Here is a 57,671-nt window from a genome sequence, read left to right as displayed (position 1 = left end):
CCCGTGCCGGGCGCTGACCGCCCGTACGGTCTCGCGGACCAGGACGACGTCGTCGGCCGCCGCGACCGGACCGTCGGCGGGGGCGGTGGACACCTCGAACTGGCCGGGCGCGTACTCGGGATGGAGCTGGAGCACGCTCAGCCCCTCCTCACGAAGGGCCCGCGTCACATCCCGTGCGTAGTCGGACAGCGCGACGATCCGCGCCATGCCGTACGCGGGACCCGGGCCCGGGTCTGTGCCGTCCTCACGGACGACGGTCCACTCGGTCTCGTAGCCCATGCGCAGGGTCAGTCCGAGCGCCGCGGCGCGGTCGGCCATGCGGCGGGCGAACCGGCGCTGGCAGGCGGCCCAGGGGCGGCCGTCCTGCTCGAAGCGGTCGGCGGGCGTCCAGGCCCAGCCGGGCTGTGCGGCGAGCGGGACGAGCCGGTCCAGGTCGGGAAAGAGCCGCAGATCCCCGTCGGGCCCGCCGACGTGCGGGGACGCCACCATGCGGTCGGCCGATGTGTAGACGTCGAAACTGGGCGACATGCCGACCCCGTGCGCGGCGACCTCCGGGAGCCGGTCGACCGGGAAGGTCTTGGCCCGGGTGAGGCCGGCGTTGTCGACAAAGGTGAGCGCGATCACCTCCACGCCTCCGGCGGCGAGATCCGCCGCCCTGGCCCGCAGCCTGCTGCGCGTCGCCGCCGCCGATCCCGCTTCCATCGCCCCGACTCCTCGTCTCGCCCGGCAACCTGGTGTCACTTTCCCTGGGTTAACGGGTGAAACGCGTGTCGGATGTCGTCAGGCGCGGTCGGAGCCCCCGCCCAACTGGATACCGGCCATCCGCGACCACTCGTACGGCCCTGTGCGCACCTTGGCCGCGAACGCGCCGTCGAACGCCTCGTGGACCGTGATGCCCGCGTCCCGCACGGCCTGTTCGGCGACGGCGTAGCTGGGGGCGACCAGATCGCCCCAGTGGCCGTCCGTACCGACGAGGACGATCCGGGCGCCCCGGCGGCCGAGGTACGCCACCTGGCCCTCGGCGCCGTCGTGCGCCTTGGCGAAGGCGCCGATCTCCTTGGCGAGCCGGGCCGCCCGGCGCCGGGCGCGGGTCTGCTGCTTACCGGAGTCCTGCTCGTTGTCTGCCATGCGCAGGATGCTACCGACGGGTAGATCAACGGGGAAGTGCCGGCCGGCCAAGCGCCCTGAAGGGGCGCGGGGCTGTGATATTTGCGGCTCCGCCGCGTGGGCGCGACCAGCCACCGACGGCCCGCGGTTCGGGAACCGGCCTTCCAGCGGAGCGCTCAGCGGAGGAACGGGTCCACGGCGACCGCGACGAACAGCAGCGAAACATAGGTGATCGACCAGTGGAACAGCCGCATCTCCTTGAGCTTGCCCCCGGTCTGCCCCGCCTTCGCCCGCGCGAGCAGCGCGTGCGCCTCCCACAGCCACCAGCCGCCGGTGACGAGCGCGACCGCCGTGTAGAACCAGCCGGTGTAGCCGAGCGGCGTCAGCAGCAGCGAGACGGCGACCATCACCCAGCTGTAGACGACGATCTGCCGCGCGACGACCCTGTTCGACGCGATGACCGGCAGCATGGGCACGCCCACGCGCGCGTAGTCCTCCTTCACCTTCATCGACAGCGGCCAGTAGTGCGGCGGCGTCCAGAAGAAGATGACGAGGAAGAGGATGAGGGCGGCCCAGGAGAGGGAGTTCGTGACGGCGGACCAGCCGATCAGGACCGGCATGCAGCCGGCGATGCCGCCCCACACGATGTTCTGCGAGGTGCGCCGCTTGAGGATCATCGTGTAGACGACGACGTAGAAGAGGAGCGCACCGAGCGACAGCCACGCGGACAGCCAGTTGACGAGGAGCCCGAACCACAGCGTGGATCCCGCGGCGAGCGTCAGGCCGAAGACCAGACCTTCGCGCGGCGAGACCATGCCGGTGACCAGGGGCCGCTGCGAGGTGCGGTCCATCAGGGCGTCGATGTCACGGTCGATGTACATGTTGAGCGCGTTGGCGCCGCCCGCGGAGAGATAGCCGCCGACGCAGGTCAGCAGCACGAGCCCGAGGTCGGGAACGCCCTGCTGGGCAAGGAACATCACGGGGACCGTGGTGATCAGCAGCAGCTCAATGATGCGTGGCTTGGTCAGCGCCACGAACGCCTTGACACGGGCCCCGAACGGCCGGTGGCTGGAGCCCTTCCCAAGAACCCCCGCAGGACGGGATTCGACGGCCGTCACGCACACCCCTGACAGAGAACATCCCAGCAAGCCCGCAGGTGTGAAGTCCCCGTAAAGGCTCGCGCGTACCACGCCACTCTAGACGTTGCCCATACCTCGCCCTTCGCGGGGGTGGGGTCGTGTTGGGGAGGTGGCCGCGCGGGTCGGCGGGGGTCGATCGGGCGGTCGGCTGAGCATCCCGTGGGGCACCTCCGTATTGCATGGAGTGAACGGGAGAGGGCTGTGCGGCGTCCGTCGAGAGGCGGAACGCGACAAGCCCCGGCAGTCTGGAAATGGCTCGAAAAAATGCGCGTTACCTACAGCGGTAGGCTCGACAGCGGCCGGTGAGCGCTCGGACCACCGGCATTCGACATCTGGAGAGGAGCCCTGACCCAGGGTGAGCACCAAGCCGACCACCACAGATTTCGAGTGGACCGAATGGGACGAGCGGGCCGTGGACACCGCCCGCGTTCTGGCCGCGGACGCCGTACAGAAGGTCGGTAACGGCCATCCGGGTACGGCGATGAGCCTGGCACCGGCCGCGTACACCCTCTTCCAGAAGGTGATGCGCCACGACCCGGCGGACGCCGACTGGACCGGGCGTGACCGGTTCGTATTGTCCGCCGGCCACTCGTCCCTGACCCTGTACACCCAGTTGTACCTGGCCGGTTTCGGTCTGGAGCTGGATGATCTGAAGGCGTTCCGCACCTGGGGTTCCAAGACCCCCGGCCACCCGGAGTACGGGCACACGGTAGGCGTCGAGACCACCACGGGCCCGCTGGGCCAGGGTGTCGCCAACGCCGTGGGCATGGCGATGGCCTCCCGCTACGAGCGCGGTCTCTTCGACCCGGACGCAGCCCCCGGCGCCTCCCCCTTCGACCACTACATCTTCGCGATCGCCGGTGACGGCTGCCTCCAGGAGGGCATCTCCTCCGAGGCGTCCTCACTGGCCGGGCACCAGAAGCTCGGCAATCTGATCCTGCTGTGGGACGACAACCACATCTCGATCGAGGGCGACACGGAGACCGCGGTCTCCGAGGACACGGTCAAGCGGTACGAGGCGTACGGCTGGCATGTGCAGCGCGTCGAGCAGAAGGACAACGGCGACCTCGACCCGGCCGCGCTGTACGCGGCGCTCCAGGCCGCCAAGGCCGAGACGGAGCGCCCGTCGTTCATCGCGATGCGATCGATCATCGCGTGGCCCGCGCCGTCCGCGCAGAACACCGAGGCCGCGCACGGCTCGGCGCTCGGCGCCGACGAGGTCGCGGCCACCAAGCGGGTCCTCGGGTTCAACCCGGAGAAGTCGTTCTACGTCGCCGACGAGGTCCTGGCGCACACCCGTCAGGCGCTCGACCGGGGCCGTGAGGCGAAGGCCGAGTGGGAGAAGGGCTTCGCGGCCTGGCGTACGGCGAAGCCGGAGCGGGCCGCCCTGTTCGACCGGATCGCCGCGGGCAAGCTGCCGGCCGGCTGGGAGGACACGGTCCCCGTGTTCGAGGCGGGCACGGCCGTCGCCACCCGCGCCGCGTCCGGCAAGGTCCTCCAGGGTCTCGCCACGGTGCTGCCCGAGCTGTGGGGCGGCTCCGCCGACCTGGCCGGCTCGAACAACACCACGATCGACAAGCACTCGTCGTTCCTCCCGGCGGACAACCCGCTGCCGGAGGCCGACCCGTACGGCCGGACGCTGCACTTCGGTATCCGTGAGCACTCGATGGCCGCCGAGATGAACGGCATCACGCTGCACGGCAACACCCGTGTCTACGGCGGCACGTTCCTGGTGTTCTCGGACTACATGCGCAACGCGGTCCGGCTCTCCGCGCTGATGCATCTGCCGGTGACGTATGTGTGGACGCACGACTCCGTCGGTCTCGGCGAGGACGGCCCCACGCACCAGCCGGTCGAGCACCTGGCCTCGCTGCGCGCGATCCCGGGGCTGAACGTCGTGCGCCCGGCCGACGCCAACGAGACGGCGATCGCCTGGCGTGAGATCCAGCGCCGCTGGACGAAGGAGTTCGGCAAGGGCGCCCCGCACGGCCTCGCGCTGACCCGCCAGGGCGTACCGACGTACGAGCCCAACGAGGGCACGGTCAGGGGCGGTTACGTCCTGGCCGAGGCCGAGGGCGGCAGCCCGGAGGTCGTGCTGATCGGTACGGGCTCCGAGGTGCAGCTCGCCGTCGAGGCGCGGGAACAGCTCCAGGCGGCCGGTGTGCCGACGCGGGTCGTCTCGATGCCCTGTGTGGAGTGGTTCGACGAGCAGGACCAGGCGTACCGCGACTCGGTGCTGCCGCCGTCCGTGAAGGCGCGGGTGGCGGTCGAGGCCGGGATCGGTCTGACCTGGCACCGGTTCGTCGGGGACGCCGGGCGCATCGTTTCGCTGGAGCACTTCGGCGCTTCGGCGGACGGCAAGGTCCTCTTCCGCGAGTTCGGGTTCACCGCCGACGCGGTCGCCGGAGCCGCCCGGGAATCACTCGCCGCCGCCCAGCGCTGACGCGTACACACGACCCAGTAGGAGATGCAAATTCCATGACAGACGCACTCAAGCGCCTCTCCGACGAAGGCGTCGCGATCTGGCTGGACGACCTGTCGCGCCAGCGGATCTCGTCCGGCAACCTGGCCGAACTGATCGACCAGCAGCACGTCGTGGGCGTCACCACCAACCCGTCGATCTTCCAGAAGGCGATCTCCGGGGGCGGCGACGGCTACGAGCAGCAGGTCGTCGATCTCGCCACCCGCAAGGTGACCGTCGACGAGGCGCTCCGCATGATCACCACGGCGGACGTACGGGACGCGGCGGACGTGCTGCGCCCGGTGTTCGACGCGACGGGCGGCCAGGACGGCCGGGTGTCGATCGAGGTCGACCCGCGCCTCGCCCACGAGACGGCGGCGACCATCGCCGAGGCCAAGCAGTTGGCCTGGCTGGTGGACCGCCCCAACACCCTCATCAAGATCCCGGCGACCCGGGCGGGCCTGCCCGCGATCACCGAGGTCATCGGCCTGGGCATCAGCGTGAACGTCACGCTGATCTTCTCGCTGGAGCGCTACCGCGAGGTCATGGACGCCTATCTGGCGGGCCTGGAGAAGGCGAAGGCCGCCGGCCTGGACCTCTCCAAGATCCGTTCGGTGGCGTCCTTCTTCGTGTCCCGCGTGGACACCGAGATCGACAAGCGCCTGGACGCCCTCGGCACCCCCGAGGCGAAGGCGGCCCGTGGCAAGGCGGGCGTCGCGAACGCGCGCCTGGCCTATCAGGCGTACGAGGAGGTCTTCGCCTCTGACCGCTGGGCCGCCCTGGACAAGGCGGGCGCGAACAAGCAGCGTCCGCTGTGGGCCTCGACCGGCGTGAAGGACCCGGCGTACAAGGACACCCTGTACGTCGACGACCTGGTCGCCCCCGGCACCGTGAACACCATGCCGGAGGCCACGCTGGAGGCCACCGCCGACCACGGGAAGATCACCGGCAACACCATCGCCGGGACGTACGCGCAGGCGCGTGCGGAGATCGACGCCGTCGAGAAGCTCGGAATCTCGTACGACGACGTGGTGCAGCTCCTGGAGGACGAGGGCGTCGAGAAGTTCGAAGCCGCCTGGAACGACCTCCTCAAGTCGACCGAGGCGGAGCTTCAGCGCCTCGCCCCATCGGAGGGCTGAGACCTTGAATCGCGCACACGGAGCCAATCCGCTTCGTGACGCCGCGGACCGACGGCTCCCGCGTATCGCGGGGCCGTCGGGCCTGGTGATCTTTGGCGTCACGGGCGATTTGTCCCGTAAGAAGCTGATGCCTGCCATCTACGACCTCGCGAACCGGGGTCTCCTTCCCCCGGGCTTCTCGCTCGTCGGGTTCGCCCGCCGCGAGTGGCAGAACGAGGACTTCGCCCAGGAGGTCCACGACGCCGTCAAGGAACACGCGCGCACCCCGTTCCGTGAGGAGGTCTGGCAGCAGCTCAACCAGGGGATGCGCTTCGTCCAGGGCGACTTCGACGACGACGACGCGTTCGAGAACCTGAAGGCCACGATCCAGGAGCTGGACAAGGCGCAGGGCACGGGCGGCAACTTCGCGTTCTATCTGTCGGTGCCGCCGAAGTTCTTCCCCAAGGTCGTCCAGCAGCTCAAGAAGCACGGTCTGGCCGACCAGGAGAACGGTTCCTGGCGCCGGGCGGTGATCGAGAAGCCCTTCGGGCACGATCTGGCGTCGGCCAAGGAGCTGAACGCGATCGTCCACGAGGTCTTCGCGCCGGACCAGGTCTTCCGTATCGACCACTACCTCGGCAAGGAGACCGTCCAGAACATTCTGGCGCTCCGCTTCGCCAACACGCTGTTCGAGCCGATCTGGAACCGGTCGTATGTCGACCATGTCCAGATCACGATGGCCGAGGACATCGGCATCGGCGGCCGGGCCGGGTACTACGACGGCATCGGCGCCGCCCGTGACGTCATCCAGAACCATCTGCTCCAGTTGCTCGCGCTGACCGCGATGGAGGAGCCCGCCTCCTTCGACGCGGACGCGCTCGCCGCCGAGAAGACCAAGGTGCTCGGCGCCGTGCGGCTCCCCCGTGAGCTGGGCAAGGACACGGTCCGCGCGCAGTACGCGGCGGGCTGGCAGGGCGGCGAGAAGGTCATCGGCTACCTCCAGGAAGACGGCATCGACGCCCGGTCGAAGACCGACACGTACGCCGCCGTGAAGCTGGAGATCGACAACCGCCGCTGGGCGGGCGTCCCGTTCTATCTGCGCACCGGCAAGCGTCTGGGCCGCCGGGTCACCGAGATCGCGGTGGTCTTCCAGCGCGCCCCGCACTCCCCCTTCGACCACACGGCGACGGAGGAGCTGGGGCAGAACGCGCTGGTCGTCCGCGTCCAGCCGGACGAGGGCGTGACGATGCGCTTCGGCTCCAAGGTGCCGGGCACCTCGATGGAGGTCCGGGACGTGTCGATGGACTTCGCGTACGGCGAGTCCTTCACGGAGTCCAGCCCCGAGGCGTACGAGCGGCTCATCCTCGATGTGCTCCTCGGCGACTCGAACCTCTTCCCGCGCACCGAGGAGGTCGAGCTGTCCTGGACGATTCTCGACCCGATCGAGGAGTACTGGGACAAGCACGGCAAGCCCGCCCAGTACCCGTCCGGGACCTGGGGCCCGGTCGAGGCGGACCACATGCTCGCACGAGACGGACGGAGCTGGCGCCGGCCATGAACATCGACCTGACGGACACCACGGCCAGCCAGATCAACAAGGCACTGATCGAGGGCCGCCGGGCCATCGGCTCCCCGGCCGTCGGCATGGTGCTCACCCTGGTCATCATCACCGACGAGGAGAACGCCTACGACGCGATGCGGGCGGCATCGGAGGCGTCCCGCGAGCACCCCTCGCGCACCCTGGTGGTCATCCGGCGGGTCTCGCGCTCGCCCCGCGACCGCACGACCTCGCGCCTGGACGCGGAGGTCCGGGTGGGTACGGAGGCGGCCACCGGTGAGACGGTGGTGCTGCGGCTGTACGGCGAGGTGGTGGGCCACGCGCAGTCGGTGGTCCTGCCGCTGCTGCTGCCGGACGCGCCGGTCGTCGCCTGGTGGCCGATCAACGCGCCCGTCGACCCGGCGAACGATCCGCTCGGCAATCTGGCCCAGCGCCGGATCACCGACGCCTTCGCGGCCGAGAACCCGGTCGAGGAGCTGTCGGAACGCGCCGAGACCTACTCCCCCGGTGACACGGATCTGGCGTGGACCCGGATCACCCCCTGGCGGTCGATGCTGGCCGCCGCCCTGGACCAGGTCTTCTGCAAGGTCACGTCGGCCGAGGTGCAGGGCGAGGAGTTCAACCCGAGCGTCGAGCTGCTCGCCATGTGGCTCGCCGACCGGCTGAAGGCTCCGGTGAAACGTTCCGCGTCCAGCGGTCCCGGTCTCACGGCCGTCCGTCTGGAGACGGACTGCGGCCCGATCGGCCTGGACCGGGCGGACGGGTCCCTGGCGACGCTCTCCATCGAGGGGCAGCCGGACCGTGCGGTGGCGCTGAAGCGGCGCGAGACGGCGGAGCTGATCGCGGAGGAGCTGCGCAGGCTGGACCCGGACGACACCTACGAATCGGCGCTGAAGTTCGGCGTGGACCGGCTGACGGACGACAAGTCGTGGGCGTCGGAGCCGATCGGGGGGTCGGCGGCCACGAAGACGGCGGCGCCTGCGAAGGCTGCGGCCACGAAGTCCGCGGCCTCCAAGACGACGGCGTCGAAGTCGGCCGCATCGAAGTCCACTCCCGCGGAGCCCGCGCCGGCCAAGTCGGCGGCCAAGGCTCCGGCCAGGAAGCCGACGGCGAAGTGAGTACGCCGCAACTGGTCGTCCACCGCGACAAGGAGCTGATGGCGCAGGCCGCGGCGGCCCGGCTGATCACGAAGATCGTGGACGCCCAGGCCGCGCGCGGCTCCGCGTCGGTGGTCCTCACGGGCGGACGCAACGGCAACGGCCTGCTGGCCGCGCTCGCCGCCGCGCCCGCCCGGGACGCCATCGACTGGGGCCGTCTCGACCTGTGGTGGGGCGACGAGCGCTTCCTGCCCGACGGCGACCCGGACCGCAATGTCACCCAGGCCCGCGCGGCCCTGCTCGACGCGGTACCACTGGACCCGAAGCGCGTGCACGCCATGCCCGCGTCGGACGGTCCGTACGGCAAAGCAGCCGACGGTACGGGGGGTACGGACGGCGCGGACGCGGCTGCCGCGGCCTACGCCGCCGAACTCGCCGCGGCGGCCGAGCCCGAGGACCACGGTCCCGTACCGTCCTTCGACGTCCTGATGCTCGGCGTCGGACCCGACACGCATGTCGCCTCGCTCTTCCCGGAGCTTCCGGCGGTCCGCGAGAAGGAACGGACGGTGGTCGGCGTCCACGGCGCCCCCAAGCCCCCGCCGACCCGGATCACCCTCACCCTGCCGGCGATCCGCGCGGCCCGAGAGGTCTGGCTCCTGGCAGCAGGCGAGGACAAGGCAGGCGCAGCGGCAATGGCCCTGTCAGGAGCAGGAGAAATCCAGGCCCCGGCAGCAGGAGCAAGGGGCCGAGCCCGAACGTTGTGGCTCCTGGACGCAGCAGCGGCATCCCAACTACCGAGAACCCTGTACCCACCGGCGTCCCCATAATCGGAACCGGTCGCGGCCCGGCACCTTGTCCCCGCCGCGACCGGGTCTCCCCGCCCAGACGACCCCGGTCCCGTTGTGGGCAGGCGTTCCGCACGGCGGAACGGGTGGGCACAACCCAAGTGCCGGGCACCCCGAATCAAATGGGCGCCCGGCACACCGGGTTCAACGCCCCCGCAGCTCCCGATACTTACGCACCAGAGAAACCGTAGAGGCATCCAGCCCCGGAACCTCAGCCCCCTCCACCAACGCCGGCTCCACCCTCTTCGCCAGCACCTTCCCCAACTCAACCCCCCACTGATCGAACGAGTCGATGTTCCACACAGCGCCCTGCACAAACACCTTGTGCTCGTAGAGCGCGACCAACTGCCCCAGCACGGACGGCGTCAGCGACTTCGCCAGAATCGTCGTCGTCGGATGATTCCCCCGGAACGTCTTGTGCGGCACCAATTCCTCCGGCACCCCTTCCGCCCGCACCTCCTCCGGCGTCTTGCCGAAGGCCAGCGCCTGCGTCTGCGCGAAGAAGTTGGCCATCAGCAGATCGTGCTGGGCGACAAGCCCCGGCTGAAGATCGGCGACCGGCTCGGCGAACCCGATGAAGTCGGCGGGGATCAGCTTCGTCCCCTGATGGATCAACTGGTAGTACGCGTGCTGCCCATTGGTCCCGGGCGTCCCCCACACCACCGGCCCGGTCTGCCACTCCACGGGCACCCCGTCCCGCCCGACGGACTTGCCGTTGGACTCCATGTCCAACTGCTGGAGGTAGGCGGTGAACTTGGACAGATAGTGCGAGTACGGCAGCACCGCATGCGACTGCGCGTCATGGAAGTTGCCGTACCAGACACCGAGCAGCCCCAGCAGCAGCGGCACATTGTGCTCGGGCGGCGCGTTGCGGAAATGCCGGTCGACGGTGTGGAAGCCGTCGAGCATCTCCCGGAACGCCTCCGGACCGATCGCGATCATCAGCGACAGACCGATCGCCGAGTCGTACGAGTAGCGCCCGCCGACCCAGTCCCAGAACTCGAACATGTTCGCCGTGTCGATACCGAAGTCGGCGACCTTGCCGGCGTTGGTGGACAGCGCTACGAAGTGCTTGGCGACGGCGTCCTGACCGGCCCCCAGCTCACCGAGGAGCCACCCGCGCGCGGAGGTCGCGTTGGTGATGGTCTCGATCGTCGTGAACGTCTTCGACGCGATGATGAACAGCGTCTCGGCGGCGTCCAGGTCCCGGACCGCCTCATGCAGATCGGCACCGTCCACGTTCGACACGAAACGCACCGTCAGCCCGCGGTCGGTGAAGGACCGCAGCACCTCGTACGCCATCGCGGGGCCGAGGTCGGAGCCGCCGATCCCGATGTTGACGACGTTCCTGATCCGCTTGCCGGTGTGTCCGGTCCACTCGCCGGAGCGCACCTTGTCCGCGAAGGCGCTCATCTTGTCGAGTACGGCGTGCACCTCCGGTACGACATTGCGCCCGTCGACCTCGATCACCGCGTCCCTGGGGGCGCGCAGCGCGGTGTGCAGGACGGCGCGGTCCTCGGTGGTGTTGATCTTGTCGCCGCGGAACATCGCGTCCCGCAGCCCGTACACGTCGACCGCCGCCGCCAGCTCCCTCAGCAGCCGCAACGTCTCGTCCGTGACCAGGTGCTTGGAGTAGTCGACGTACAGATCGCCGACCTGGAGCGCGTACGTGCCGGCGCGGTCCGGGTCCGCCGCGAACAGCTCGCGCAGCTGTACCTCGCCCTGCTCCTCCCGGTGCTTCGCCAGCGCGCTCCACTCGGGCGTCCGGTTGAGCCTGGTACGGCTTTCTGCGTTCATCTCGGGCTTCGTCCTTCTTCTCGTACCTCGGTGCGTACTTCGGTGCGTACCTTGCCCCGCTGCACCCTCCAACCTAGTTGATCAGGCTCCGCCGCGGTCGTCGGTCAGGTGTCGGTGGCGCCCACACTCGGCCCCACGACACCGAGCACCACGACGGCGAGCGCGAACACGGCGGCAGCGAACAGGGCCGGGGTGTTCAGGCCCCAGGCGGTGGCCACCGCGCCGCCCAGGATGGCGCCGAGCGGCGCGACGCCGGTGCTGAGGGTGCGGAACGCCGAGCTGACCCGGCCGAGCATCCGCGCGGGCGCGCGCTGCTGCATCAGGGTCACCTGGTTGACGTTCCAGACCATGCCCATCACCCCGAACACGGCGAGGCCCGCGGTCAGCGCGATCAGGCTGTGCACGGTGCCGATCACGACCAGGGCGCCGGTCTGGACGGTCCCGGCGATCAGTACCGCCCGTATCCGCCCGGTGCGGTCGGCGAGGCGCCGGGCCACGAAGCCGCCGACCAGGCTGCCGACCGCGTACGACGTCATGGCCGCCGCGAACCCTCCCGTACCCGCGTCCAGCCAGCCTGTGGCGTGCAGGACGAGGGTGGCGATGAGGGCTCCCATGCCGACATTGGTCAGGGCTGTGGCCGTGCACAGCGCGCGCAGGGACCGGTCCCGCCAGAGGGCGCGGACGCCTTCGGCGATGTCGCCGCGCAGAGTGCTGCCGGAGGGGCGCGGGTCGCGTGCGGTCGCGGGGGTGCGCAGGGTGGCGAGGAGCGCGGCGGCGAGCAGATACGTCGCCGCGTCGGCCGCGAAGGGCGCGGCGGCGCCCGCGGTGAGGATCAGCGGGACCAGCGGGGTGGCGAGGAGGCCGCCCGCGATCTGCTGTCCGGTCATGAGCCGGGCGTTCGCCCCGGCCAGCGCCTCCGGGTCCACGAACGTGGGCAGCAGGGCCGTGGCGGCGTTGTCGAAGAGCGTCTGGAGGGTGGTGAGGGTGAAGGCGAGCACGACGAGCAGCCCGATGGTGGCGTGGTCGAGGGCCACGGCCACCGCGAAGGCGGCGACGAGCAGGCCCCGCGCGACGTCCACGGACCACATGGCGCGCCGCTGGTCGACCCGGTCGGCGACCGCTCCGCCAAGGAGTCCGAAGACGATCCAGGGCAGATAGCCGCACGCCGTCACGGTCGCGATGAGCAGTGGCTCGTCGGTGAGTGAGGCGGCCAGCAGGGGCAGCGCGGCGGTGCGCAGCGCGTCCCCGAAGCGGGAGAGCACGGCGGCCGTCCACAGCCGTCCGAACCCCCCGCGCCAGGCCGGCGCACGTACTGCCACCGCTTCGGTCGTCGTCACTCGATCCCCTCCCGATCACCTTTGTGGCAAAGGTAGAGGGCACCACTGACAATCGACCGCGAAGAGATCGACTGCGGTGAATCGACTGCGCAGACAAGTCCGGCCGGACACCCTGGGGTGCCCGGCCGGTCTCAACTCCTAGATTTCGCCCCGCAGTTTGGCGAGTGCTTCGGCGAGGATGGCCTCGCCGTCCGCGTCGCTGCGCCGCTCACGGACGTAAGCGAGGTGCGTCTTGTAGGGCTCGGTCCGCGGCGGGTCCGGGGGGTTGTCCCGGTCCTGCCCGGCCGGAAAGCCGCAGCGCGGGCAGTCCCAGGTCTCGGGAACCTGCGCGTCGCTGGCGAAGCTCGGCTGCGTCTCGTGCCCGTTCGAGCACCAGAAGGAGATGCGCAGCCGTGGCGCGGACTCGCCGCGCTCGGCCTCGCCCATCGGCCCCGCCCCGACCCGGCTTCCTCGGATCGCGTTGCCACTTGCCACGGTCGTAACTCCCTGCGTGATGGTGCCGCGAAACGAGTCGGCGTGTCGCTTCGCTGCGGGCGCCTCAGTCTACGTAAGGCCCAACGCGCGTCCAGTGCTGGGAGTTACACCCCCACCCCTAGACGCAAGCCCCATGATAGGCCGCGCCCGAAGGCGCGGACCGGACATGGGGCCCAGGTGTGCTGTGTGCGATGGCGACGAACGTCAGTTGTTGACCTTCATCATCACACCGAGCGTGACAACACACACGAACCACAGCAGACCGACCACGACGGTGATGCGGTCCAGGTTGCGTTCGGCGACCGACGAGCCGCCGACGGACGACTGCATACCGCCACCGAACATGTCGGACAGACCGCCGCCCTTGCCCTTGTGCATCAGCACCAGCAGCATCAGCAGCAGGCTGAAGACGATCAGGGCGATCGAAAACCCCATGACCACAGCTGAACTCCCTTTCCGGGGTCTTCCCTCGGATCTTGATGGACGGTGCGGGGGCCGAAGCCTACCCGTGGGCCGGGCGTCGGCCCCCGCAAGAGTACGACGGATCGCGGCTAGCGCATACTCACTGGTCTCGGAAGCGCACGATCTTGACGAACTCGTCCGCGTCGAGCGCCGCGCCACCGACGAGCGCACCGTCGACATCGGGCTGCGCCATGATCGCGGCGACGTTGCCGGACTTCACGGAGCCGCCGTACTGGATGCGGACCTGGTCGGCCAGCTCCTGGCTGTACAGCTCGGCGAGCCGGCCGCGGATCGCGCCGCAGACCTCCTGCGCGTCCTCGGGGGTCGCGACCTCACCGGTGCCGATGGCCCACACCGGCTCGTAGGCGATCACGATCGACTCGGCCTGCTCGGCGGGGAGGTCCTTGAGGGCGCCGTCGAGCTGGTTCAGCGTGTAGGAGACCTGGTCGCCCGCCTTGCGGATGTCCAGGCCCTCGCCGACGCAGAGGATCGGCGTGAGGCCGTGCTTGTAGGCGGCCTTCACCTTGGCGTTGCACAGCTCGTCGGTCTCACCGTGGTACTGGCGTCGCTCGGAGTGACCGACGGCGACATAGGTGCACTTCAGCTTGGCCAGCATCGATCCGGAGATCTCTCCGGTGTAGGCGCCGGAGTCCTGGGCCGAGAGGTCCTGGGCGCCGTACTTGATCTTCAGCTTGTCGCCGTCGACCAGGGTCTGTACGGACCGCAGGTCGGTGAAGGGCGGCAGGACGGCGACCTCTACGGCCTCGTAGTCCTTGTCGGCGAGCGCGAACGCGAGCTTCTGGACGTGGGCGATGGCCTCCAGGTGGTTGAGGTTCATCTTCCAGTTGCCCGCCATCAGCGGCGTGCGGGTGGTCTGATTCGTCATGGCGGGTGTCAGTTCTCCAGTGCGGCGAGGCCGGGGAGCGTCTTGCCCTCAAGGTATTCGAGGGAGGCGCCGCCACCGGTCGAGATGTGGCCGAATGCCTGCTCGTCGAAGCCCAGGATCCGCACGGCCGCGGCGGAGTCGCCGCCGCCGACGACCGTGAAGGCCGGGGAGTCGAGGAGCGCCTGGGCGACCGCCTTGGTGCCCTCGGCGTAGTCGGGGTGCTCGAAGACACCCATGGGTCCGTTCCAGAAGACGGTGGCGGCGTCGGCGAGCTTCGACGCGTACAGCTTGCGGGACTCCGGGCCGATGTCGAGGCCCATCTCCCCCTCGGGCATGGCGTCCGCGGCGACCGTGTTCGGGTGCGCCGGGGCCTTGGTCTTGAGGTCGGGGAAGGAGGCCGCCGTCAGCACGTCGACGGGGAGTACGAACTCCACACCGCGCTCCTTCGCGCGCGTGAGGTACTCCCGTACCGCCTGGATCTGGTCCTCCTGCACGAGGGACGTGCCGATCTCGTGGCCCTGGGCCTTGAGGAAGGTGAAGACCATGCCGCCGCCGATGAGGATGCGGTCGGCCTTCTCCAGGAGGTGGTCGATCACGCCGAGCTTGTCGGAGACCTTGGCGCCGCCGAGGACGACGACGTACGGCCGCCGGACGTCCTCGGTGAGCTTCTTGAGGACGCCGACCTCGGTGGCGATGAGGTAGCCCGCGTAGTGCGGCAGCCGGGCCGGGAGGTCGTAGACGGACGCGTGCTTCCGGTGGACCGCGCCGAAGCCGTCGCCCACGTAGACGTCCGCGAGGGCCGCGAGCCGGTCGGCGAACTCGCCGCGCTCGGTGTCGTCCTTCGAGGTCTCGCCCGGGTTGAAACGCAGGTTCTCGACCACGGCGACCTGGCCGGGCTGGAGGCCGTCGACGGCGTCGTGCGCGGCGGGGCCGACGGTGTCCTGGGCGAACGCGACGGGCGCGCCGAGGAGTTCACCGAGCCGCTCGGCGGCGGGCAGCAGCGAGAACGCGGGGTCGGGGGCACCCTTGGGGCGGCCCAGGTGGGAGGCGACGACGACCTTGGCACCGGCGGCGGCGAGCGCCTTGACGGTCGGCAGGACGGCGCGGATGCGGCCGTCGTCGGTGATGATGCCGTCGGCGAGCGGCACGTTGAGGTCGGCGCGGACGAAGACCCGCTTGCCGTCGACGCCTTCGGCGAGAAGTTCCTCGATGGTCTTCATGAGTGGCTCCTTGGGAGGCTCTGATCAGGGCTGTGCACGCCGTCATTCCCTGTCGGCCGTACACGCGTCACAGGGCTCGGGCGGCGCCGCGTCGCGCCAGCCCGAGCCCTGTGACTCACATGGAGTTGCCTGCCGTATCGGCTCTACGGATTCAGAGCTGCTCGCCGACGAAGACGGTGAGGTCGACGAGGCGGTTGGAGTAGCCCCACTCGTTGTCGTACCAGCCGAGGATCTTCACCGTGTTGCCCTCCTGGACCATGGTCAGGGAGGAGTCGAAGGTGCAGGACGCCGGGTCGCTGACGATGTCCGACGAGACGATCGGGTCCTCGGTGTACGCCAGGTAGCCCTTGAGGTCGCCGTCCTCGGCGGCCTTCTTGAACGCGGCGTTGACCTCGTCCTTGGTGACCTCGCGCTGGAGCGTCACGACCAGGTCGGTGGCCGAACCGGTCGGGACCGGCACGCGCATGGCAATGCCGTCGAGCTTGCCCTTGAGCTGCGGGAGGACCAGCGCGGTGGCCTTGGCGGCACCCGTGGTGGTCGGGATGATGTTCTCCGCGGCGGCGCGGGCGCGGCGCAGGTCCGAGTGCGGGAAGTCCAGGATGCGCTGGTCGTTGGTGTACGCGTGGACCGTCGTCATCAGGCCCTTGACGATGCCGAAGTTCTCGTCGAGAACCTTGGCCATCGGCGCCACACAGTTGGTGGTGCAGGACGCGTTCGAGATGACGTGGTGGTTCGCCGGGTCGTACTTGTCCTGGTTGACGCCCATCACGATCGTGATGTCCTCGTCCTTGGCCGGAGCCGAGATGAGGACCTTCTTGGCGCCACCGGCGATGTGCTTCTCGGCGTCGGCCTTCTTGGTGAAGATGCCGGTCGACTCGATGACGACGTCGACCCCCAGCTCGCCCCACGGGATGTCGGCGGGGTTGCGCTCGGAGAGCACCTTGATGGTGTGGCCGTCGACGGTGATCGTGTCGGCGGTGTGGGTCACCTCGGCCTTGAGGCGGCCCAGGATGGTGTCGTACTTCAGCAAGTGGGCCGTGGTCGCAGTGTCACCCAGGTCGTTGACAGCCACGATCTCGATGTCTGCACCCTGCTCCAGCAGCGCGCGGAAGTAGTTACGACCGATGCGGCCAAAGCCGTTGATGCCTACGCGGATCGTCACGAACCGATCTCCTCGTTGGTACGCCGGCTTTCGACGCCGGCGAGTTGTATGGGATGTCCCCGACCGCCTCCGACCCTACCTCCCCGGGGCGCCCGCGGTGACATCCAGCATGCCCTTACGGTCCGGAGCACCGGCACGGCAGACGCACGCGGGCCCGTACCGCTGAGTAGCGGTACGGGCCCGGGGACCTGGGGTCCTCGCGCGCGGGGGCGTGCGTGCTCATGCGTGCCCCCACGCGCGCGTACGTGCACTTTCGTGCGCTTGCGTGCGTGCGCTTACCTGCGGATCAGCGCCGCAGGGACGCCAGCGCCTTGCCCATCAGCTTCGCCCGCTCCTTGGCGCCGGGGACGTGCTCGAACCCGAAGCCGAGCAGGACGGTGTCACGCGTGGTGACCGCCGCGTAGGACTTGTACAGCTCGCCGGTGCGCGCCCAGGCGCCGCTGGCCGGGGGGCTGCCGGGCGGTGCCGGGGTGACGGTCCAGGCGCCGAGCGACGCCTCGAAGCCCTCGGTGTCCTTGACCGTGCCGCCGGTGGTGAGCTGCACGTCGTCGGCGAAGAGGCCGCGGCCTCCGCTGCCCGGGTCGGTGACATAGCTCAGGGACAGCTCGACCTTCTTGCCCGCGTAGGCGCTCAGGTCGAAGGCGACCTGCTTCCAGCCGCCGGAGGAGCCCGTGAAGCTGTTCCAGGCGCCGCTGGTGCCGGTGGCGGTGCAGCCGTCCGCGGTCTGCGTCAGGTAGTGGCGCAGGAACGGGTGGCCGTTGATGAAGAACCCGGCGCCGCACTCCTCGGGGACGGCCGTCGAGGTGCCGCCGTTCCGGTCGGGGAGCGTCGTCCAGTCCTCGGCGCCGGCGGTGCGGGCCTCCAGGAGGCCGTGGTCGTAGCCGGGCTCGACGTTCCAGTTCAGGGCGGCGCGCAGCTGGGGCGCGTCGGCCGCGGAGACCCCGGTGAGGTCGACGGTCCTGGTCAGCCGCTTCCAGTCCTGGTCGGTGTGGACGGCGGACGCCATGCCCTGGCCCGCGTACGGCGCGTACGGGTTGGTGAGCGCCGGGTAGCCGCCGCCTGCGGCGCTCCTGAACTGCGGGAACTCCTTCGCGGGCAGGCTCTCGGAGGTGACGGAGTAGCGGCCTGCCGCGTCGAGCGGGTTGCCGGTGGCGCCGGTGAGCGGGGTGGTGACGCCGCTGAGCGCGCCCGCGCCCGCGAAGCCGTCGGCGCCGGGGGCGGAGAGGCGTTCGTAGGCGCCGAGGAAGTACTGCGCGAAGTCGTCCGACAGGGCGCGGCCCAGGTTGACGTTGCCGCCGGCCCGCTCGCCCGCCTCGATCAGCTTGCCGCCCTCGTTGAGGTAGTCCCGCAGGGCGAGCTGGGTGGCCGCTCCCGGGACTCCGGCGCCCGTGTAGTGGACGACGGCCCCGAAGTGCGCCAGGACGGCGCCGGGGTGCGGGACGCCCTGTGTGGCGACGTCCCAGACGACGGCGGTGCGGCCGTTGTCCTTGAGGGCGTCGACGTACTCCTGGGCGTGCTGGGCCGCCGCTCCCTCCTCGGCGACAACGAGGACGGACGCCTTGGGGCGCGCGGCGACCGTGTACGTGAAGTGCTCGCTGGAGACGGTCTTTCCGCGCGCGGTGCGGCCGGTGAACCAGACCTCGACCTTGTCGCCCACGCGCGCGTGCTCGATGTCGGCGCGGTACTCGTCGAAGTAGAGGTTGTCCTCGCCTCCGTAGGTCTCGCCGCCCTTCCACGCCTTGAGGCGCTCGTCGTGGACCCGGCCGCCGTTGACGCGGTAGGCGACCTCCTTGTCGCGTACGGACTTGCGTGCCGTGACGGCGACTTCCTGGTCGTCCCCGCGCGCGTAGGAGGTGGAGAAGGTGTCGGGCGTGAAGTCGGGGGCGTCGATCCCGGAGACCGATACGGGCTGGTCGGGGTGGGACGCGGTCTCGGCGACGGCGAGCGCGAAGGGGATGTTCTTCTCGAACTCGTCCTGGATCAGCTTCTCGTCGTCGGGGAAGGTGAAGACGGAGGCGCAGTCACGGGGTTCCCACGCGTCGTCGGGGTCGATCGCGGACACGGTCTGGCAGGTCGACATCTCGGGCGTGAACATCGCCATGCCGTTGACGTTGCCCGCCTGCCCGTCGGCCTCGCCGTTGGTGGTGTACAGCTCCGACGAGACCTGGGAGCGGTAGCCGGGGATCGCGGGCTTCTCGGGGGTGCCGGCGAGCGCCTTGTAGAGCACGTCGTCGGGGGTGGGCGTCGCGACCTGCCAGCCCACCCCGTAGAGCAGGAGTTGGGCCGCGGAGTGGTAGTTGATGCCGTAGGTGAAGCCGATGCGCTTCTCGAACCGGTCGAGCGCCTGGGTCTCGGGCTCGGACATGGGAGAGGCGCCGCGGTAGGTCTCGGACGCGGGTTCGGGGGACGAACCCTCGTTGTCGTAGCCCCACTTGTAGGCGAAGTTGCGGTTCAGGTCGACGCCGTCGCCGCTGGTGATGGTCCCGTCGCCGTTGACGTCCCGCAGGTTCTTGCGCCACTGCCGGTTGTCGGCGGAGGCGTGCGTGAAGTCGTAGCCGTCGGGGTTGGCGGACAGGACGAACCACAGTTCGGTGGAGTCGACGAGCTTCCTGATCCGGCTGTCCTTGCGGTAGTTGTCGAGGTAGTGGTGCATCAGCCGCCGGGTCATCTCCGGGGTGATCCACTCGCGCGCGTGCTGGTTGGACATGTAGAGGACGGAGGGCTTGGAGCCGTCCTTGGACGTACGGGCGCCCTTGCTCAGTTTGAGAGCGAGGATGTCCTGCCCGCCCACCGCCTTCCCGATGGACACGACCTTGGTGAGGTCGGGATGGGCCTGCCCGGTCTTGACGATCTCCTCCTGGAGGCCGCCCTTTCCGCTGTACGGCCGGAAGACTCCGTCACCCGCGGCGCTCAGCTTCCTCTCGGTCCGCGCGGAGACGGTGTGTTCGGTGACCTCGACGCCCTGCCGCTCCAAGTGCCGGGCCTGGGCGTCGGTGAGGTACAGCTCGACGCGTGCGGTGCCCTTGGCGGGTGCCTGCGCGCTGAGTTCGTGGGCGTCCTGCCCGGCCTTCAGGAGCAGCGGTATCTGCTCCCGGGTGACGTCGGCCTCGAAGACCTTGACGGCGGCCGGGTCCTCGGCCGGCGCCGATGTCGTGGCCTGGGCCAGTGGTGCGGCGGCGACACCGCCGAGGAGAAGCGCGCCCGCGGCGAGGATCGATCTCGCTCTTCGTCTCATGAGCCCCCCTTGCTGTTGTCCGGCACGTGTGTGCGCAGGACGCCAGGCTCATGACGCTTCATGATCATGTCAATATGGCAGGCCCACCCCGCACCTGGCGGAAGTGCCGGTGGGGGGTGAGTACCGGGGGCTGGGGGTGCCGGTACGAAAGGGCCGCCGGAGGTCAGCCGACCAGGTTGTCGGCCATCTCCTCGGTCAGATTCGACTCCGTCCCCGGAATCCCCAGGTCGGACGCGCGCTTGTCGGCCATCGCGAGCAGACGGCGGATCCGCCCGGCGACCGCGTCCTTGGTCAGCGGCGGGTCGGCGAGCGCGCCCAGCTCCTCCAGGGATGCCTGCTTGTGCTCCATCCGCAGCCGTCCGGCCGCCGCGAGGTGCTCCGGCACCTCCTCGCCGAGGATCTCCAGGGCGCGCTGCACGCGCGCGCCGGCGGCGACGGCGGCACGCGCCGAGCGGCGCAGGTTGGCGTCGTCGAAGTTGGCGAGCCGGTTGGCGGTGGCGCGCACCTCGCGCCGCATCCGCCGCTCCTCCCACGCCAGCACCTGCTCATGCGCGCCGAGCCGGGTCAGCAGCGCACCGATCGCGTCGCCGTCACGGACGACGACCCGGTCCACGCCCCGTACCTCACGGGCCTTCGCGGCGATCGAGAGGCGGCGGGCCGCGCCGACCAGCGCGAGCGCCGCCTCGGGTCCGGGGCAGGTCACTTCGAGCGAGGACGAGCGGCCCGGCTCGGTGAGCGAGCCGTGCGCCAGGAAGGCCCCGCGCCAGGCCGCCTCGGCGTCGCAGGTGGCCCCCGAGACCACCTGCGGCGGCAGACCCCTGATGGGGCGCCCACGGCCGTCCACGAGACCCGTCTGGCGGGCCAACTGGTCGCCGCCCGCGACGACCCGGACCACGAAGCGCGAGCCGCGGCGCAGTCCGCCGGGCGCCATCACGATCAGTTCGGAGCTGTGTCCGAAGATCTCCAGGATGTCCCGCTTGAGCCGGCGCGCCGCCATCGCGGTGTCCAGCTCCGCCTCGATCACGATGCGCCCGCTCACCAGGTGCAGCCCGCCCGCGAACCGCAGGATCGACGAGACCTCCGCCTTTCTGCAGCAGGTCCGGGTGACGGGAAGCCGGGAGATCTCGTCCTTCACCGCTGCCGTCATCGCCATGGGCCGATCCTTCCATGCATCCGAAAAATACGGTCGTACGCGGCGGCCAACAGCTCCGGGTCATGCCTCGGGCTGCCGTCGGGCCGGGCCACCGGGGCCAGCTCGACCGCGGCGCCGAAACCCTCGGCTGCCTCGGTCAGCGACTCCCGGTCGGGCACGGCTGCCTCGTCGGCCAGCACCACGTCCAGGGCGAGTTTAGGGGCGTGTCGTCCCAAAACCTCCAAATGACGCTGCGGGGAGAACCCCTCGGTTTCGCCGGGCTGCGGGGCGAGGTTCAGCGACAGGACGCGGCGCGCCTTCGTCCCGGCCAGCGCGTCCCGCAGCTCCGGCACCAGCAGATGCGGGATCACCGAGGAGAACCAGGAGCCGGGTCCGAGCACCACCCAGTCGGCGTCGAGGACGGCGGCGACGGCCTCGGGGACGGCCGGCGGGTCGTTCGGCACCAGGTGCACGGACTGCACCTCGCCGGGCGTGAGCGCGACGGTGGCCTGGCCGCGGACCGTGTCGACGTCGTCCGGGCGGGCCGGGTCGTGGCCGCGTACGAGCGCCTCCAGCTCCAGCGGTACGGCGGACATCGGCAGCACCCTGCCGTGCGCGCCGAGGAGCTTTCCGACCAGGTCAAGGGCCTGCACATGGTCGCCGAGCTGTTCCCACAGGGCGACGATCAGGAGGTTCCCGACGGCGTGGCCGTGCATCTCGCCCTGGGACTGGAAACGGTGCTGGATGACGCGCGCCCAGGTCTGGCCCCAGTCGTCGTCGCCGCAGAGCGCGGCCAGCGCCTTGCGCAGATCGCCGGGCGGCAGCACACCCAGCTCGTCACGGAGCCGCCCGCTGGAGCCGCCGTCGTCGGCGACCGTGACGACGGCGGTGAGGTCTCCGGTGATCCGGCGGAGCGCGGCGAGCGACGCCGACAGGCCCATGCCGCCGCCGAGCGCGACCACCTTCGGCTGGGTGCCGCGGCGGCGAAACCGCTCGGGCTTTTCACCCGGATGGACGGGGGTGGTCCCCCGCAGCCGGCCCAGTCGGCTCAGCCGGAGCGTGCGTGCGGTCATTCGCGGCCCATGTCCCGGTGGACGACGACGGTCTCGACGCCTTCCGATGCGAGGCGCGCGGCGAGCTTCTCCGACATGGCGACGGAACGGTGCTTGCCGCCCGTGCAGCCGACGGCGATGGTCACATAGCGCTTGCCCTCGCGGCGGTACCCGGCGGCGATGAGCTGGAGCAGCTCCGCGTACCGGTCGAGGAACTCCTTGGCGCCCGGCTGGTTGAAGACATAGCCGGCCACCTCCTCGTTGAGGCCGGTGAACGGGCGCAGTTCGGGCACCCAGTGCGGGTTCGGCAGGAAGCGCATGTCCACGACGAGGTCGGCGTCGACGGGCAGGCCGTACTTGAAGCCGAACGACATCACCGTCGCCCGCAGCTCGGGCTCCTCCTCGCCGGCGAACTGGGCGTCCATCTTGGCGCGCAGTTCGTGGACGTTGAGGCTGGAGGTGTCGATGACCAGGTCGGCGTCGCCGCGCAGTTCGCGCAGGAGTTCCCGCTCGGCCGCGATGCCGTCGACGATGCGGCCGTCGCCCTGGAGGGGGTGCGGGCGGCGGACCGACTCGAAGCGGCGCACCAGGGCCTCGTCGGAGGACTCCAGGAAGACGATGCGCCGGGTGACGCCCTTGGTCTCCAGGTCGGCGAGGGATTCGCGCAGGTTGTCGAAGAAGCGCCGGCCCCGGACGTCCACGACGACGGCGATCCGCGCGACATTGCCCTGCGAGCGGGCGCCCAGCTCGACCATGGTGGGGATCAGCGCGGGCGGCAGGTTGTCCACGACGAACCAGCCGAGGTCTTCCAGACACTTGGCGGCGGTGGACCGTCCCGCGCCGGACATGCCCGAGATGATCACCAGTTCGGGGATCGCCGCCTCGGGGACACCCGCGGCGTCGATGGTCGCGCCCGTACTCACCTGTGCTCCGCTCTCGTCCGGCTCCGCCGCCGTGCCCGGTTCCGCCGCCGCGTCCGGTCCCGCGGCTGTGTCGCCCTCCGCGCGCGCGTCGCGGTCCTCGCGTTCTTCGCGCGCGGTGTGTTCCTCATGCGCGGTGTGCGCGTCGTGCTCGTTCATGGCTCCTGCCCCCGTCGCTGGTCCGAGGCGCCCGCGGACACGGGTTCCTCGTCTTCAATGATCTCTCCGGTCGCCGTGTTCACGGCGGGTGCGACGGGCGCCGCCCGCGCGAAGGCGGCGGCGATCGTCTCGGCCGTCTTGCGGCCTATCCCGGGGACCTCGCAGATCTCGTCGATTGTGGCGGACCGCAGCTTCTTCACCGAGCCGAAATGCTTGATCAACGCCTGTTTGCGGGTCTCGCCGAGACCGGGCACGTCGTCCAGCGGGCCCGCCCTGAAGCGCTTGGCACGCTTCGCGCGCTGGTAGGTGATGGCGAAGCGGTGTGCTTCGTCACGTACGCGCTGGAGCAGATACAGGCCCTCGCTGGAGCGCGGCAGGACCACCGGGTCGTCCTCGTCGGGCACCCACACCTCTTCGAGGCGCTTGGCGAGGCCGCAGACGGCGATGTCGTCGATGCCCAGCTCGTCCAGGGCCCGGTGCGCCGCCGCGACCTGCGGCTGCCCGCCGTCGACCACGACGAGCTGCGGCGGATAGGCGAAGCGGCGGGGCTTCCCGTCGTCGTCCGTGAGGCCACCGGAGCCGTCGTCCCCCGCCCACTCGCCCGTCTTCTCCTGCTCGGCGAGGTACCTCTTGAAGCGCCGGGTGATCACCTCGTGCATGGACCGGACGTCGTCCTGGCCCTCGAAGCCCTTGATCTGGAAGCGGCGGTACTCGCTCTTGCGGGCGAGGCCGTCCTCGAAGACGACCATCGACGCGACGACGTCGTCGCCCTGGAGGTGCGAGATGTCGTAGCACTCGATCCGCAGCGGGGCGCTGTCCAGGTCGAGCGCCGCGGCGATCTCCTCCAGCGCGCGCGAGCGCGTGGTGAGGTCGGACGCGCGCTTGGTCTTGTGCAGGACGAGTGCCTGCTGGGCGTTGCGCGCGACGGTCTCCATGAGGGCCTTCTTGTCGCCGCGCTGCGGGACGCGCAACGACACCTGCGACCCGCGGCGCCCGGTGAGCCACTCCTGGACCGGTTCGGCCGGCTCGGGCAGCGCGGGGACCAGGACCTCCTTGGGCACCGAGTCCCCGGTCTCCTCGCCGTAGAGCTGCTGGAGCGCGTGCTCCACGAGGTCACCCGTGGTGACGGCCTCGACCTTGTCGGTGACCCAGCCGCGCTGTCCGCGCACGCGCCCGCCGCGGACGTGGAAGATCTGGACGGCCGCCTCCAGCTCGTCCTCGGCGACCGCGATGAGGTCCGCGTCGGTGGCGTCGGCGAGCACGACGGCGTTCTTCTCCATCGCCTTGCGCAGCGCCTCGATGTCGTCGCGCAGCCGGGCCGCCCGCTCGTACTCCATGTCGTCGGCGGCCTCCTTCATCCGCTGTTCCAGACGGCGGATGTAGGTGCCGGTGCGGCCGGCCATGAAGTCGCAGAACTCCTCGGCCAGTTCGCGGTGTTCCTCGGCGGAGACACGACCGACGCAGGGCGCCGCGCACTTGCCGATATAGCCGAGGAGGCAGGGGCGGCCGGTCCTGGCGGCGTTCTTGAACACCCCGGCGGAGCAGGTCCGTACGGGGAAGGCCCGCAGCAGCAGGTCCACCGTGTCGCGGATCGCCCACGCTTGGCCGTACGGCCCGAAGTAACGCACGCCTTTGCGTTTCTGTCCGCGCATCACCTGCACGCGCGGGAACTCCTCGTTCATCGTGACGGCGAGGTACGGATAGCTCTTGTCGTCGCGGTACTTGACGTTGAACCGAGGGTCGTACTCCTTGATCCAGGAGTACTCCAGCTGAAGCGCCTCGACCTCCGTGGACACCACGGTCCACTCCACGGAGGCCGCGGTGGTCACCATGGTGCGCGTGCGCGGGTGCAGATTCGCCAGGTCCTGGAAGTAGCTCGCGACGCGCTGGCGCAGGCTCTTGGCCTTGCCTACGTAGATCACGCGCCGGTGCTCGTCGCGGAACTTGTAGACCCCCGGCGAGTCGGGGATCTGTCCCGGCTTGGGGCGGTAGCTGGAGGGGTCTGCCATGCCTCACACCCTACTGGCGACCACCGACAGGACGCGGTCCCGGCGGCCGGTCCACGGCCGCCGGGACGACGCCCCACCGGGACGCCGGCGGGGCGTGCCGCGCGTCACCTGCCCGCGTTGCCCCTGCGGCGCAGCGCCGCGCCGCCTATCAGCACCAGCGCGGCCAGCGCGCCGAGCCCGGCCAGCGCCGATGCCACGGCGACGGGACCGCCCATGCCGTCCCCGGGCTCCGGGGACGCCGACGCGGGCTGCTCCGGTGACGCGCCGTATCCGCCCGCCTTGCCGGACTTCGCGTACGCCGATCCGGCGAGCTTGTCCCCGTAGGCGCGGTGGACCCGGTCGCGGTAGGCGTCGAGCGTGGTGCCCTTCGCGCCGATCGCCCGGCGCGCGTCCTCGTCGAGCGGCACCACGCGCGCGTGGCGCTGGACGTACCAGGCGTCGATCTGCGGTTCCTGGAAGACGGTCCCACCGGGCAGCTCGCGCTCGCCGAGGGCCGCGTACCGGGTCTCGTCGTCGCCGGATGCGATGTTCACGACCCGCCAGGCGCCGTCCAGCCGCGCGGTCCACAGCGATGCCTTCTGCCCGTCGGACGCGACGGCCTCACTGGCCAGGTACTCCAGGTCGGCGACGGGGGCGTCCGCGCGGCCCGCGACGAAGTCCGCCGACAGCTGGTACACGGGCACGGCCTCGCCCTCGATACGGGGCTGGGCCGCCGCGCGCGTGAGGGCGCCGTCGCGCGCGAAGAAGCGGGCCAGCGTGTCGAGCGTCGCGGGGTCCGTCGCCACCTTGTGGGCGGCGGCGAGGGAGGCGTTCGACGGGGCTCCGTCGGCGCTGGCCTGCGGGGCGGCGAGACCCAGTACCAGGGTCGCCGCGGTGCCGGCGAGCACGGCTCGCGGAATGCGTCGCATCATGCGTCTCACTGTTCTCACGCCCCGATCCTGTACAGCGAGTGGGTCCAGCTGAAGGTGTTGTTGTCGACGTACCACGCGTGCGAGGCCCAGTTGTAACGTGTGTTCGAAGGCCAGGGGTCGCCCCAGTAGACGAAGCTGTTGGCGTCGTCGTAGCCGTACAGCACGTGCATGTGGCCGCCGCCGCTCGACCATTGGATGCGGGTCTCCACGGGCCGGTTCGCATTGATCTCGCTCTGCACGGTCGGGTAGCGCAGCCAACCGGTCACGTAGGAGCCCGGGTTGATGCCCGCCCAGCTCAGGCCCGTCTGGACGTTGCCGAGGGTGGCCTGCGAGTTGGGGCACTCGCCGCTCTGCGAGCGCCCGAAGGCGGCGTTGCAGAACTGGTTCTGCGAGTAGCCGCGGCCGAACCAGGTGGCGATGGTGTTGCCGGCCGCCGCCCAGCACCAGTTGGTCTTCTGCTGCGCCTGCATGGTGATGTCCAGGCGCTTGGTGGCCGCCGCGCCGGTGGTGCCGGGGACGGTGGTGGTGCCGCTGACGGCGGTGGTGACCGTGTCGGCGCCGTGCGGGGCCGCCGTCGCGGTGCCGGGAAGGGCGATCAGGCTGAACGCGGCGACGGCCGCGGTGAGCAGCGAGCCGCCCGCCCGCGTACCTGTGCGTGTACGCGCTCTTGTTCCTCGTCTGGTGCCTTGAGCAGTGCTGGTGTGGCGCATCGCGATCCTCCCGCGTGGGGTGGGGGACTGGAGGAGCGCGTCCGGACGCTGAGGTTGAGCATCAAGTGTTGTCCAGTGCAGGTCAACACGCTTCAATGCGGGGGGACTCGGGGCAGTGAACGGCGGCGTACGGATGTGAACAAGACGGGTACGCCGACCTGCCCGACCCCTGCGACCGGCGCTGACGGCCCGACCAGCCGTGGTGAACATTCACAGAGAGGCCCCCGCATGCGGCACGGCACACAACCCCTGAACGGGCTGGACGGGCTCGACGCCCCGGCGGTGGAGCTGGACACCGCCCTGAGCGCGGGCCCCTTCCATGTCGCCCTGCGGGCCGCCATCGCCGCCCGCAGTCTGTCGCTCCAGCGCGTTCAGCACCACCTCGAACGGCAGGGCGTCAAGGTCGGTGTCACCAGCCTGAGTTACTGGCAGCAGGGCGCCCGCCGCCCGCAGCGCCCCGAGTCCCTGCGGGCCGTGCGCGCCCTGGAGGAGATCCTGCGGCTGCCCGAGGAGTCCCTGATCCGGCTGCTGGCGCTCCAGAGCGACGGCCCCGGCGCGGAACGGCCGCCCGCCCGCTCGTACCGCTCCCTGGTCGAGGCGTCGGGCGTCCTGGAGGGGCTGCTCGCCGAACTGGAGTCCCCGCTCGACGGCGGTCTGCACACGATCGGCCACCACGAGCGGGTACGGATCGGGGCCTGCCGCGAACTGCTGGGCCGCGAGTCGCAGCACATAGTGCGCGCACACAAGGACGGCCGCGACCGCTATGTGGCCATCCACCATGGCGACCCGGGCTGCGCCCCCGAGCGGGTCGCGGTGCACGCCCTGGAGAACTGCCGTACGGGACGCCTGCGGTGGCACTCCGAGACGGGCGTACTGGTCGCGGAACTCCTCTTCGACGCGCGCCTGCGCGCGGGGGACACGCATCTGTTCCGGTACGCCTTCGAGGACGGCACGGCGGGCGCGTCCAGCGAGTACGTACGGGGTTTCAGCTTCGCGGGCGGGCAGTACGCGCTCCAGGTTCGTTTCGCCGAGGAGGCGCTCCCCGCGCGCTGTCACCGCTTCGCCCAGCACTCGGCGGCGGCCCCCCGCAGCGGACGCAGGGAACTGACCCTGAGCGGCCGGCACCGCTCGGTCCACTTCGTGGAACAGCAGGTACGCACCGGACTCCTGGGGATCGGCTGGGACTGGGACTGACCCCTTCCCGTACCGGCCGTGTCCCGTACCGGCCCTGTCCCGTACCCGCCCTGCCCCGTCTATGCCTCGGGGCCCGCGACCAGCTTGCCGGCCTTGACGGTGACCGGGACCTCGGGCAGCGGCACGGTGGCCGGATCGCGCAGGACCTCTCCGGTCGTGGCGTCGAACTTGCTGCCGTGGCACGAGCACACCAGTTCGGTGCCGTCCAGCCTGTCGATGGGGCACTGCGCGTGCGTGCACACCGTGCTGAACGCCTTGTAGGTCCCGTCGTCCGCGTGCGTGACCACGACCCGCTTGTCGGAGAACAGCTTGGTGGCGCCCTTGGGTACCTCTCCGGCGGGTCCCAGGTCGACCGGTGCGGTCGGCGTCGCGGAGGCCGTGCGGCCGGACCCGGTCGAGCAGGCGGTGAGACCCAGACAGGCGACGGGGGCGACGGCGGCCCCTCGCAGCACGGTGCGACGGCTGGGGATCGGGCGGCCTGACATGGCGTCTCCACGGGTTCTGCGCCGCCCGGCGACGTTCACGCGCGCGGGAGGACCGGCTCTCTTCCGTGGCGACGATACCGGCACGGATCGTTCCGGTGAGGGCCGGGGGCGGCGTGTATGTGGCGGGAACACATGTCAGACACCAGTGCATACGTAAACGCTTACGCAAGCGTTTACGTCGGTCGGGAAATGGGATAGCTTCCGGCGTGCGCGGGCAGAGGTCGGAGGGGCCGGACGCAGGGCAATGTCCGGGCGGGCGGGAGGGGTTGAGATGGCGACGATGGTCGATGTGGCACGGCGCGCCGGGGTCTCCACGGCGACGGTGTCGCACGTACTGAACGCGACGCGGACGGTGCTCCCCGAGACCCGCCGTGCGGTGCTCGACGCGATCGAGGAGCTGGGCTACACGCACAACACCCTCGCGCGCTCGCTGGTGACCTCGCGGACGCGCTCGATCGGCCTCGCGGTGTCGGCGATCAGCAACCCGTACTTCACGGAGATCCTGCAAGGGGTCGAGTCCCGCGCCCTGGAGCACGGATACAGCCTGCTGATCGCGGACCCGCACGACGACCCGGCGCATGAGCGCGAGGTGGCCCGGCTGCTGCACGAACGCCGCGTCGACGGCCTGATAGTCGCGCCGTCCGCCGAGCCGTCGGGCCTGGTCGAGTACGTACGGAGCCGGGCGGTGCCGACCGTCTTCCTGGACCGGATCGTGGACGGCCCCTTCGACCAGGTCTGCGCGGCCGGCGGCGAACAGGTCGACACGTTGGTACGGCATCTCGCGGACCTCGGGCACCGCCGGATCGGGCTGATCGCGGGGCTGCCGGGGCTGAGCACCACGTCCGAGCGGATCACCGGGTACCGCACGGGTCTGGCGGGCGCAGGACTCGCGTACCGCGACGACCTGGTGGCCAGCGGACACTCGGAGGCGGGGGCCGCCGAGCGGGCGACCCGGGCGCTGCTTGCGGTGCCCGCGCCGCCGACCGCCCTGGTGACCGCGAACAACGCGATGACCATCGGCGCCCTGCGCGCCCTGCGGGACCTCGGTCTGAGGGTGCCGGAGGATCTGGCCCTGGTCTGCTTCGACGACTTCTCCTGGGCGGACCTGTTCTCGCCTCGGCTGACCGCCGTGGCCCAGCCGAGCCGGGAGATCGGCGAGACCGCCGTACGGCTGCTGCTGGAACGGCTCGCGACGCCCGGCGCGCCACCGCGGACCGTACGGCTGCCGTGCACCCTGATCCACCGCACGTCCTGCGGATGCCCGGACGTCCCCCGCCCGCGCCCCGCCGCACCCCCCTCCCCCTCCCCCTCACCCTCCTCCCCCGTCTCCACCATCTCCCCCGTCACCCCGTACGCCACCGAGAAGGGAACCATGTCGTGATCGTCGTCGCCGGAGAGGCCCTGATCGATCTGGTGCCCGAGGGGGCGGGCGCGCTGGCGCCCCTGTCCCCTCGGCTCGGTGGCGGTCCGTACAACACGGCCGTGGCGCTGGGCCGACTGGGCGCCCCCACGGCTTTCTGCTCGCGGGTGTCCGCCGACGCGTTCGGTGAATCCCTGCTGGCGGGGCTGCGGGACGCCGGGGTGGACGTGGCGTCCGTGCAGCGCGGGCCCGAGCCGACGACGCTCGCCCTGGCCAGCCTCGGAGCCGACGGTTCCGCCGCCTTCTCGTTCTATGTGGAGGGCACGGCGGACCGCCTTTTCCGGGCGCCGGAGCGGCTTCCCGAGGGGACACGGGCGGTGTCGTTCGGTACCTGTTCGCTGATCCTCGAACCGGGCGCGAGCGCGTACGAGGAGCTGATGCGGACGGCGTCGGCGCAGGGCGTGTTCACCACCCTGGATCCGAACATCCGCACGAGTTTGATCGCGGACCCGGACGCATATCGTGCTCGTTTTCGGTCCTGGCTGCCGTCGGTCGGTCTGGTGAAGCTCTCGGTGGAGGACGCCGCGTGGCTGGGCGGCTCCCCCAAGGAGTGGCTGACGGCGGGTCCCGGGGCCGTGGTGATCACGCGCGGCGGCGACGGGATGTCCGTACTCACCCGGGACGGCGCGGAGTTCGCGGTGCCGGGCGAGCGGGTCGAGGTCGTCGACACGATCGGCGCGGGCGACACGGTGAACGCGGCGCTGCTGCACCGGCTGGCGGCGCACGACGCGCTGTCGGTGGCGGCGGTGGCCGCGCTGGGTGAGCCGGAGTGGCGGGACATCCTCGGGTACGCGGCCCGTGCGGCGGCCCTGACCTGCTCCCGGCCGGGCGCGCAGCCGCCGTACGCGTGGGAGTTGGAGGAGTCCCGGTAGCGGACGGGCCCGGGAGCGAAGAGGGCGGCCGTCATGAGACGGCCGCCCCTGGTCCCGCTCCCGGCTCAGGTCTTCCGCGCCCGAGCCGCCTTCTTCGCCGCGACCGCCTTCTTCGTGGCTGCCTGCTTCGTGGCGGCGGCCTTCGTGGCGGCAGCCGTCTTCTTCGTGGCGGCCGTCTTCTTCGTCACCGCGTTGGCCTTGCTCACCTGGCTCACGGAGTTGACCTCGGCCGCCGCGACGGTCCTCGCCGAGGCCGCCTTCGCCGCCGTCTTCCTGGCGGGCTTCCGGCGCGCCGGAGGCACCTCCGCGTCGCTGATGCCCTCCGGGGTCACGATGCCGCGCAGGAACTTGCCGGTGTGGCTCGCCGGAACCGCCGCGATCCGCTCCGGGGTGCCCTCGGCGATGACCAGGCCACCGCCGTTGCCACCCTCGGGGCCCATGTCGACGACCCAGTCGGCGGTCTTGATCACATCGAGGTTGTGCTCGATGACGATGACCGTGTTGCCCTTGTCGACCAGGCCCGACAGCACGGTGATGAGCTTGCTGATGTCCTCGAAGTGCAGGCCCGTGGTGGGCTCGTCCAGGACGTACACCGTGCGGCCCGTGGAGCGCTTCTGCAGCTCCGACGCGAGCTTCACGCGCTGCGCCTCACCGCCGGAGAGCGTCGGCGCGGACTGGCCGAGCCTGACGTACCCGAGACCCACGTCGTTGAGGGTCCGCAGGTGCCGTGCGATGCCGGGCACGGCCTCGAAGAAGTCGAGTGCCTCCTCGATGGGCATGTCCAGGACCTCGGCGATGGACTTGCCCTTGAAGTGGACCTCCAGGGTCTCCCGGTTGTAGCGCGCCCCGTGGCAGACCTCGCAGGGGACGTACACGTCGGGCAGGAAGTTCATCTCGATCTTGATGGTGCCGTCGCCTGAGCAGTTCTCGCAGCGACCGCCCTTCACGTTGAACGAGAAGCGGCCCGGCTGATAGCCGCGCACCTTCGCCTCGGTGGTCTCCGCGAACAGCCTGCGGACGTGGTCGAAGACTCCGGTGTACGTCGCCGGGTTCGAGCGGGGGGTACGGCCGATGGGCGACTGGTCGACGTGCACGACCTTGTCCACCAGGTCGTCGCCGTCCACGCGCGTGTGCCGCCCGGGAACGCTCCGGGCGCCGTTCAGCTCGCGCGCGAGGTGCGTGTACAGGATGTCGTTGACCAGGGTCGACTTTCCGGAGCCCGAGACACCGGTGACGGCCGTGAGGACGCCCAGCGGAAACGAGACGTCGATGTCCTGGAGGTTGTTCTCCCGCGCGCCGTGCACCGTGAGCTGCCGGGTCGGGTCGACCGGGCGGCGGATGTCGGGCATCGGGATCGACTTCTTGCCCGACAGATAGGTGCCGGTGATCGACTCGCTGTTGGTGAGGAGGTCCTTCAAGGTGCCGCTGTGGACGACCTTGCCTCCGTGCTCACCGGCGCCGGGGCCGATGTCGACCACCCAGTCGGCGACCTTGATGGTGTCCTCGTCGTGCTCCACGACGATGAGCGTGTTGCCCATGTCGCGCAGCCGGACCAGGGTCTCGATGAGGCGGTGGTTGTCGCGCTGGTGGAGGCCGATGGACGGCTCGTCCAGGACATACAGCACGCCGACCAGGCCCGAGCCGATCTGGGTCGCCAGGCGGATGCGCTGTGCCTCGCCGCCGGAGAGGGTGCCGGCCGCGCGGTTGAGCGACAGATAGTCGAGGCCGACGTCCACGAGGAACCGCAGCCGTTCGTTGACCTCCTTGAGGACGCGTTCGGCGATCTTCTTGTCGCGTGCGTCCAGCTTCATCGCGCCGAGGAAGTCCGCGCAGTCGCTGATCGACATCGCGGAGACCTCCGCGATCGACTTCTCCATGACGGTGACGGCCAGGACGATCGGCTTGAGCCGGGTGCCCTCACAGGTGGGGCAGGGCACCTCGCGCATATAGCCCTCGAAGCGCTCCCTGCTGGTGTCGCTCTCGGCCTCGCTGTGCCGCCGCTTCACGAACGGCACGGCACCCTCGAACGGCGTGGTGTACACCCGCTCGCGGCCGTAACGGTTGCGGTAGCGCACCTCGATCTGCGTCTTGTGCCCGTACAGCAGGGCCTTCTTCGCGCGCTGCGGCAGCCCCGCGAAGGGGATGTCGGTCCGGAAACCCAACGCGTCCGCGAGCGCCCCGACGAGCCGCCCGAAGTACTCCTTGGTGTGCCCGTGCGACCAGGGGTGGATGGCGCCCTCGTCCAGGGACTTGTCCTCGTCCGGGACGATCAGCTCGGGGTCGACCTCCATACGGGTGCCGATGCCGGTGCAGTCCGGGCAGGCGCCGAAGGGCGAGTTGAACGAGAAGGACCGGGGCTCCAGCTCCTCGAACGACAGATCGTCGTACGGGCAGTACAGGTGCTCCGAGTACATCCGCTCGCGCTCGGGGTCGTCCTCCGCGAGGTCCACGAAGTCCAGCACGACCATGCCGCCGGAGAGGCCGAGCGCGGTCTCCACGGAGTCGGTGAGCCGCCGCTTGGCGCCATCCTTGACGGTGAGGCGGTCGATGACCACCTCGATGGTGTGCTTCTCCTGCTTCTTCAGCGTCGGCGGGTCCGAGAGCTGAATGGTCTCGCCGTCGACCCGCGCGCGGCTGTAGCCCTTGGTCTGGAGGTCGGCGAACAGGTCGACGAACTCTCCCTTGCGCTCCCGCACCAGCGGCGAGAGCACCTGGAACCGGCTGCCCTCGGGCAGCTCCAGGACCTTGTCCACGATGGCCTGCGGCGACTGCCGGGTGATGGGGCGCCCGCACTCGGGGCAGTGCGGCTTGCCGATCCGCGCGAAGAGCAGCCGCAGATAGTCGTAGACCTCGGTGATGGTCCCGACGGTCGAGCGGGGGTTGCGCGAGGTCGACTTCTGGTCGATGGAGACCGCCGGGGACAGCCCCTCGATGAAGTCGACGTCCGGCTTGTCCATCTGACCGAGGAACTGCCGGGCGTACGAGGAGAGCGACTCGACGTAGCGCCGCTGCCCCTCGGCGAAGATCGTGTCGAACGCGAGCGAGGACTTGCCCGACCCGGACAGACCCGTGAAGACGATGAGCGAGTCACGGGGGAGGTCGAGCGAGACGTTCTTGAGGTTGTGCTCGCGCGCGCCACGGACGATGAGACGGTCGGCCACGCCGGTCCGCACCTTTCTTGAGTGAAGCTCTTGAGTGAAGCGAGGGGGCGGGGCCCCGTCTTCTCAGACTTGTCCGCTCGGACTCCGGACTCGTCCGTTCAGACTATGAGGGGCCGCCGTCAGCGAGGGACAGGATCGTGTGCTTGGCGGGATCCGGTTCATTCAATCCCGGACTACCAAGGATGCCCGATGCCTCGACCGAGCTTATAGCACGTGCATTCGATTTGAGGGGGCAAGGTGCCACCTTCACCCGAACGTGTGGCGGAGCTATCGTCGGACCCATGAACGATCATGTGCGCGACCTGGCGTCTGTACGTGACGCGACCGAGCGGCTCCTCACCGCAGCCGCCAAGATGGACAACGCTTCGCTCGCCGAGCCGTCACGGCTTCCGGGCTGGACCCGTGGACACGTCCTCGCTCATCTGGCGCGGAACGCCGACGCCCTGGTGAACGTCTTCACGGGCCGGCCCATGTACGCGAGCGCCGCGGCACGCGACGGCGACATCGACCGGGACGCCCCCAGGGAGCTGGCGGTACAGCTCGCGGACGTCCGGGAGAGCGCGGCCCGGTTCCTGGCCGCGACGGACGGACCGGCGGACTGGTCCCGCACGGTGGAGCTGCGCAACGGTGTGACGGACTCGGCCTCGCGCATCCCGTTCCGCCGTCTCGCCGAGGTCGAACTCCACCATGTGGATCTCGGTATCGGATACGAGCTGGAGGATCTGCCCGCCGAGTTCACCCAGCAGGAGATCAACTTCCTCGCCGAGCGGTTCCGCGGTCACGCCGACGTACCGGCCGTGCTGATCCGGCAGGACGACGGGCGCGCGATCCCCACCGGGCGCCACTCCGCCGAGGACACGGCGGACGGGGAGCCGGTGACCGTGGTGGGCCGCCAGGCCGATCTCCTCGGCTGGCTCGCGGGCCGGCGAGACGGCTCCGGGCTCACCGCCACGGGCGGTCCGCTGCCGGCGCTGCCTGCGCTGTGAGCGGCCGGGGCTGAGGGGGCCCGGCCTGAGGGGGCCCGGACTGCGGGGGTCCAGGGAACTCCCCCGTGCCACGGGGCCGCTGAGTAGGCTGAACTCCATGACGTACAGCGGAGCGGTGAAGGTCGGCGGTCCTGCGGATGTACACGAGTTGCAGAACCTGATGATCTCCAAGGTCGCGGTCGGCCCGATGGACAACAACGCCTATCTGCTCCGCTGCCGGGCCACGGACGAGCAGTTGCTGATCGACGCGGCGAGCGATGCCGGGACCCTGCTGACGCTGATCGGTGACGACGGCATCGCGTCCGTCGTCACCACGCACCGCCACGGTGACCACTGGCAGGCGCTGGCCGAGGTCGTCGCGGCGACCGGCGCCCGCACGTACGCGGGCCGTCTCGACGCCGAGGGCATCCCCGTCCCGACGGACGTACCGCTCGACGAGGGCGACACGGTCCGCGTCGGCCGGGTCGAACTGCGAGCGATCCACCTGGTCGGCCACACACCGGGATCCATCGCCCTGGTGTACGACGACCCGCACGGCCACCCCCACGTCTTCACCGGCGACTGCCTCTTCCCGGGCGGCCCCGGTCGCACCACACGCCCCGCGGACTTCCAGAGCCTCATGACGGGCCTGGAGGCGAAGGTGTTCACCCTGCCGGACGAGACCTGGGTATACCCGGGCCACGGCAACGACAGCACCCTCGGGGCGGAACGCCCGCATCTCGCGGAGTGGTGGGCGCGGGGCTGGTAGACGGCGGCCGTCGAACTGGACGATCCGTCGGCGGCCCGACGCGCCTCACGCCGTATCTGCTTGAATGCGGCCCAGCCTGCCGTCCGTCACCGGGAGACCCGTATGCGTCGCACGCTCGCTGTGACCGCCCTCGCCGCCGGACTGCTGCTCGTCGGGTGTTCCGAGGAGCCGGAGCCGATCACCGGGGAGTGGGCCGCGGACGGGCCGCAGCCGCCGGGGTTCTCCGACTTCGCGGACGGGTCGATGATCCGCGTCGACAAGAACGGCAAGGCAGTACTCGGCACCTCGCCGACAAGGCTGTGCGGGGACGCGAAGGTGACGGCGAAGGACGAGGGCGACGGCGGAGGCGACGCGTACCGCATCGCGTTCAGTGCCGCGTGCATCACGGTCAACGTTCCGGTGAGCCTGGAGGTCGTGGTCGACGGGGACACCTTGGAGGCCACCCCCACGGGCTCGCAGGGCGGAGAGCCTTTCCGCTTCCGGCGTGCCGACGGGTAGTGCGGTCCCCGCGGGGCCCCTCCGAGAGGCCCCGGGCCGCGTGATAGACCTCCCCTGACGCGCTGATCCGACCGGAGGTCCCGCCATGACCCGCACCCCTCGCACCCTCGCTTCCGCACCCGTCATGATCCTCAACGGACCCAACCTGAACCTCCTCGGCCAGCGCCAGCCCGAGATCTACGGGAGCGACACCCTCGCCGACGTCGAGGCCCTGTGCGCCAAAACGGCCGCCGCGCACGGCGGCACCGTCGACTTCCGGCAGTCCAACCACGAGGGCGAACTGGTCGACTGGATCCACGAGGCCCGCCTGCACCACAGCGGCATCGTCATCAACCCCGCCGCCTACTCGCACACCTCGGTCGCCCTCCTCGACGCCCTCAACACCTGCGACGGGCTGCCGGTGGTCGAGGTGCACATCTCCAACATCCACCAGCGCGAGGAGTTCCGGCACCACTCGCACGTGTCCCTCCGCGCGGACGGCGTGATCGCCGGGTGCGGGGTGCAGGGGTACGCGTTCGCGGTGGAGCGGATCGCGGCGCTGGCCGGCCGGTGACCGCCCCCGGCGTCTAGGGATTGACGGCCAGTTCCAGATACGCGGCCAGGAGCACCAGGTGGACTCCGCCCTGGAGGGGGGTCGCGCGGCCCGGGAGGATCGTCAGGGTGCTGACCACGACGGTCAGTGCGAGCAGGACCATATGGGTGGCGCCGAGGCCGAGGACGAGCGGTCCGGAGAGCCAGATGGAGGCGACGGCGACGGCGGGGATGGTCAGGCCGATGCTCGCCATCGCGGAGCCGAGGGCGAGGTTGAGGCTGATCTGCACCCGGTCGCGGCGGGCGGCGCGCGCGGCGGCGATGGTCTCCGGGAGCAGCACGAGCAGCGCGATGATCACACCGACCACGGAGTGGGGCATTCCGGCCGCTTCGACGCCGGATTCGATGGTCGGCGACACCCCCTTCGCGAGGCCGACGACGCCGACGAGGGCGAGCGCCAGGAAGATCAGGCTGATGACGGCGGTGCGGGTGGAGGGGGCCTCGGCGTGCTCCTCGGAGGCGATCACCTTGCCTTCGCGGTTGATCGGCAGGAAGTAGGAGCGGTGCCGGATCGTCTGGGTCGCGACGAACAGGCCGTACAGAACCAGGGATGCCAGCGCGGCGAAGGTGAGCTGCGAGGTGGAGAACTCGGGGCCCGGCTTGCTGGTGGTGAAGGTCGGCAGGACCAGGCTGAGCGTGGCGAGGGTGGCGACCGTGGCGAGGGCGGCGCCGGTGCCCTCGGGGTTGAAGACGGCGACCCGGTGGCGCAGTGAGCCCATGAGCAGGCTCAGTCCGACGATGCCGTTGCAGGTGATCATCACGGCGGCGAACACGGTGTCGCGGGCGAGCGTGACGCTCTTGTCGCCGCCGTCGACCATCAGGGTCACGATCAGCGCCACTTCGATGATCGTGACGGCGACCGCGAGGACGAGGGAGCCGAGCGGTTCACCGACACGGTGGGCGATGACTTCGGCGTGATGGACGGCGGCGAGGACGGCGGCGGCGAGCACCAGCGTGACGAGGGCGACCCCCGCGCCGGGCAGGCTGCGCCCCCAGGTGAGGACGAGAAGGACCACGGCCAGTACGGGTACGACGGCGGTCCACTGCGACGCTAGCGCCCGGAGCCGAACGATCATGGTGGTGATGCTTCCAGACCCTTCCGGCACCCGCATTCCGGTGGTGCCGCCGCCGCGGTGGCGTCCTGGACATGGGTCGGGCGCCCCACGTCGCCGTGGGGCGCCCGACCTTTTGTTCCGCTATTTGTTCGGCGCGGGTCAGATGTCGACGCTGTCCCGGCGGGCCGCCTCGGCCTCCACCTGCGCCTTCTTCTTGGAGGCGTACAGGCTGGTGATCGTGGTGACGATCAGGACGGCGCAGATCACGCCGAGCGAGACCGGGATGGAGATCTCGGGGACATGGACACCGGCCTCGTGCAGCGCGTGCAGGAACAGCTTCACGCCGATGAATCCGAGGATGACCGACAGGCCGTAGCTCAGGTGGACGAGCTTCTTGAGCAGTCCGCCGATGAGGAAGTACAGCTGACGCAGGCCCATCAGGGCGAAGGCGTTGGCCGTGAAGACGATGTACGGGTCCTGGGTCAGGCCGAAGATCGCCGGGATGGAGTCGAGCGCGAAGAGGACATCGGTGGTGCCGATGGCCAGCATGACGACCAGCATGGGCGTCATCACGCGCTTGCCGTTCTCCTGGATCCACAGCTTGGTGCCGTGGTACCGGTCGGCCACGCCGAAGCGCTTCTCGGCGGCCTTGAGCAGCCGGTTCTCCTCGAAGTCCTCGTCGTCCTCGTCGGCGCGCGCCTCCTGGATCAGCTTCCAGGCGGTGTAGATGAGGAAGGCGCCGAAGATGAAGAACACCCACGAGAAGTTCGCGATGATCGCGGCGCCGGCGGCGATGAAGATGGTGCGGAGCACGAGGGCGATCAGCACACCGAACAGCAGCACGCGCTGCTGGTACTGCGTCGGCACCGCGAACTTCGCCATGATCAGCACGAAGACGAAGAGGTTGTCGACGCTGAGGGACTTCTCGGTGATGTAGCCCGCGAAGAACTCTCCGGCCGGCTGTCCGCCGCCGAAGATGAGCAGCCCAAGGCCGAACAGGGCGGCCAGCACGATCCAGACGATCGTCCAGATTCCGGCTTCCTTGATCGATACGTCATGGGGCTTGCGGCCGATGAAGAAGTCGGCCGCGATGAGGGCACACAGGCCCACCACGGTGAGGACCCATAGGGTCACGGAAACATCCACTGCGCCTCCGGCAGTACGTAACGGCAGGTATCCAGCGTCGTCCGCTGCCGGAGGTCTCTTCCACCCGAGAACTGACTCGGGCCGACGCCCCGGGATCCGATGTCGGATCCGTATTGACGGGCGCGCCGCAGGTTAGGGAGTACTCCCCTCCGCACTGAGAAGAGTACCCGAAACACCAAGGAAAGGTAAAGCGATTAGTAAAGTGATGACAAAGTCCGCTGGTCAGGGCGTTGTCAGCGTCAAAGAAACGTCAAGATGATCACCGTTGGGAGGCAGAAGTTCGGACGGGGATCACTGGTTCCAGGGGCGGCGGGCCGCCGCCACCCGGGACAGCACCTGGCCGAGCACCTGACTCCCGGGCGGGACGATCGGCGGCTCGTACGTCCAGGTGTGGCCGACCCAGGGATCGGCCAGATGGTCGTCCACGACCGGCGTGAGCCGCAACAGGGAGCGCCACAGGGGGTCGAGCAGCGGCCCGTACGCGGCGGCGTCCTCGCGGTCGGCGACCATCATCAGATGGACGCCGACGTCCGGGCCCTCGTCGGCGAGATAGCGCAGTTGGGTCACGGCGCGGTCGTCGAAGCCGTGCGGGAAGTCGTTCACCACGAGGAGGTGCTGCGCGGTGTCCACGTCCGGCGGCAGGGCGTCGGCGGCGCCGCTGCGGAGCGCCATCTGTACGAGGTCGACGCGGCGGGTGAGCTGCGCGAGCAGCGCGGTGGTTCCGGCCGCTCCGGTGGCCGGGGGCTCGGCGAGCACGCCCGCGCTCACGAGCGGGGCGAGGGATCCGGTGGCCGCGCCCGCCGCGTCGATGACGTGCACCGCGAACTCGCCCGCCGGATAGACCGCGAGCAGCCGTGCGGCGTGCGCGACGGCGGTGTCCATGGCGAGGCGGCGCAGTTCGCCGCTGTCGGCGAAGGTCGTGGCTCCGGACGCGAGGCGGCCACTGTCGATCCACAGCCCGCGCTCCAGGGGCAGCCGGACGAGCATGGGGATGCGCAGCCGGTCGCTCTCGGGGAGGTGCAGATCGCCGAGGCGCACGGCCATCGGGATCTCCATCGGGACGGAGTACGCGTGCCATGCCGGGTTGTCCCAGCGGGCGTAGGCCGCGGGCAGGGCGGGTTCCACGACGGCCGATTCGGCGGTGAGGTGGGCGATGTCCCGGTCGAGCGCCTCGCGGGCCCGGTCGACCAGGGAGGCGTGCTTGGCGCGGGCGGCCTCGCGGGCCGCGTCGCCAGCGCCGCCGATGCGGCTGCGCGGGTCGGACAGCGCGCTGTCCAGCTCCTGCTCACGGCGGGAGTCCGCGAAGTCGACGGCGCTGCGATACGCGGCGGTGGTGCGGGCCAGGTCTTCGAACATGCCCCAGACCTGGTTGTAGAGCCGCTCCTCCATGGACCAGCCGGTCGCGTCCCCGGCGACGGGCCGCGCGCTCTCGCCGGGGCGGGACGGCGGTGCGGCGGGCGGGGGCGGCGGGGGCGCGCCCGTACGGCGGCCGGGGTGCTGGTAGTCGACGGGGCCGCCCGGTGGCTGGGGTGCGGCGGCGGACGGGGTCCGGGGTGCCGTGGGCTGTCCGGCGGCGGGGGTGGCGTCGGGGGTACGGCCGGGCTGGACGGGTTGGCCGGGCTGACCGGTGCCGCTCTGGGCCGGGTGGTCGGCGGCGGTGTTCGCCTCGGACCGGGTGGTGCGGACGCGGGTGTCGCCGGACGGCCGGGGCGGCGGGGGCGCGACCGAGCGGGCCAGGCCGCGGGCCACGGCGTCGTTGATGGCGGCGGCGAGGTCCTTCGCCTGGGGCAGGCCCTGGTCGGCCAGCATGTCGGTGAGCCCGCCGGCGTACCCCTGCCCGACGGCGCGGACCTTCCAGGCTCCCTGCCTGCGGTACAGCTCCATGGCGACGACGGCGGATTCGGCGTCGAGGCCCGTGACGGTGTAGCTGGCGACCTCGGCGCCGTCCAGGCCGGTGACCGCGACAAAGGGGGCGGGAAGCGCGCCGAACCGGACCGGCCCGCCGACACCCATGGGCAGCGCGAGCAGCACATGGACCCGGCCCACCTGATCGGGCAGCGCGTCGAGGTCGACGGCGAGCCGGTGGTCGGCCGCCGCCTGCTGGGACACCTCAAGTCCCGGCAGGGTCGGCGCACCCGGGTGGGCCACCCACTCGGTGCCGAGGACCTTTCCCTGGTCGTCGGCGAGCGTGGCCCCCGCCACGACCGGCCTGCCGACCGACACCCGGATCTCCAGACGGGTCTGGGTGAGGGGGTGGTTCTGCCCCCGGACCAGCTCGGCCGTCATCGCCTTTGTCCCCCTTGTCGGGCCACCGCGCCTGATCGCGGCGGCTGTCCACGTGCTGTGACTACGCGTCCTACAGGTGCGGCAGGATCGCCGGCATCAGGTCCTGGAAGGTCCGGCCGTTGGCGGGAGTGCCGATGGCGGTCATCGCCCAGCCGGAGCCCGCCCGGTGCACCTTCGCCATGATCTGCGCGGTGTACTGGCCGCCGCCGTCCAGCGTGTAGCGCGCCAGCTCCTGGCCGTTGGTCTCGTCTACGAGACGGCAGAAGGCGTTCTGCACCTCCTGGAACGTCTGGCCGGTGAACGAGTTCACCGTGAAGATGATCTGGTCGATGTGGACCGGGACGCGCTGGAGGTCCACGAGGACGGACTCGTCGTCCCCGCCCTGTCCCGCACCGCCGACGAGGTTGTCACCGGTGTGCCGCACCGAGCCGTCGTCGCTGACGAGGTGGCGGAAGAAGACGACGTCCACGGGCTGCTTGTCGGCGAACAGCACCGCCGACGCGTCGAGGTCGATCTCCCGGGTGCGCGAACCGAACAGGCCCCGCCGGGGAGCGGCCTGCCAGCCGAGCCCCATACGCACCGCGGTCAGGGTGCCCCCGTCGCTCTTCTGCAGGCTGATGGCCTGACCCTTGGTCATGTTGACCGTCACGCGCTGTTCCCCTCTCGAACTGTCCCCTGCACCGCAGTCTCATGCGGTTGCCCCGAACCCTACGCAGGACCACTGACAACGCCGCACCGTGGACGGCACTTTGTGTCGGTCTTGCAACACAGGGTGGGGCGCGGCGGCGTACGACGGCCGGCGGGACCGGTCCCTCGCGGCCGAACCGGTCCCGCTCGCCCCGTCAGGCGATGCCCGCCTCCCGCATCTGGCGCAGTTCCTTCTTCATCTCCGACACCTCGTCGCGCAGCCGTGCCGCGATCTCGAACTGGAGATCCGCCGCGGCGGCCCGCATCCGGTCGGTCATCTCCTCGATCTGCCCGGCGAGTTCGGCCGCGGGACGGTCCGTCGGCACCGTCTCCTTGGCCTTGCCCCGGCCCTTGGCGCCGCCGCGCTTGGCCGCCGCCGAACCGAGCGCCGGGACCGGCGCCTTGGTGGGCTTGCCGTCCTTCGACTTGCGGTAGCCGCTGCCGAGAAGCTGCTCGGTGTCGATCTCCTCGCGCGCGATGGTCGCGACGATGTCGTTGATCTTCTTGCGAAGGGGCTGCGGGTCGATGCCCCTCTCCTTGTTGTACGCGACCTGCTTCTCGCGGCGCCGGTTGGTCTCCTCGATGGCCTTCTCCATCGCCGGGGTGATCCGGTCGGCGTACATGTGGACCTGGCCGGAGACATTGCGCGCCGCGCGGCCGATGGTCTGGATCAGTGAGGTGCCGGAGCGCAGGAAGCCTTCCTTGTCGGCGTCGAGGATCGACACCAGGGACACCTCGGGCAGGTCGAGGCCCTCACGGAGCAGGTTGATGCCGACGAGGACGTCGAACTCGCCCGAGCGCAGCTCCCGCAGCAGCTCGACGCGGCGCAGGGTGTCGACGTCGCTGTGCAGATAGCGGACCTGGATGCCGAGTTCGATGAAGTAGTCGGTGAGGTCCTCGGCCATCTTCTTGGTGAGGGTGGTGACGAGGACGCGCTCGTCCTTCGCGCTGCGCTCGCGGATCTCGTGCACCAGGTCGTCGATCTGGCCCTCGGTGGGCTTGACGACGACCTCGGGGTCGATCAGCCCGGTGGGGCGGATGATCTGCTCCACGTACCCGTCCGCGCGCGAGAGTTCGTACTTGCCCGGGGTCGCCGACAGATAGACGGTCTGGCCGATGCGCTCCTGGAACTCCTCCCACTTCAGCGGGCGGTTGTCGAGGGCGGACGGCAGCCGGAAGCCGTGGTCGACGAGGGTGCGCTTGCGCGAGGCGTCGCCCTCGTACATCGCGCCGATCTGCGGGACCGTGTTGTGCGACTCGTCGATGACGAGCAGGAAGTCGTCCGGGAAGTAGTCGATGAGGGTGTTCGGCGGGGAGCCGGGCTCACGGCCGTCGAAGTGCATCGAGTAGTTCTCCACGCCGGAGCAGGAGCCGATCTGGCGGAGCATTTCGAGGTCGTAGGTGGTGCGCATGCGCAGCCGCTGGGCCTCCAGGAGCTTGCCCTGCTTCTCCAGGTCGGCGAGGCGGCCCTCCAACTCCTTCTCGATGTCGTTGACGGCGCGCTCCAAGCGCTCCGGGCCCGCCACGTAGTGCGTTGCCGGGAACACGTACAGATGGTCGTCGTCGGAGATGACCTCGCCGGTGAGGGGGTGCAGGGTGGAGAGCGCCTCGATCTCGTCGCCGAACATCTCGATGCGGACGGCCAGTTCCTCGTAGACCGGGAAGATCTCGATGGTGTCGCCGCGCACGCGGAAGGTGCCGCGGGCGAACGCGGTGTCGTTGCGCGTGTACTGGATGTCGACGAAGCGGCGCAGCAGGTCGTCCCGGTCGATCTGGTCGCCGAGCTTCAGGGAGACCATCCGGTCGACGTACTCCTGCGGTGTGCCGAGGCCGTAGATGCAGGAGACGGACGCGACCACGATGACGTCGCGGCGGGTCAGCAGGGAGTTCGTCGCGGAGTGGCGCAGGCGCTCCACCTCCTCGTTGATCGAGGAGTCCTTCTCGATGTAGGTGTCCGACTGCGGGACATACGCCTCGGGCTGGTAGTAGTCGTAGTACGAGACGAAGTACTCGACGGCGTTGTTCGGGAGGAGTTCCCGGAATTCGTTCGCCAACTGGGCGGCCAGGGTCTTGTTCGGTGCCATGACCAGGGTGGGGCGCTGGAGCTTCTCGATCATCCACGCGGTGGTGGCGGACTTGCCGGTTCCGGTGGCGCCGAGCAGGACGACGTCCTTCTCGCCCGCACGGATGCGACGGTCCAGTTCGGCGATGGCCGCCGGCTGGTCGCCGCTGGGCTGGTAGGGGCTGACGACCTCGAAGGGCGCCACCGAGCGTTCGATCTTGGATACGGGCCGCATGGATTCCACGGTACGACCCCCCACTGACAACCGGGTCCCGTCAGCGGCGCTGCGGGGTGCGGTGGACCGGTGGCACCCCGACGAGGGTGGGTTCGTCGACGACCGCCGCCGGGAGGAGGGCGGCGCGGGTCCACTCCGCCCTGCCGAGGACGAGCAGCGGGTCGAACAGGACGACGACCACGGCGACCAGCAGGAAGGCGAGCGGGCCGATCAGCATCGGCGCGAGCAGTTCGGCGGACGAGGCCCCGTCCGGGGCGCCGGTCGATCCGTGGAGTTCGACGTGGACGGCGGCCATGCCCGTGTAGTGCAGGCCGGTGCCCGCCAGGCCCATGAGGAGGCTCGCGCCCACGCTCCACAGGAAGCCCCGCGCCTGTACGGCGGTCCACAGGGCGGTCGTCGCCGCCACCACGGCGACGGCGACGGAGGCGGCGACGGTGAGCGTGTTGTACTCCAGGCGCCCGTCGAGGCTCAGTCCGGCCATGCCCAGGTAGTGCATGGAGGCGATGCCCAGACCGGTGACGGTGCCGCCGGTGAACAGCGCGGCCCCGGTCCCGCCGCTGTAGCCGACGACGAAGATGCCCGTACCGATCATGGCGACGCCCGCGCCGAGGCTCGCGAAGGTGAGCGCCGGATCGTAGTGGACCGGGGTCTCACGGACGGTGAAGCCCATCATGGCGATGAAGTGCATGGTCCAGATACCGGACCCGATGGCGGCGGAGCCGAGCAGGAGCCAGCCCGGCCGCCAGGACTGTCTGACGAGCAGCGCTCTGGTCGTGCAGCGCAGCCCCAGGGCCCCGCCCAAGCACGCCATGACGTACGCCACCACCGGCGTGACCAGTCCGTAGCTGAAGCCGTCGACCGTCCCCTGCATGCGCGGTAGCCCTTTCACCGTCCGGTGCCCTGGTGTTGTTCGCCCCCGCCCCGAAGCAACGGATCCGCCTCGAGTTGACGCCGAGAGTATGGCCCGGCCGGAACGTACGAACGATTTTCCGGCAAAGAATCACGTCGCTGTCGCAGATGCACACATCGGCTCGCCGGAGCGCCACATCGGTGTCGGTGCGAATAGCTCATCCGTTCAGCCCGTGTCCACTGGCCGACTGCCCCGCGTTGACTCTCTGCTGTCACTGTCGAACCGACCGTGTTCATACGATGCGAGGAGTACACGTGTACGCACGCGCCGCAGCAGCGACGGCCGCAGCTCTGGTGGGCACCGCCGCTCTTGTCCTCCCCACGACCTCCGCGCAGGCCGCGCAGACCGGTGGGGGAACCGTCGTGGTGGCCCATCGCGGTGCCTCGGGGTACGCGCCCGAGAACACCCTGGCGGCCGTGGACAAGGCCGCGTCCCTGGGCTTCGACTGGGTCGAGAACGACGTACAGCGCACCAAGGACGGTGTCCTGGTGGTCATCCACGACACCGACCTGAAGCGCACCACCGATGTCGAGCAGGTGTTCCCGAAGCGCGCGCCGTGGAACGTCAGGGACTTCACCGCCGCCGAGATCGCCAAGCTCGACGCGGGCAGTTGGAAGAGCGCCAAGTACGCGGGCGCGCGCGTGCCGACGCTCCAGCAGTATCTGCGGCGCGTCGACGCCAACGGTCAGAAGCTGCTGATGGAGATCAAGGCGCCGGAGCTGTACCCGGGCATCGAGGCGGACATCGTCCGGGTGCTCGGCAAGGAGAAGTGGCTCGATCGCGGTCATGTCAGGAACCGGCTGATCGTGCAGAGCTTCAGCGCGGACAGCATCCGCGCGGTGCACCAGCGGCGCCCCGATGTGAAGACCGGTTTCCTCGGTACGCCTCCGGTGTCGCAACTGCACTCGTACGCGTCCTTCGCCGACCAGATCAACCCGAGCAACACGACCATCTCGGCGGCGTACGTCGCCGCGGTGCAGGCCTTTGACGGCCCGCACGGACGGCCGCTGGAAGTCCAGACGTGGACGGTGAACGACGCCGCCACCGCGCGCCGCGTCGCCCGCTACGGGGTGGACGGGATCATCACGAACTATCCGGACGTGGTGGAGAAGGCGCTCGGCCGCTCCTGACGGCGGCCCGTCGGCGGCCCTTGGGCAGCGCGGGTCGCCGGGCCGGACGGCGTTGTCAGTGCCGGGTCGTACGGTGGTCCGCATGAACATCGACGGGCAGGGCGGGCACGCCGAGCGGGGTGGGCGCGGCGAGCAGGGCGGGCGCGGCGGGCAGCAGGTCGTGTGGGCCGTCGTCGGCACCGGCATCGGGCCGCTGTTGCTGGCCGCGACGGCGCAGGGCCTGGTGAATGTCGTCTTCCACGCCACCGACGAGACACGTGACCAGGCGCTCGGCCGGCTCGCGTCCCGGTTGGGGACCGAGCCGGTCGAGGCGCCCGGCTCCCCCCTGCTCGCCGAGTCCATACGGCAGGTCGCGGCGTACTTCGCGGGCGAGCGGCGCGACTTCGACCTGCCGCTGGACTGGTCGCTCAGCTCCGGGTTCAACCGCGAGGTGCTGCGTGCGCTGGAGTCCGGCGTGCGGTACGGCGCGGTCGTGGGGTACGGCGATCTGGCGGGCCGGGTCGGTCAGCCGGGCGCCGCGCAGGCCGTCGGCGTCGCGATGGGGTCGAATCCGCTGCCCGTGGTGGTGCCCTGCCATCGTGTCGTCGAGAGCGACGGCGGCATCGGCGGGTTCGGCGGCGGCCTGGAGACCAAACGGAAGCTGCTGGCCCTGGAAGGAGTGCTCCCCGAACCTCTGTTCTGACGGCCCTGCGAGACTGCGCCGGTGACACAGGACGAGGAACAGGTCGGGCGGCAGGTCGAGCGGAGCGACGGGCAGGGCGCGCGGGATGGTGTGCCCGTCGCGGCCGAGAACCTGCCCGCGCTGCGGCGCCGCATATCCGCGGTGCTGATAGCCGGGCAGATACTCGGCGGGCTCGGGGTCGCGACCGGTATCGCGCTCGCGACGGTGCTCGCCCAGCAGGTCAGCGGCACCGAGTCGCTGGCGGGTCTCGCGCCGACGGCCACGGTCGCCGGTACGGCGGTGCTGTCGATGCCGCTGGCCGCGCTGATGACCGCGCGGGGACGGCGCCCCGGGCTCGTCCTGGCGTATCTGATCGGCGCGGCCGGCGGCGGGCTCGTGGTGGTGGCCGCCTCGATGGGCAACTTCCCGCTGCTGCTCGCCGGCATGGCGGCGTTCGGCGCGGCCTCGTCGGCGAACCTCCAGGCCCGGTTCGCGGCGGCCGACCTCGCCGAGCCCCAGCACCGGGCCCGCGCGATCTCGAACGTCGTGTGGGCCACCACGATCGGCGCGGTGCTTGGTCCGAACATCGCGGCGCCCGCGGGCCGCAGCGTCAGCGGCCTGGGCATACCGGCGGCGGCCGGGCCCTTCCTGTGGGCGTCGGGCGTGTTCCTGCTGTCCGCGCTCCTGGTCGCCGTACTGCTGCGGCCCGACCCGCTGCTGACCGCGCGGGCACTGGCACCGGCCGAGGAACAGTCGCCTCGGGCGCGCTCGTTGCGGGCCGGGTTCGCGGCGGTGACGGCGTCCCCGCGCGCGCGGCTGGCGCTGGTGACGGTCGCCATCGCGCACACGGCGATGGTCTCGGTGATGTCGATGACGCCCGTCGCGCTGGGGCACCACGGGGCGGGCATCGACCTGATCGGTCTGGTCATCAGCGGGCACATCGCGGGGATGTACGCGTTCTCGCCGGTGATGGGGCGGCTGTCCGACCGGTTCGGAAGGATCTCCGTGATCGGGCTCGCGCTGGCCCTGCTGGCGTGCGCGGCGCTGCTCGCGGGCACCGCGGGCGCCAGTCACGCGCAGACGGCGGCCGGGCTGTTCCTGCTGGGGCTGGGCTGGTCGGCCGGGCTGGTGTCGGGCTCCGCGCTGCTCACCGACTCCGTACCGCAGCCCGCGCGGGCTCCCGCGCAGGGGCTGTCGGATCTGACCATGAACACGGCTGCCGGGGTCGGGGGCGCCGCCGCGGGACTCGTGGTCGCCGTGGCGGGCTACGGCTGGCTCAACCTCGCCGCGGCCTGTCTGCTGCTCCCCCTGGGCGCGCTGGCGCTGTTCACGCGACGCACGCCGAAACAGGCCGTGTAGGGCCTGCTCAGGCCGTGTAGAGGCAAAGGGCGGCTCAGGCCGCCTGCCAGGGCGTCTAGAGGCTGATGTGGTACGCCTTGCGCAGCGTCTCGTGCACCGTCCAGGTCGTACGGTCGCCCTCGCGCAGGACGGCCGCGTCGCCGGGACCGACGGTAAGGGTGTCGCCGCCCTCGACCTCGATGGTGGCGCGTCCGCTGACGACCACGAAGAGTTCGTTCGCCTCCGTGTCGGTCACCACGCCGGGCGTGATCTGCCAGATACCGCGCGACTGCTTGCCGTCGGGCGACTCCCACAGGACCTTGCCGCTGACGACCGGGGTGCCGGAGACGATCTGCGCCGGATCGAGCGGTTCCGGATCAAGGACGACATCCGGAATGTGCACGGCAAATGAGGAAAGAGTCTGATCATTCGTGTTCATGGCCGGTCACCTTAGCGGGGAGGCAGAACCGACCCGCGCCCGCCCCTCACGCGACCCGCGCCCGCCTCTCACACGGCCCTCACCCCGCTCAGCCGTCGCGTCGGGGGTCGGGGTGTCCGACACTGGAGGGGTGGATGGGGCGGAGTGCCGCGTCCGCACGACCAGGCTCGCACCGGGTTCGCACCGGGTTGGCACCGGGCTCACAGAGGGCTCGCGCCGGGGCGGCCGGGTCGGCACCGGGGCCGCGCTTCCGACGGCCGGGACGGTCGTCAGATCGGTGTCGCCGCGAAGGGTTGCCGTAGCGCTCACGCGCCAGCACACTCCGCCGTACGCACAACCCAACGGGGATCCGGGGAGACGGAGCCGAAGGGACGGCGAACAGCATGACCGACAACAGGGCAGTCGCCTATCTCAAGCCGGGGACGGTCGAAGTACGGACGATCGAGTTCCCGACGCTGGAGCTTCATGACGGGCCGGGAGTGGCTCCCGCGAACATCGGCCGCAAGTGCCGGCACGGAGTGATTCTCAAGGTGCTCGCCACCAACATCTGCGGCAGCGACCAGCACATGGTGCGCGGTCGCACCACCGCCCCCGAGGGCCTGGTCCTCGGGCACGAGATCACCGGCGAGGTGATCGAAAGGGGGCCGGACGTCGAGTTCATCAATGTCGGCGACGTCGTCTCGGTGCCCTTCAACATCGCCTGCGGGCGGTGCCGCAACTGCAAGGAGCGCAAGACCGGAATCTGTCTGAACGTGAACCCGGCACGCCCCGGTGCGGCATACGGCTATGTCGACATGGGCGGCTGGGTCGGCGGCCAGGCCGACTACGCGATGATCCCGTACGCGGACTTCAACCTGCTGAAGTTCCCCGACGCGGACCAGGCGCGCGAGAAGCTGCTGGATCTGACGATGCTGTCGGACATCTTCCCGACGGGCTTCCACGGCGCCGTCACCGCGGGCACCGAGGTCGGGTCCACGGTGTACGTGGCCGGGGCGGGCCCGGTGGGTCTTGCCGCGGCGGCGTCCGCGCAGCTCCTGGGCGCGGCGGCGGTCATCGTCGGTGACCTGAACGCCGAGCGGCTGGCGCAGGCCCGTAGCTTCGGCTGCGAGACCGTCGACCTGACGCGCGGGACCGTGGAGGACCAGATCGAGGAGATCCTCGGCGAGCCGGAGGTCGACGCGGCGGTCGACGCGGTCGGCTTCGAGGCGCGGGCGCACGGCAAGGACACCGAGGAGGCGCCCGCGACGGTGCTGAACTCGCTGATGGGCGTCGTACGCGCGGGAGGCGCGTTGGGCATTCCGGGGCTGTACGTCACGGACGACCCGGGCGGCATCGACCAGGACGCCCGTACCGGCACGCTGAAGGTGCGGCTGGGCCTGGGCTGGGCCAAGAGCCACCGGTTCACGACAGGGCAGTGCCCGGTGATGCAGTACAACCGGGGTCTGATGATGGCGATCCTGCACGACAAGGTGCACATCGCCAAGGCGGTCAACGCGACGGTCATCGGCCTGGAGGACGCCCCGCGCGGGTACGCCGAGTTCGACCAGGGAGCGAGCCGCAAATACGTGCTCAATCCGAACGGCGCCCTGGACTCCGCACGAGCCGCCTGACCGGACCACCCGGCCGGAACGACACGGGAGTGTGGGGGCACATCACGCGCGCGTGGACGACGCGAATCGACCACGCGCGCGTACGCGTGCACCTGCCGGACGCCCGCACCCTGCGGACCGCTACGCGTCGTCGTAGTGCCGGGCCTCGAAGACGTTGCCGTCCGGGTCGCTGAAGTAGAAGCTCCGGCGGGCCTCGCCCCGGGCACCGTAGGCGCCGTACGAGACGTCCGACATGGTGACGCCACGCTCCGCCAGACGTGTGCGCAGGGTCGTGAACCCGGCTTCGGAGAGGGCGACGCAGACATGGTTGACGGGGTGCCCGGCAGCCGCGGCGGCGCCCGGGACGACATCCATGCGCGGGGCGAGGGTCAGGGGGGCGAGGTCGACGATGGTCTCGTCGTTGAGCCGTACGGAAGGGAAGGCGAGCTTGCCTTCGATGAACTCCGTGAGCCGCAGTGGGGTCAGGCCCAGCACGCTCTCGTAGAACTCGGCCGATGCGACCGGATCGCGTACCCAGAGAACGACGTGGTCGAGGCGTGCGGTGTCCGTCATGGTCACCAGGCTGCTGCCGGGCGTCCCGCCTCGCAAGGGTTCGGGGCCTGTCGGGTGCGTCGTACGGGTTTGACGGGGTGCCGCGCCCGCCAGGGATGACAGTGGGTTGACCGGGTGGAAGTGACGGGAGAGGCGGGGAGCACTGTGGTGCTGGTCGTGTCCGACGAAGTACAGGAGGCGCTCGATGCGCGGCGGCCGGTCGTGGCGCTGGAGTCGACGATCATCGCGCACGGGCTGCCGCGCCCGCGCAATCTGCGGGTGGCACGGGAGCTGGAGGAGGTGGTCCGCGCGGAGGGCGGTGTCCCGGCGACGATCGCGGTCCTGGACGGGCGGCCTCATGTCGGCCTGGACAAGGAGCAGTTGGAGCGGATCGCCAATGAGGACGACATCCGCAAACTCGGCCACCGCGACCTGCCCCTCGCCGTGGCGACCGGAGCGAGCGGGGCGACGACCGTGTCCGCGACGGCCCTGCTGGCGGCCCGCGCGGGGGTACGAGTGTTCGCCACGGGTGGCCTCGGCGGGGTGCACCGGGAGTGGACGGTGACCCAGGACGAGTCCGCCGACCTGGGGCTGCTCGCACGGACCCGGATCACCGTGGTGTGCGCGGGCGTGAAGTCGATCCTCGACGTTCCGGCGACCCTGCAGCGCCTGGAGACCCTGGGCGTCGCGGTGGTCGGCTACCGCACCGGCCGCTTCCCCGGTTTCTACCTCTCGGACTCGGGACACCCCGTGGATTGGATGCTGGAAACGCCGGCTGAGGTCGCGGCCGTCATGCGCGCCCAGGACGCGGTCGGAGGAATCGATTCAGCGCTGATCGTCGCCCAGCCGGTGCCGGAGTCGGAGCAGCTCGATCCCGCGCTCCACGCGCGCGTGCTCGACGAGGCGCTGTCGGCGTGCGCCGAGCAGGGTGTGACGGGTCAGGCCGTGACGCCGTTCCTGCTGGACCATCTGGTGCGGCACACGGACGGTGCGTCCCTGAGCGCGAATCTGGCCGCCGTGCGCGGCAACGTACGCCTGGCGGGCCGGATCGCGGCGGAGTGGGCGGCGGGGTGACGGGGGCGCTGCTGGTCGTCGGCGACGTGGTCACCGACATCGTCGCCCGGCACCGCACCCCGCTCTCGGCCGGCACCGACACGTCCGCCGAGATCCGTACGCTGCCGGGCGGCGCGGGCGCCAATGTCGCGTGCTGGGCGGCGCACCGGGGCGGCACGGAAGTGCGGCTGCTGGGATGTGTCGGGGCCGACTCCGCGGCCTGGCACGAGCGGGAGCTGACCGCCGCCGGCGTACGGCCGCTGCTGGTCGTCGATCCGGAGGCGCGGACCGGGACGGTGATCGCGCTGGTCGACGGGGGCGCGTCGGCGGAGCGGACCTTCCTCACGGACAGCGGGGCGTCGCTGCGGCTGTCGTCCGACGACTGGTCGGCGTCGCTGCTCGACGGTGTCGGGCGGCTTCATCTGTCGGGGTACCTGTTCTTCGCCGCGCGGACCCGGACGCTGGTCGCGGCGGCGCTGGCGTCGGCACGCGCGCGGGGCGTGCCGGTGAGTGTGGATCCGGCGTCGGCGGGGTTCCTCAAGGAACTGGGCGTGGAGCGCTTCCTCGCGCTGGCCGACGGTGTCGACCTGTTGTTGCCCAGCGAGGACGAGGCGCGGCTGCTGACCGGGGTGCCCGACCCGGAGGACGCGGCGGCGAGGCTGAGCCGCCGGTTCCCGGAGGTCGTGGTGAAGCGGGGCGGGCGGGGGGCGCTGGTGGGGCGCGGCGGTGCGGTGCGCGACCGGGTTCCGGCGGTTTCGGCGGTGCGGGCGCGGGACTCCACGGGAGCGGGGGACGCCTTCACCGGCGCGCTGCTCGCGGCGCTGCTCACGGGGGCCTCGTCGGCGGACGCGGCGGCGGAGGGGTGTCGTGCGGGGGCTTGGGCGGTGGCGCGGGTGGGGGCACGGCCGCCTTCTCGTACGGAGTCGTGAACGCGGAGGTCCCGTCGCGAGGTGAAATATGGCCCGCCTTACTGAACGGAAGGCTCCGTTCCCACAGGTTGCGGGGACCCTTTTCCGGAGGTCGGCACCGACTGGCACACTTTTGCCAAGTCGCAGTCCAACGCGAGGAGCCCGACATGTCGATGACAGGCAACCTGCGGAAGGTCGGCAGCCTTCGCGGTGTCGGCAGCCTCCGTAAGGTGGCGCGTCTGACGCGCCGCCGACCCCGAGTCGATCTCAGCCACCCCGTGCGGTCACCGCTCGGATCCGCGGTGGTGAACTGTGTGACGTACCACGACGGTGTCCGCGGGCCGGGCGGGCGCGAACTCGTGGACGCGGTCGAGCGGGTCAGGAAGACCGGTGACGGATTCGTCTGGCTCGGGCTCCATGAGCCGACGGAGCTTCAGTTCGCGGGCGTGGCCGAGCTGTTCGAGCTGCATCCGCTGGCGGTCGAGGACGCGGTCCACGCCCACCAGCGCCCGAAGGTCGAGCGGTACGGGGACACGCTGTTCGCCGTGTTCAAGACCGTCTGCTACGTGGAGCACGGCGAACTGACGGCGACCAGTGAGGTGGTGGACACCGGCGAACTCATGGTCTTCGTCGGCCACGACTTCGTCATCACGGTGCGACACGGACGGCACGGTTCGCTCGGTCCGGTCCGTGAGGCGCTGGAGGCCGATCCGCAGCAGCTCGCGAAGGGGCCGGCCGCGGTGCTGCACGCCGTAGCGGACCAGGTCGCCGACGACTATCTCCAGGTCACCGACGCGATGCAGGCCGACATCGACCAGGTGGAGTCGGACGTGTTCGCGGAGGGCGGGGCGCGAGTCGACGCGGGCCGTATCTATCAGCTCAAGCGTGAACTACTGGAGCTGAAGCGGGCGGTGGTCCCTCTCAACCGCCCTCTTCACATCCTCGCGACCCAGCCGATGCGCACGGTCGCCCCGGAGATACAGGCGTACTTCCGGGACGTCTCCGACCATCTGCTGCGCGCCGCCGAACAGATAGCGGCCTTCGACGAACTGCTGAACTCGATTCTGCAGGCCCACCTCGCCCAGGTGACGGTCGCGCAGAACGAGGACATGCGGAAGATCACGGCATGGGCAGCGGTGATCGCGGTACCGACGATGGTCTGCGGCCTGTACGGCATGAACTTCGACCACATGCCGGAACTACGGTGGACATACGGATACCCGCTGGTACTGACGGTGATAGCGGGAATCTGCCTGTCCCTGCACCGGGGGTTCAGACGCAACGGCTGGCTGTGAGGCGGGGGGTGCCCCAATGCCCTGGAAAAACAGGGGCTCAGCCCGTCAAAGCCAAGGTGAAAGATGCCGAGGCCGCGAGTGCCAGTGCCGTGCGGACGTGGTTCCAGCGGGTCCACTCGCGTGCCCATGTCGTCCAGTACGGGGCGCTTTCCGGGGACTCGGGGGCGATCTTGTCCAGGGCGTCGTTGCGTGGGAAGTGTGCGGCGACGCTCACTCCGAACGAACCGAACAAGTACAGCCCGCAGCCGATCAGGCCGGCCGCCGCGCCCCGGTCGGGCCATGCCACGAACGTGACCACGGCGACCGCCGCGCTCAGTAGCGCCCCGCCCAGGAAGACCAGCATGAAGCCGGGGCTCGGGGCCGCCTTGTTGATCGCCTGCATCGCCGCGATGCCCTGGGCGGGCGGCAGCGCGGTGAGCCCCTTCATCACGAACGTCGAGAAGGCGTAGAGCGCGCCCGCCGTCAGCCCGCAGGCGATCGCCGCCGCCAGCGTCACCCCGAAGTACAGCGTGTCCATTACGACCACTCCCCCATCCGCCAAGGCGCGACCTCACGAAGAACACGAAGAACCCGATCATGCACGCCACTCGATCTGCCCAACCAGTCAATTCCGTTGCCACCGTTCCGCCCATGGCCCAGACCCGCACGCCCATACGCACACGTCTCACGCGGTGGTGCGCGCGGCATCATGGCTCTGTGCGGTTCGAAGCGATCACCTGGGAGCGGCTCGGCGACGCCCTCGCCGAGCGTCTGCTCGACCTGAAACCGGACGACGGCAGTCCATGGCCCCGCGTCGCCTTCGACGGAGCCCCCGCCGCCCGCCCGGACGACCTCGCGCGGCGGGTCGCCGATGCCCTGCAGATACGCGGCCGGGGCTCCCTGGCCGTCGGAACCGAGGGGTTCCTGCGCCCGGCGTCGCTCCGTTTCGAGTACGGGCGCGAGGACGCCGACGCGTACTACGACGGCTGGTTCGACAGCGCCGCCCTGTGGCGTGAGGTCTTCGGTCCGCTGGAGAGCGGCGGTACCGGCCGTGTCCTGCCCGATCTCTGGGACCCGGTCACCGACCGCGCCACCCGCAGCCCCGCCGTGCCCCTTGCTCCCGGCGGGGTGCTGTTGCTGCACGGCCCGTTCCTCCTGGGCCGCTGGTACCCGTTCGACCTCACCGTCCATCTCCGCCTGTCACCCGGAGCCCTGTCCCGCCGCACACCCCCCGACCAGCACTGGACCCTCCCGGCCTTCGAGCGGTACGAGTCCGACGTGGACCCCGACGGGACGGCCGACATCCTCGTACGGGCCGATGACCCTCGGCACCCGGCATGGCGCGGCTGACGTCTGCGCAGCGGGTGCGGGTCCCCCCTGGCCCGGCGAGAATGTAGGGCGCCGGGACTAGCGACGCTGCCCGCGCCGCGCCGGCCGTCCGGCACCGGGAGGTACCTCATGACCACCGCCGGAGACATCATGCACCGCGGCGCCCAGTGGATCCCCGCCCACGAGACCCTCGATCGCGCCGCGCAACTGATGCGCGACCTGAACGTGGGCGCGCTGCCCATCAGCGACGAGAACGAACGCCTGTGCGGCATTCTCACCGACCGCGACATCGTCGTCGGCTGTGTGGCGATGGGCCACGACCCGGCCCGGATCACCGCGGGCGACCTCGCCCAGGGCACCCCGCGCTGGGTCGACGCGGGCGCCGACGTCAGTGAGGTACTCCACGAGATGCAGGGGCACCAGATCCGCCGGCTCCCGGTCGTCCAGGACAAGCGGCTGGTCGGCATGATCAGCGAGGCGGATCTCGCCAAGCATCTCTCCGACGACCAGATCGCCACCTGGGTCGAGAGCGTCTACGCCAAGTCGCCCTGACCCCCACAACGCCCCCGCACCCCCGCCCCGCCCCGCCCCCGGTAGGCGTCTCCATGCCGGTCGGCCGGGGCGGACGTATCGTGGCCGGAGGGCGTTCGTGAGGGAGACGGCGATGGCCGACCCCAAGGGTTTTCTCACCACCACCCGGCAGGAGTGGCCGCGCCGCCCGGTCGAGGAGCGGGTCCGGGACTGGGACGAGGTGTACGTCCCCGGCGCGCTGCTGCCGATCATCACCGCGCAGGCCGACCGGTGCATGGACTGCGGGGTTCCGTTCTGCCATCAGGCGTGCCCGCTGGGGAACCTGATCCCGGACTGGAACGATCTCGTGGCCCGTGACGACTGGCGGGCGGCGAGTGAGCGGCTGCACGCGACGAACAACTTCCCCGAGTTCACAGGGCGGCTCTGTCCGGCGCCCTGTGAGGCCGGGTGCGTCCTGGCGATCAACCAGCCCGCCGTGACCATCAAGAACGTCGAGGTGGCGATAGCGGACCGCGCGTGGGAGGAGGGTTTCGCGGCGCCGCGCCCGCCGGACCGCCTCTCGGGCCGGACGGTGGCCGTGGTCGGCTCGGGCCCCGCGGGCCTCGCGGCGGCGCAGCAGTTGACGCGCGCCGGTCACACGGTCGCGGTGTACGAGCGGGACGACCGGGTCGGCGGGCTGCTGCGGTACGGGATTCCGGCGTTCAAGATGGAGAAGTGGCATCTGGAGCGGCGGCTCGGGCAGATGCGGGCGGAGGGCACCAGGTTCCGGGTGAGTACGGCGGTGGGGCGGGACATCGGGGCGGACGAGCTGCGTACCCGCTACGACGCCGTGGTGCTCGCGACCGGCGCGACGGCCTGGCGCGAACTTCCGCTTCCCGGAAGGGAGCTGTCGGGTATTCATCAGGCGATGGAGTATCTGCCGCTCGCGAACCGGGTGTGCGAGGGCGACCTCGGCGTCTCCCCCCTGTCGGCGGCCGGACGCCATGTCGTCATCATCGGCGGCGGCGACACCGGCGCGGACTGTCTGGGTACGGCGGTACGCGAGGGCGCGGCCTCCGTGACGCAGCTCGACATCTATCCGCAGCCGGACCCTGAGCGGTCCGAGGGTGAGCCGTGGCCGACGTATCCGAAGGTGTACCGGATGTCGGGTGCCCACGAGGAGGCGCGTGATCTGACGACGGCGCCGCTGGCCGACGCGGACGCGCGACTGTTCGCGGCGTCGACACTGCGGTTCGTCGGGGACAGGGCGGGGCGGGTGAGCGGGGTGCGGCTGACCGGGGTCGACGAGTGCCGCCGCCCGGTTCCCGGGACCGATCGGACGGTGCCCGCCGATCTGGTGCTGCTGGCGCTCGGTTTCTCGGGTCCTGAGCGGCACGACGGCCTGGTCGATCAGCTGGGGCTCGTGCTGGACGGGCGCGGGACGATCGCCCGCGACCGGGACTTCGCGACGAACGTGCCGGGGGTCTTCGCGGCCGGGGACGCGGCGCGCGGCCAGTCCCTGGTGGTGTGGGCCATCGCCGAGGGACGGTCGGTGGCGGCGGCCGTGGACCGCCATCTCACGGGTACGGACCGGCTGCCGGCCCCGATCGGCCCCGATGACCGCCCGATGACGGCGTGACCCGCCCCGGCCGACCGCCGGAGCGGGCGGAAGTGCCGGAGCGGGTCGAAAGCGGGTCGAATGCCTAGAGCGGGTCGAATGCCCGGAACGGGTCGGGCGGGCGCGGCACTCGCTGTCACGTG

General features: G+C 70.6%; 50 protein-coding genes (1 of these 50 only partly in view). 22 read left to right on the top strand and 28 right to left on the bottom strand.

The window, feature by feature from the left end; all coding sequences use genetic code 11:
* The 3 genes from ACIQNU_RS07460 to ACIQNU_RS07450 form a co-directional block, all read right to left on the bottom strand.
* Positions 1-702: the 5' portion of a glutamine synthetase gene (locus ACIQNU_RS07460; protein ID WP_401361943.1), read on the bottom strand. It extends 627 nt beyond the left edge of the window; the window shows 702 of its 1,329 coding nt (coding positions 1-702); it begins with the start codon at positions 700-702; its stop codon lies off the left edge, out of view.
* A gap of 78 nt (positions 703-780) precedes the next feature.
* On the bottom strand, positions 781-1,128 hold the full coding sequence (locus tag ACIQNU_RS07455) for a hypothetical protein (RefSeq protein ID WP_401361940.1): 348 nt from the start codon (positions 1,126-1,128) through the stop codon (positions 781-783).
* A 155-nt stretch (positions 1,129-1,283) separates the two neighbouring features.
* A complete protein-coding gene (locus ACIQNU_RS07450) occupies positions 1,284-2,231 on the bottom strand; it encodes a heme o synthase (protein ID WP_401361937.1) in 948 nt (315 codons plus the stop codon).
* A gap of 370 nt (positions 2,232-2,601) precedes the next feature.
* On the opposite strand from ACIQNU_RS07450, the gene tkt reads away from it, so the two are divergent.
* Genes tkt through pgl form a run of 5 tightly spaced genes read left to right on the top strand, consistent with a single transcriptional unit; the run spans position 2,602 to position 9,307 of the window.
* Positions 2,602-4,689 (top strand): transketolase, encoded by a 2,088-nt coding sequence (gene tkt / locus ACIQNU_RS07445; protein WP_401361934.1) that lies wholly within the window; start codon positions 2,602-2,604, stop codon positions 4,687-4,689.
* A 35-nt stretch (positions 4,690-4,724) separates the two neighbouring features.
* Positions 4,725-5,846: a transaldolase gene (tal, locus tag ACIQNU_RS07440; protein ID WP_401361931.1), complete on the top strand. Its 1,122-nt coding sequence runs from the start codon at positions 4,725-4,727 to the stop codon at positions 5,844-5,846.
* A gap of 4 nt (positions 5,847-5,850) precedes the next feature.
* A complete protein-coding gene (zwf, locus tag ACIQNU_RS07435; RefSeq protein ID WP_401361929.1) occupies positions 5,851-7,383 on the top strand; it encodes a glucose-6-phosphate dehydrogenase in 1,533 nt (510 codons plus the stop codon).
* Positions 7,380-8,501, top strand: coding sequence for a glucose-6-phosphate dehydrogenase assembly protein OpcA (gene opcA, locus ACIQNU_RS07430; RefSeq protein ID WP_401361926.1), 1,122 nt, complete (start codon positions 7,380-7,382; stop codon positions 8,499-8,501). The genes zwf and opcA overlap by 4 nt, the downstream gene beginning before the upstream one ends.
* A complete protein-coding gene (pgl, locus tag ACIQNU_RS07425; RefSeq protein WP_401361923.1) occupies positions 8,498-9,307 on the top strand; it encodes a 6-phosphogluconolactonase in 810 nt (269 codons plus the stop codon). The genes opcA and pgl overlap by 4 nt, the downstream gene beginning before the upstream one ends.
* Positions 9,308-9,469: 162 nt before the next feature.
* Here the strand turns inward: pgl and pgi are convergent, their stop codons facing one another.
* The 14 genes from pgi to ACIQNU_RS07355 form a co-directional block, all read right to left on the bottom strand.
* On the bottom strand, positions 9,470-11,122 hold the full coding sequence (gene pgi, locus ACIQNU_RS07420) for a glucose-6-phosphate isomerase (RefSeq protein WP_401361920.1): 1,653 nt from the start codon (positions 11,120-11,122) through the stop codon (positions 9,470-9,472).
* Between the two features lie 104 nt (positions 11,123-11,226).
* Entirely contained in the window at positions 11,227-12,459 is a 1,233-nt protein-coding gene (locus tag ACIQNU_RS07415; RefSeq protein ID WP_401361917.1) for an MFS transporter, read from the bottom strand.
* A gap of 138 nt (positions 12,460-12,597) precedes the next feature.
* Positions 12,598-12,933 carry an RNA polymerase-binding protein RbpA gene (locus tag ACIQNU_RS07410; protein WP_003976875.1) on the bottom strand — a complete coding sequence of 112 codons (336 nt, stop codon included), beginning with the start codon at positions 12,931-12,933 and terminating at the stop codon, positions 12,598-12,600.
* Between the two features lie 204 nt (positions 12,934-13,137).
* A complete protein-coding gene (gene secG, locus ACIQNU_RS07405) occupies positions 13,138-13,368 on the bottom strand; it encodes a preprotein translocase subunit SecG (protein ID WP_389891242.1) in 231 nt (76 codons plus the stop codon).
* A gap of 127 nt (positions 13,369-13,495) precedes the next feature.
* Positions 13,496-14,281, bottom strand: coding sequence for a triose-phosphate isomerase (tpiA, locus tag ACIQNU_RS07400; RefSeq protein WP_401361913.1), 786 nt, complete (start codon positions 14,279-14,281; stop codon positions 13,496-13,498).
* A gap of 8 nt (positions 14,282-14,289) precedes the next feature.
* Positions 14,290-15,501: a phosphoglycerate kinase gene (locus tag ACIQNU_RS07395; RefSeq protein ID WP_401361911.1), complete on the bottom strand. Its 1,212-nt coding sequence runs from the start codon at positions 15,499-15,501 to the stop codon at positions 14,290-14,292.
* A 151-nt stretch (positions 15,502-15,652) separates the two neighbouring features.
* Positions 15,653-16,663, bottom strand: a complete 1,011-nt coding sequence (gene gap, locus ACIQNU_RS07390) for a type I glyceraldehyde-3-phosphate dehydrogenase (RefSeq protein ID WP_401361909.1) — start codon at positions 16,661-16,663, stop codon at positions 15,653-15,655.
* A gap of 286 nt (positions 16,664-16,949) precedes the next feature.
* Positions 16,950-19,898: a M14 family zinc carboxypeptidase gene (locus tag ACIQNU_RS07385; RefSeq protein WP_401361907.1), complete on the bottom strand. Its 2,949-nt coding sequence runs from the start codon at positions 19,896-19,898 to the stop codon at positions 16,950-16,952.
* A 163-nt stretch (positions 19,899-20,061) separates the two neighbouring features.
* Positions 20,062-21,051 carry a DNA-binding protein WhiA gene (gene whiA, locus ACIQNU_RS07380; protein WP_401361904.1) on the bottom strand — a complete coding sequence of 330 codons (990 nt, stop codon included), beginning with the start codon at positions 21,049-21,051 and terminating at the stop codon, positions 20,062-20,064.
* Entirely contained in the window at positions 21,042-22,103 is a 1,062-nt protein-coding gene (gene yvcK / locus ACIQNU_RS07375) for a uridine diphosphate-N-acetylglucosamine-binding protein YvcK (protein WP_401361901.1), read from the bottom strand. Before yvcK ends, whiA begins: the two co-directional genes overlap by 10 nt.
* On the bottom strand, positions 22,100-23,161 hold the full coding sequence (gene rapZ / locus ACIQNU_RS07370; protein WP_401361898.1) for an RNase adapter RapZ: 1,062 nt from the start codon (positions 23,159-23,161) through the stop codon (positions 22,100-22,102). The genes yvcK and rapZ overlap by 4 nt, the downstream gene beginning before the upstream one ends.
* Positions 23,158-25,170 (bottom strand): excinuclease ABC subunit UvrC, encoded by a 2,013-nt coding sequence (uvrC, locus tag ACIQNU_RS07365; RefSeq protein ID WP_401361895.1) that lies wholly within the window; start codon positions 25,168-25,170, stop codon positions 23,158-23,160. Before uvrC ends, rapZ begins: the two co-directional genes overlap by 4 nt.
* 104 nt (positions 25,171-25,274) lie before the next feature.
* Positions 25,275-26,078 (bottom strand): hypothetical protein, encoded by an 804-nt coding sequence (locus ACIQNU_RS07360; RefSeq protein ID WP_401362537.1) that lies wholly within the window; start codon positions 26,076-26,078, stop codon positions 25,275-25,277.
* Positions 26,079-26,095: 17 nt separating this feature from the next.
* On the bottom strand, positions 26,096-26,791 hold the full coding sequence (locus ACIQNU_RS07355; RefSeq protein WP_401361893.1) for a papain-like cysteine protease family protein: 696 nt from the start codon (positions 26,789-26,791) through the stop codon (positions 26,096-26,098).
* 228 nt (positions 26,792-27,019) lie between these two features.
* On the opposite strand from ACIQNU_RS07355, the gene ACIQNU_RS07350 reads away from it, so the two are divergent.
* The gene (locus ACIQNU_RS07350; RefSeq protein WP_401361892.1) at positions 27,020-27,985 is read left to right on the top strand and encodes a hypothetical protein; all 966 of its coding nucleotides are present in this window, start codon (positions 27,020-27,022) and stop codon (positions 27,983-27,985) included.
* A gap of 59 nt (positions 27,986-28,044) precedes the next feature.
* Here ACIQNU_RS07350 and ACIQNU_RS07345 read toward each other — a convergent pair whose 3' ends face one another.
* Positions 28,045-28,470 carry a Rieske (2Fe-2S) protein gene (locus ACIQNU_RS07345; protein WP_401361889.1) on the bottom strand — a complete coding sequence of 142 codons (426 nt, stop codon included), beginning with the start codon at positions 28,468-28,470 and terminating at the stop codon, positions 28,045-28,047.
* 271 nt (positions 28,471-28,741) lie between these two features.
* Between ACIQNU_RS07345 and ACIQNU_RS07340 the strand changes: the two genes are divergently transcribed.
* Together ACIQNU_RS07340 and ACIQNU_RS07335 are read left to right on the top strand one after the other, a co-directional pair.
* A complete protein-coding gene (locus ACIQNU_RS07340) occupies positions 28,742-29,851 on the top strand; it encodes a LacI family DNA-binding transcriptional regulator (RefSeq protein WP_401361886.1) in 1,110 nt (369 codons plus the stop codon).
* The gene (locus ACIQNU_RS07335) at positions 29,848-30,762 is read left to right on the top strand and encodes a carbohydrate kinase (RefSeq protein WP_401361884.1); all 915 of its coding nucleotides are present in this window, start codon (positions 29,848-29,850) and stop codon (positions 30,760-30,762) included. The genes ACIQNU_RS07340 and ACIQNU_RS07335 overlap by 4 nt, the downstream gene beginning before the upstream one ends.
* A 65-nt stretch (positions 30,763-30,827) precedes the next feature.
* Here the strand turns inward: ACIQNU_RS07335 and uvrA are convergent, their stop codons facing one another.
* The gene (gene uvrA / locus ACIQNU_RS07330; RefSeq protein ID WP_401361881.1) at positions 30,828-33,923 is read right to left on the bottom strand and encodes an excinuclease ABC subunit UvrA; all 3,096 of its coding nucleotides are present in this window, start codon (positions 33,921-33,923) and stop codon (positions 30,828-30,830) included.
* Between the two features lie 281 nt (positions 33,924-34,204).
* Here uvrA and ACIQNU_RS07325 point away from each other — a divergent pair, with 281 nt between their 5' ends.
* The 4 genes from ACIQNU_RS07325 to aroQ all read left to right on the top strand — a co-directional run bounded on the left by ACIQNU_RS07325 (position 34,205) and on the right by aroQ (position 36,708).
* Positions 34,205-34,909: a maleylpyruvate isomerase family mycothiol-dependent enzyme gene (locus tag ACIQNU_RS07325; RefSeq protein WP_401361878.1), complete on the top strand. Its 705-nt coding sequence runs from the start codon at positions 34,205-34,207 to the stop codon at positions 34,907-34,909.
* A 97-nt stretch (positions 34,910-35,006) separates the two neighbouring features.
* Positions 35,007-35,657 carry an MBL fold metallo-hydrolase gene (locus tag ACIQNU_RS07320; RefSeq protein ID WP_401361875.1) on the top strand — a complete coding sequence of 217 codons (651 nt, stop codon included), beginning with the start codon at positions 35,007-35,009 and terminating at the stop codon, positions 35,655-35,657.
* Positions 35,658-35,759: 102 nt separating this feature from the next.
* A complete protein-coding gene (locus ACIQNU_RS07315; RefSeq protein ID WP_401361872.1) occupies positions 35,760-36,155 on the top strand; it encodes a hypothetical protein in 396 nt (131 codons plus the stop codon).
* Positions 36,156-36,240: 85 nt separating this feature from the next.
* Positions 36,241-36,708 carry a type II 3-dehydroquinate dehydratase gene (aroQ, locus tag ACIQNU_RS07310; RefSeq protein WP_401361870.1) on the top strand — a complete coding sequence of 156 codons (468 nt, stop codon included), beginning with the start codon at positions 36,241-36,243 and terminating at the stop codon, positions 36,706-36,708.
* Positions 36,709-36,721: 13 nt separating this feature from the next.
* On the opposite strand, the gene ACIQNU_RS07305 is transcribed toward aroQ, so the two are convergent.
* The 6 genes from ACIQNU_RS07305 to ACIQNU_RS07280 all read right to left on the bottom strand — a co-directional run bounded on the left by ACIQNU_RS07305 (position 36,722) and on the right by ACIQNU_RS07280 (position 45,088).
* Positions 36,722-37,822 (bottom strand): calcium:proton antiporter, encoded by a 1,101-nt coding sequence (locus tag ACIQNU_RS07305; protein WP_401361867.1) that lies wholly within the window; start codon positions 37,820-37,822, stop codon positions 36,722-36,724.
* Between the two features lie 138 nt (positions 37,823-37,960).
* On the bottom strand, positions 37,961-38,947 hold the full coding sequence (locus tag ACIQNU_RS07300; protein WP_401361864.1) for a TerC/Alx family metal homeostasis membrane protein: 987 nt from the start codon (positions 38,945-38,947) through the stop codon (positions 37,961-37,963).
* Positions 38,948-39,238: 291 nt separating this feature from the next.
* Entirely contained in the window at positions 39,239-41,233 is a 1,995-nt protein-coding gene (locus ACIQNU_RS07295; protein ID WP_401361861.1) for a TerD family protein, read from the bottom strand.
* Between the two features lie 70 nt (positions 41,234-41,303).
* Positions 41,304-41,882 (bottom strand): TerD family protein, encoded by a 579-nt coding sequence (locus ACIQNU_RS07290; protein ID WP_389891304.1) that lies wholly within the window; start codon positions 41,880-41,882, stop codon positions 41,304-41,306.
* A gap of 193 nt (positions 41,883-42,075) precedes the next feature.
* Positions 42,076-44,217, bottom strand: coding sequence for an excinuclease ABC subunit UvrB (gene uvrB / locus ACIQNU_RS07285; protein WP_401361857.1), 2,142 nt, complete (start codon positions 44,215-44,217; stop codon positions 42,076-42,078).
* Positions 44,218-44,257: 40 nt separating this feature from the next.
* Positions 44,258-45,088, bottom strand: coding sequence for an MHYT domain-containing protein (locus ACIQNU_RS07280; RefSeq protein WP_401361854.1), 831 nt, complete (start codon positions 45,086-45,088; stop codon positions 44,258-44,260).
* A 293-nt stretch (positions 45,089-45,381) separates the two neighbouring features.
* Here ACIQNU_RS07280 and ACIQNU_RS07275 point away from each other — a divergent pair, with 293 nt between their 5' ends.
* The 3 genes from ACIQNU_RS07275 (at position 45,382) to ACIQNU_RS07265 (ending at position 48,277) form a co-directional block, all read left to right on the top strand.
* Positions 45,382-46,257, top strand: a complete 876-nt coding sequence (locus ACIQNU_RS07275; protein ID WP_401361851.1) for a glycerophosphodiester phosphodiesterase — start codon at positions 45,382-45,384, stop codon at positions 46,255-46,257.
* A gap of 82 nt (positions 46,258-46,339) precedes the next feature.
* Complete coding sequence (locus ACIQNU_RS07270; RefSeq protein WP_401361849.1) at positions 46,340-46,939, top strand: methylated-DNA--[protein]-cysteine S-methyltransferase; 600 nt, start codon at positions 46,340-46,342, stop codon at positions 46,937-46,939.
* A gap of 90 nt (positions 46,940-47,029) precedes the next feature.
* Positions 47,030-48,277 (top strand): MFS transporter, encoded by a 1,248-nt coding sequence (locus ACIQNU_RS07265; protein ID WP_401362535.1) that lies wholly within the window; start codon positions 47,030-47,032, stop codon positions 48,275-48,277.
* 55 nt (positions 48,278-48,332) lie between these two features.
* Here the strand turns inward: ACIQNU_RS07265 and ACIQNU_RS07260 are convergent, their stop codons facing one another.
* Positions 48,333-48,695, bottom strand: coding sequence for a cupin domain-containing protein (locus ACIQNU_RS07260; protein ID WP_401361846.1), 363 nt, complete (start codon positions 48,693-48,695; stop codon positions 48,333-48,335).
* A gap of 383 nt (positions 48,696-49,078) precedes the next feature.
* Here ACIQNU_RS07260 and fdhA point away from each other — a divergent pair, with 383 nt between their 5' ends.
* On the top strand, positions 49,079-50,305 hold the full coding sequence (gene fdhA / locus ACIQNU_RS07255) for a formaldehyde dehydrogenase, glutathione-independent (RefSeq protein WP_401361843.1): 1,227 nt from the start codon (positions 49,079-49,081) through the stop codon (positions 50,303-50,305).
* A 120-nt stretch (positions 50,306-50,425) separates the two neighbouring features.
* On the opposite strand, the gene ACIQNU_RS07250 is transcribed toward fdhA, so the two are convergent.
* Positions 50,426-50,857, bottom strand: coding sequence for a VOC family protein (locus ACIQNU_RS07250; protein ID WP_401361840.1), 432 nt, complete (start codon positions 50,855-50,857; stop codon positions 50,426-50,428).
* Positions 50,858-51,001: 144 nt separating this feature from the next.
* Here ACIQNU_RS07250 and ACIQNU_RS07245 point away from each other — a divergent pair, with 144 nt between their 5' ends.
* From ACIQNU_RS07245 to ACIQNU_RS07235, 3 genes are all read left to right on the top strand, one after another.
* Positions 51,002-51,910, top strand: coding sequence for a pseudouridine-5'-phosphate glycosidase (locus ACIQNU_RS07245; RefSeq protein WP_401362533.1), 909 nt, complete (start codon positions 51,002-51,004; stop codon positions 51,908-51,910).
* The gene (locus ACIQNU_RS07240) at positions 51,907-52,818 is read left to right on the top strand and encodes a carbohydrate kinase family protein (protein ID WP_401361837.1); all 912 of its coding nucleotides are present in this window, start codon (positions 51,907-51,909) and stop codon (positions 52,816-52,818) included. Before ACIQNU_RS07245 ends, ACIQNU_RS07240 begins: the two co-directional genes overlap by 4 nt.
* Before the next feature lie 146 nt (positions 52,819-52,964).
* Positions 52,965-54,092, top strand: coding sequence for a magnesium and cobalt transport protein CorA (locus ACIQNU_RS07235; RefSeq protein WP_401361834.1), 1,128 nt, complete (start codon positions 52,965-52,967; stop codon positions 54,090-54,092).
* A gap of 37 nt (positions 54,093-54,129) precedes the next feature.
* Here the strand turns inward: ACIQNU_RS07235 and ACIQNU_RS07230 are convergent, their stop codons facing one another.
* Positions 54,130-54,609: a DUF1772 domain-containing protein gene (locus tag ACIQNU_RS07230; protein WP_401361831.1), complete on the bottom strand. Its 480-nt coding sequence runs from the start codon at positions 54,607-54,609 to the stop codon at positions 54,130-54,132.
* Positions 54,610-54,788: 179 nt separating this feature from the next.
* On the opposite strand from ACIQNU_RS07230, the gene ACIQNU_RS07225 reads away from it, so the two are divergent.
* The 3 genes from ACIQNU_RS07225 (at position 54,789) to ACIQNU_RS07215 (ending at position 57,549) form a co-directional block, all read left to right on the top strand.
* Complete coding sequence (locus ACIQNU_RS07225; protein WP_401361828.1) at positions 54,789-55,421, top strand: uridine kinase; 633 nt, start codon at positions 54,789-54,791, stop codon at positions 55,419-55,421.
* A gap of 108 nt (positions 55,422-55,529) precedes the next feature.
* Complete coding sequence (locus ACIQNU_RS07220) at positions 55,530-55,952, top strand: CBS domain-containing protein (RefSeq protein WP_401361826.1); 423 nt, start codon at positions 55,530-55,532, stop codon at positions 55,950-55,952.
* A gap of 112 nt (positions 55,953-56,064) precedes the next feature.
* The gene (locus ACIQNU_RS07215) at positions 56,065-57,549 is read left to right on the top strand and encodes a glutamate synthase subunit beta (protein ID WP_401361824.1); all 1,485 of its coding nucleotides are present in this window, start codon (positions 56,065-56,067) and stop codon (positions 57,547-57,549) included.
* Positions 57,550-57,671: the final 122 nt, after the last annotated feature.

Source organism: Streptomyces sp. NPDC091292, assembly GCF_044757265.1.
GTDB lineage: Bacteria > Actinomycetota > Actinomycetes > Streptomycetales > Streptomycetaceae > Streptomyces.
This window is presented reverse-complemented; position numbering and strand designations above follow the sequence as displayed.

Coding starts and splice junctions, on each gene's coding strand:
- opcA (WP_401361926.1), top strand. CDS start 7,380: ATGAACATCGACCTGACGGACACCACGGCCAGCCAGATCAACAAGGCA.
- ACIQNU_RS07360 (WP_401362537.1), bottom strand. CDS start 26,078: ATGCGACGCATTCCGCGAGCCGTGCTCGCCGGCACCGCGGCGACCCTG.
- secG (WP_389891242.1), bottom strand. CDS start 13,368: ATGGGGTTTTCGATCGCCCTGATCGTCTTCAGCCTGCTGCTGATGCTG.
- ACIQNU_RS07345 (WP_401361889.1), bottom strand. CDS start 28,470: ATGTCAGGCCGCCCGATCCCCAGCCGTCGCACCGTGCTGCGAGGGGCC.
- ACIQNU_RS07340 (WP_401361886.1), top strand. CDS start 28,742: ATGGCGACGATGGTCGATGTGGCACGGCGCGCCGGGGTCTCCACGGCG.
- fdhA (WP_401361843.1), top strand. CDS start 49,079: ATGACCGACAACAGGGCAGTCGCCTATCTCAAGCCGGGGACGGTCGAA.
- ACIQNU_RS07395 (WP_401361911.1), bottom strand. CDS start 15,501: ATGAAGACCATCGAGGAACTTCTCGCCGAAGGCGTCGACGGCAAGCGG.
- ACIQNU_RS07305 (WP_401361867.1), bottom strand. CDS start 37,822: ATGATCGTTCGGCTCCGGGCGCTAGCGTCGCAGTGGACCGCCGTCGTA.
- uvrC (WP_401361895.1), bottom strand. CDS start 25,170: ATGGCAGACCCCTCCAGCTACCGCCCCAAGCCGGGACAGATCCCCGAC.
- tal (WP_401361931.1), top strand. CDS start 4,725: ATGACAGACGCACTCAAGCGCCTCTCCGACGAAGGCGTCGCGATCTGG.
- ACIQNU_RS07295 (WP_401361861.1), bottom strand. CDS start 41,233: ATGACGGCCGAGCTGGTCCGGGGGCAGAACCACCCCCTCACCCAGACC.
- ACIQNU_RS07230 (WP_401361831.1), bottom strand. CDS start 54,609: ATGGACACGCTGTACTTCGGGGTGACGCTGGCGGCGGCGATCGCCTGC.
- ACIQNU_RS07270 (WP_401361849.1), top strand. CDS start 46,340: ATGAACATCGACGGGCAGGGCGGGCACGCCGAGCGGGGTGGGCGCGGC.
- ACIQNU_RS07315 (WP_401361872.1), top strand. CDS start 35,760: ATGCGTCGCACGCTCGCTGTGACCGCCCTCGCCGCCGGACTGCTGCTC.
- ACIQNU_RS07355 (WP_401361893.1), bottom strand. CDS start 26,791: ATGCGCCACACCAGCACTGCTCAAGGCACCAGACGAGGAACAAGAGCG.
- whiA (WP_401361904.1), bottom strand. CDS start 21,051: ATGGCGATGACGGCAGCGGTGAAGGACGAGATCTCCCGGCTTCCCGTC.
- ACIQNU_RS07250 (WP_401361840.1), bottom strand. CDS start 50,857: ATGACGGACACCGCACGCCTCGACCACGTCGTTCTCTGGGTACGCGAT.
- ACIQNU_RS07320 (WP_401361875.1), top strand. CDS start 35,007: ATGACGTACAGCGGAGCGGTGAAGGTCGGCGGTCCTGCGGATGTACAC.
- ACIQNU_RS07235 (WP_401361834.1), top strand. CDS start 52,965: ATGTCGATGACAGGCAACCTGCGGAAGGTCGGCAGCCTTCGCGGTGTC.
- ACIQNU_RS07455 (WP_401361940.1), bottom strand. CDS start 1,128: ATGGCAGACAACGAGCAGGACTCCGGTAAGCAGCAGACCCGCGCCCGG.
- pgi (WP_401361920.1), bottom strand. CDS start 11,122: ATGAACGCAGAAAGCCGTACCAGGCTCAACCGGACGCCCGAGTGGAGC.
- ACIQNU_RS07215 (WP_401361824.1), top strand. CDS start 56,065: ATGGCCGACCCCAAGGGTTTTCTCACCACCACCCGGCAGGAGTGGCCG.
- yvcK (WP_401361901.1), bottom strand. CDS start 22,103: ATGACCGCACGCACGCTCCGGCTGAGCCGACTGGGCCGGCTGCGGGGG.
- uvrB (WP_401361857.1), bottom strand. CDS start 44,217: ATGCGGCCCGTATCCAAGATCGAACGCTCGGTGGCGCCCTTCGAGGTC.
- ACIQNU_RS07325 (WP_401361878.1), top strand. CDS start 34,205: ATGAACGATCATGTGCGCGACCTGGCGTCTGTACGTGACGCGACCGAG.
- ACIQNU_RS07385 (WP_401361907.1), bottom strand. CDS start 19,898: ATGAGACGAAGAGCGAGATCGATCCTCGCCGCGGGCGCGCTTCTCCTC.
- ACIQNU_RS07260 (WP_401361846.1), bottom strand. CDS start 48,695: ATGAACACGAATGATCAGACTCTTTCCTCATTTGCCGTGCACATTCCG.
- tpiA (WP_401361913.1), bottom strand. CDS start 14,281: ATGACGAATCAGACCACCCGCACGCCGCTGATGGCGGGCAACTGGAAG.
- ACIQNU_RS07350 (WP_401361892.1), top strand. CDS start 27,020: ATGCGGCACGGCACACAACCCCTGAACGGGCTGGACGGGCTCGACGCC.
- ACIQNU_RS07220 (WP_401361826.1), top strand. CDS start 55,530: ATGACCACCGCCGGAGACATCATGCACCGCGGCGCCCAGTGGATCCCC.
- aroQ (WP_401361870.1), top strand. CDS start 36,241: ATGACCCGCACCCCTCGCACCCTCGCTTCCGCACCCGTCATGATCCTC.
- rapZ (WP_401361898.1), bottom strand. CDS start 23,161: ATGAACGAGCACGACGCGCACACCGCGCATGAGGAACACACCGCGCGC.
- ACIQNU_RS07280 (WP_401361854.1), bottom strand. CDS start 45,088: ATGCAGGGGACGGTCGACGGCTTCAGCTACGGACTGGTCACGCCGGTG.